Genomic DNA, 57,091 nt, shown 5'->3' on the forward strand with positions numbered 1-57,091 from the left:
TTCTCACCAGCGCTCCCGGCAGCGGGCGAAGCGTTAGGCCGCATGTTTCCATAAGCCGGAAAGTCTTCGTCTCGCATTCTTCGATCTCCGCTAGGCTGAGGCCGGAACCATTGAGTAGAGCAGGGGCATTGACGACGGTCAGGAAGCGTTCGGCCCCGTCTTCGCTTCGATCTCCGCGTCCATCGCGATCCTGCGCACATAAATAAACCGTTGGCGCGGGCGGAAGTTTTCGTTGCCTGAAAATAGCGTCGTATTCCAGATGATAGGGCGCTGCCGGAAAGAAGACAGTATGCCGCGCGAGAGGCAAGCCCGAAGCTTCGGCCTGAAAGGCGAGCGTGAGCGCCGACAGCGACCGGCTGCGAGGCGGAACGCGGCGCGTGGCGCTCGCGGCATCGCGGCCGAGGCGGCCCGCCGCAACGGGCGAAGGGTCGGCGTTCAACACCACCGCGTCGGCGGCGATGTGCTCCCCGCTCGCAAGGCGCACGCCCGAAGCCCGGCCGAATTCGGCGGTCACTACCGCTACCTCCGCGCCGTAGCGGTAGACGACGCCGAGCCGCCGCCCGAGCGATTCGAGCGCGCGGGCTATGCGGTGCATGCCGCCTTCCACGAGCCACACGCCTTGCTGCTCGACATGGGCGACGAGCATCAGCGTGGCGGGCGATGCGAAGGGCGACGCGCCGCAATAGGTGGAGTAGCGCGCGAAAAGCTGGCGCAACCGCGGGTCGCTCATGTGGCGGCACACGGCGTTCCAGAAGGTTTCGTACGGATTCATCCGCCAGAGGTCGGAGAATGCTAGCGGGCCGACGCGCCAGATCAGTTTCGGCAGGCTCGGCTTCTGCGCGCGGATGAACGAGGGGTCGAGGATGCGGTAGATTTCCGCCGCCTCGCGGCAGAACGCGCGGTAGCCTTGGGCGTTCTCCGGCCCTGCGAAATCCGCGATCGCGTGAAAGCTTCGTTCCTCATCCGCGAAGAGATCGAGCGTGCTTCCGTCCTCCCAAGCATGACGCGCGATGATTTCGGCGGGCTTGATGGTGAGGTAATCGGAAAGCGACGCGCCCGCCTTCTCGAAGATGGCATCGAAGACCTCGCGCATGGTGAACACGGTGGGGCCTGCGTCGATGGCCGCGCCGCCTGCGTCGACTTCGCGCATCTTGCCGCCCGGCTTGTCGAACTTCTCGACCACGGTGACGGCGAACCCTTCCGCGGCGAGGTTAACAGCGGCGGACAGCCCGCCTATGCCTGCCCCGACGATGACGACACGTGTCTCCGGCAAATGAATCTCCCGCAAGAACGGCGTTGACACGCCGACCGGTGACCGTCCAAGAGTGACGGCAGGGCTTGGGACAAAAAGCAGAACGAACAGGCCACGCGCGGTGACTCATCCTCGAAATATCGCAAAATTGGATAAACGAAGCAACTTTAACGCTTTGATGGACCGCGCATTTGCGTTCCGCGACCGAGTGCTGTCGAGCCCGCGCTTCATCCGTTTCGCCGAGACGTTTCCGCTGACGCGCCCGATTGCGCGGCGCGAGGCCGGCGCGTTGTTCGATCTTTGCTCCGGCTTCATCTATTCGCAAGTGCTGCTGTCGTGCGTGCGGCTTGGCCTGTTCGAGCACCTGCGCGGCGGACCGTTGGCGCGGGACGAAATCGCGCGGCGGCTCGGCCTCGGCGAGGATGCCACGGCGCGGCTTCTGACGGCGGCGGTCGCCCTGCGGCTCGCGGAGGAACGGAGCGGCGGGCGTTACGGCCTCGGGCGGCTCGGCGCTGCTGTGCTGGCGAGCCCCGGCCTCACCGCGATGGTGGAGCATCACGGCCTCGTCTATCGCGATCTCGAAGACCCCGTTGCGCTGCTGCGCGGCGAAACGAAGGCGCGTGATGCGGGCGACGCGGCGAACCCGGCGGCTGACAAGGGCACGCATCTCGCCTCCTATTGGCCGTATGCCGAGGGGGACACGAGCGCCGATCGCGACGCGGTTTCGGCCTATACGGCGCTCATGGCGGCGACGCAGCCCGCCATCGCCGAAGAAGTGCTCGACGCCTACGATTTCACGCGCCACCGCTGCCTCATGGATGTCGGCGGCGGCGACGGCACATTTCTGCGCGCGGCGGCAAGGCGCGTGCCCGCCCTCGACCTCGTGCTGTTCGACATGCCCGCCGTGGCCGGTCTCGCCGACGCGAAATTCAGGGCGGCGAACCTCGCTCACCGGGCGAAAGCGGCGGGCGGCGATTTTACGAAGGAGCTGCCGAAAGGCGCGGACGTCGTGACGCTCGTTCGCGTGCTGCTCGACCATGACGACGACACCGCGCTGAAGATCCTGACATCCGTCCGCGCCGCGTTGCCGCACGGGGGGGCGCTCGTCGTTGCCGAACCGATGGCCGGAACGCGCGGCGCCGAGAAGGTCGCGGCCTATTTCAGCCTCTATCTGATGGCAATGGGACGCGGCAGACCCCGCACCGAAGCGCAGCTTCGCGACCTGTTACAGCGCGCGGGCTTTACAGCTATCAAGCGCTGTGCCACCCATCAGCCGCTTCTCGTTCGCGTGCTCGCAGCCACATTTTGATATCTAGAACGAGTGTAAGTTTGAATTGACATATAAGTCGGTCAAGCTAGGATGACACAGCTTCCGAAGAGACTAGTTGTGCAATGGCCCTCCTTCAAGAGTTCCCAACCGAGACTTTAGCGGTCGTTCTGGAAGAGCCCGAAAAGCTCGGCCTGCGGCGGCTTGCGCTTCCGTCTCCGGGGGATGCCGATGTCGTCATCGACGTCGAGTGGAGCGGGATCAGCACGGGCACGGAACGTCTCCTTTATACCGGGCGCATGCCGCATTTTCCGGGCATGGGTTATCCGCTGGTTCCGGGCTATGAATCCGTGGGCCGCATTTCATGGGCGGGTCCGGCGGCTGGCATCTCGGTCGGCGAGCGCGTCTTCATTCCCGGCGCAAATTGTTATGGCGAAGTTCGCGGGCTTTTCGGCGGCACGGCGTCTCGAATCGTGATGCCGGGCGCGCGCGCCATTCCGATTGCCGAAAGCCTCGGCGAGCAGGGCATCCTGTTCGCGCTCTCGGCGACCGCGCATCACGCGGCTTTCTCCGACAAGGGCGTTCCTGCCGACCTCATCATCGGACATGGCGTTCTTGGTCGCCTCATCGCGCGGATCGTGGTTGCGAGCGGTGCTCCGGCCCCGACGGTCTGGGAAAAGAACCCGGCGCGTTTCGATGGCGCGCAAGGATATACAGTGCTCGATCCCGATAAGGATCCGCGCCGCGATTATCGGGTCATCTGCGACGTGAGCGGCGACTCGACCATCATCGACTCGCTCGTGGCGCGGCTCGCTCCCGGCGGTGAAATCATTCTCGCCGGTTTCTATGCCGACCGGCTCTCCTTCAGCTTCCCACCCGCCTTCATGAAGGAAGCGCGGTTCCGGGTCGCCGCACAGTGGCAAAAGGCCGACATCGCGTCCGTGTCGAAACTCGTGGACAGCGGCCTTTTGTCGTTTGACGGGCTTATCACGCATCGCGTTTCTGCTGACAATGCGCCTGCCGCATATCGCACGGCGTTCGAAGATCCGGCCTGTCTCAAGATGGTATTAGATTGGAGAACGTTAGCATGAGCCTTGACGCCAACGAAGCCAACGCCCTCGAACGGCAAGCGGCGCAGCTTCGCGCCGAGGCTCAGGAAGAGCCCGCAGCCGTGCCTTCGGGCGAGGTCAAGAAAGAAACGCAGATCATCGCGATCTACGGCAAGGGCGGCATCGGCAAGAGCTTCACGCTCTCGAACCTGTCCTACATGATGGCCCAGCAGGGCAAGCGCGTGCTTCTCATTGGCTGCGACCCGAAGAGCGACACAACATCGCTTCTGTTCGGCGGCCGCGCCACGCCGACCATCATCGAGACCTCGTCGAAGAAGAAGGCCGCCGGCGAGGAATTGCGCATCGAGGACGTCTGCTTCAAGCGCGATGGCGTTTTCGCTATGGAGCTCGGCGGCCCGGAAGTCGGGCGCGGCTGCGGCGGTCGCGGCATCATCCACGGCTTCGAGACGCTGGAAAAGCTCGGCTTCCATGAATGGGGCTTTGACTACGTGCTGCTCGACTTTCTGGGCGACGTGGTTTGCGGCGGCTTCGGCCTGCCGATCGCGCGCGACATGTGCCAGAAGGTCATCATCGTCGGCTCGAACGACTTGCAGTCGCTCTATGTTGCGAACAACGTCTGCTCGGCGGTGGAATATTTCCGCAAGCTCGGCGGCAATGTCGGCGTCGCTGGCATCGTCATCAACAAGGACGACGGCACGGGCGAAGCGCAGGCCTTCGCCGAAGCAGTCGGCATTCCGATCCTGTCGGCGATCCCGCAGCACGAAGAACTGCGCCGCATGAGCGCGAATTATCAGATCGTCGGCATCCCCGGTACGACCTGGGCACCCGTGTTCGAGACGCTCGCCACCAATGTCGCCGAAGCGCCGCCGGTGCGTCCGACCCCTCTTTCGCAGGATGGTCTTCTGAATCTCTTCAAAGGGGATGCAGTCGGTCGCGGAATCGTGCTTGAACCGGCATCGCAGTCCGACATGCGCGGGCACGAGATCGTCGAGAAGCCATCCCTCGAAATCGTCTACGACGTAGCATAAGGCAGTTTGCGAGTTCCCATGACAGCACTTGAACGCCAATCCTCACAAGCCGCCCCCGGCGAAGTCGTTTACGACGACGCCGGACGGGTTGCGGCTGCCGAGACGTCGGCCGTCAAGTCTGATGCGAGCATCGACGGCGCTGGCGTCGGCTGTCATGCGGGCGCTGAGGAGATGAAAAAGGCCGCCGCCGCTGCGGGCCAGAGCGAAATTCTGGAGCAGTTCGCGAAGGACTATCCGCAAGGGCCGCACGACCAGCCGCAGACCATGTGTCCGGCCTTCGGCTCGCTCCGCATCGGGCTACGCATGCGCCGTACGGCGACGATCCTCTCGGGCTCTGCCTGTTGCGTCTACGGCCTGACCTTCACCTCGCATTTTTACGGCGCGAAACGCACCGTCGGCTACGTCCCCTTCAGTTCCGAAACGCTCGTCACCGGCAAACTCTTCGAAGACATCCGCGACGCCGTATACAAGCTCGCTGATCCGGCCAATTACGACGCGATCATCGTCACCAACCTTTGCGTACCGTCCGCTTCCGGCGTTCCGCTGCGACTCCTGCCGAAGGAGATCAACGGCGTCCGCGTGGTCGGCATCGACGTGCCGGGCTTCGGCGTGCCGACGCATGCGGAGGCGAAGGATGTGCTGTCTGGAGCCATGCTGCGCTACGCACGCGGTGAAGCCGAGGCGGGCCCGGTGCAGGCGCCGCGCGGCGGACGCTCCGAAAAGCCGACAATTACGCTTGTGGGCGAGATGTTCCCGGCCGATCCAGTCACCATCAGTATGATGCTTGAGCCGCTCGGCCTCGCCGCCGGACCGGTGGTGCCGACGCGCGAGTGGCGCGAGCTTTATTCCGCGCTCGACTGCGCCGCCGTCGCCGCGATCCATCCGTTTTACACGGCGTCTTTCCGCGAGTTCGAAGCTGCGGGCCGCTCGATCACCGGCTCTGCTCCCGTCGGCTATGACGGGACGGCAGCGTGGCTCCTCTCCATCGGTGAGCTTTGCGGCGTCGCGCGCGACAAGGTCGACGCCGCGCTGAACCGCATCCTGCCCGCCGTTCGCACCGCGCTCGCCAAAGCGCCGGTCAAGGGCCGCATCACCGTCTCGGGCTACGAAGGCTCGGAGTTGCTCGTCGCGCGCATGCTGATCGAAAGCGGCGCCGACGTGCCTTATGTCGGCACGGCCTGCCCGAAGACGCGCTGGTCCGAATCGGACCGCGAGTGGCTCGAAGCGAAGGGCGTTCGCGTGCAATACCGCGCCTCGCTCGAACAGGACATCGCGGCGGTGGACGAGTTCCACCCAGACCTCGCGATTGGCACGACGCCCGTCGTGCAGCACGCAAAGGCGAAAGCGATTCCGGGCCTTTATTTCACGAACCTCATTTCCGCGCGCCCGCTGATGGGCGTCGCAGGCGCTGGCTCGCTCGCGCAGGTGGTCAACGCCGCCATCGCCAGCAAGGCCCGCTTCGAGGAGATGAAGGCGTTCTTCGGCAGCGTCGGCACGGGCTTCACGGCCGGCGTGTTCGACGAGGCTCCGAAAGAGCCCGCGAAGGTCAAGGAATTGCCGTTGAAGAAGCCGTCAGCCACCGACCTCCCGAAGGAGGCCATGGGATGCTGATCGCGGATCTCGACAGAGCTGGCGGCTATTGGGGCGCGGTTTACGTCTTCACAGCCGTAAAGGGGCTTCAGGTCATCATCGACGGCCCGGTGGGCTGCGAGAACCTGCCCGTCACGGCGGTGCTGCACTACACGAACGCGCTGCCCCCGCACGAGCTTCCTATCGTCGTCACAGGTCTGTCCGAGGAAGAACTCGGCAAGACCGGCACCGAAGGGGCCATGAGGCGCGCCCACAAGGTACTCGACCCCAGAGTGCCGAGCGTCGTCGTCACAGGCTCCATCGCGGAGATGATCGGCGGCGGCGTGACGCCCGAGGGCATGAACATCCAGCGGTTCCTTCCGCGCACCATCGATGAAGACCAGTGGCAAAGCGCGGACCGCGCGCTCGTCTGGCTGTGGAAAGAATACGGCGTCAAGAAGAAGGTCAAGGCGAAGCCGAAGGCCGCCGACGCCAAGCCCAGCGTGAACATCATTGGGCCGAGCTATGGCGTCTTCAATACGCCGTCAGATCTGGCGGAGATTCGCCGTCTGGTGGAGGGCATCGGGGCTGAGGTCAACCTCGTCTTCCCGCAAGGAACGCACCTGAACGACATACCGCGCCTCGCCAACGCCGACGCCAACATCTGCCTCTATCGCGAGTTTGGACGCCTGCTGTGCGAAGGGCTTGAGAAGCCCTATTTGCAGGCGCCGATCGGGCTGCACTCGACAACGAAATTCCTGCGCGCACTCGGCGAAACGCTTGGCCTCGACCCCGAGCCGTTCATCGAGCGGGAAAAGCTCACCACCATCAAGCCGCTGTGGGATCTCTGGCGGTCAGTGACGCAGGACTTCTTCGGCACAGCGAGCTTCGCCATCGTTGCGAACGAGACATATGCGCGCGGTGTCCGCCATTTTCTGGAGGACGAACTGGGCCTGCCTTGTACTTTCGCAGTATCCCGGCGCACCGGAATGAAGACCGACAACGACGAAGTGCGGCGACTCGTCCGCGAAAAGCCGCCATTGGTGCTTTTCGGCTCATATAACGAACGCATGTATCTGGCCGAAGCGGGCGGGCGCTCGATGTATATCCCCGCTTCTTTTCCGGGCGCGATCATTCGCCGCCATACGGGAACGCCATTTATGGGCTACGCTGGCGCTACCTACCTCGTGCAGGAAGTCTGCAACGCATTGTTCGACGCACTTTTCAATATTCTGCCATTGGGGAAGGATCTGGACCGGATCGAGGCGACGCCCTCGCGGCTCGTGCGCCAACTTCCTTGGGACGAAGATGCCAAGGCGCTGTTCGACGAGTTCGTCGAGGCACAGCCGGTGCTTGTCCGAATCTCGGCGGCGAAGCGGTTGCGGGATGCAGCAGAGAAAGCCGCACGCGAGGCGGGAGAAGCGAAAGTTACGGCGGTGCGGCTCGGTCAATCGACCGCGCTGGCCATCGATGGGAGGGCCGCATGACGGCTGCGGATCTCGAATCGGGCAAGACTGAGAAGGATGCGAAGATCGTGACTTCTCTGTGCACTCAGGACGTAGGCCTGCACTCTAGCATGCGGGCGAAAGAAGCGCAGGAGTTTCGGCTGATGTTTATCGCCACTTTTCCGCTTTTTCTGGCGGCCGGACTGGTGAAGCGTGCAGTTTCCCCGCGACGCGGTGCCGCGCGGCGGAAATCCGTCTTCGCTGAAGCCCGCGCAGCTGCCAATACGTGTATTCCATTCGCGTTCATGCGATAGGAAAAGGTTTCGCCCGGATGTCCGGGCAAAAGAACTCCATGGCGAGAACGCCATGGCGAACCCGGCCGCGAGGGCAATGCGCGGTAACTGCAAGAGTCCACTTTAGCGGAGATCAAGCTTATGGCTCAAGAAGAAAGGGATGTCTCGCTCACCGGGCTGACCGAAGGCGAGGCGAAGGAATTCCACAGCATCTTTGTTGCTAGCTTTATCGGCTTCACCATTGTTGCGATTATCGCTCACGTTCTGTCCTGGAACTGGCGTCCTTGGGCTCGCCCGCTCGCCGACCTCGGCGACGGCGTGCAGACCGCGGCCCTGACCATTGTCCAGTATCTCGCCTAATTCATAAGGAGAAAATCACATGTGGCGCATTTGGCTTCTTTTTGATCCCCGCCGGGTTCTGGTCGCGCTGTTCGCGTTCCTCGTCGTCCTGGGTCTCCTGATCCACTTCATCCTCCTCAGCACGACCCGCTACAACTGGATCGACACTCCGGCTCCGGCGGCTGCTTCCCAGAACTCCGCCCTTCCGGCTCGCTGAGCGGTTGGGTCCACACAGAATGGCGGATGAGGATAGTCGCGCCTCATCCGCTTTCTTGGGAATTTTTCAAAGGGAGGTCGAGCGGCGGCTCGCCTCCTAATTGGAGGTGAGCGATGGCATTGCTCAGTTATGAAAAAAAATACCGCATTCGAGGCGGCACCCTCGTGGGGGGCGACCTATTCGACTTCTGGGTGGGCCCGTTCTACGTTGGATTTTTCGGGGTTACCACGCTGTTCTTTGCACTCCTTGGAACGGCATTGATTGTATGGGGGGCTGCCCAAGGGCATACTCTCAATATCTGGAAGATCAACATCGCTCCGCCAGACCTGAGTTACGGTTTGGGTATGGCTCCTCTGGCCAAGGGCGGTCTCTGGCAGCTCATCACGATCTGCGCGACTGGCGCATTCGTATCATGGGCGCTGCGCGAAGTTGAAATCTGCCGCAAGCTGGGCATCGGTTATCACGTGCCGATCGTCTTCAGCGTTGCGATCTTTGCGTATATCAGCCTTGTCTTCATCCGCCCGGTTCTCATGGGCGCGTGGGGCTTCGGTTTTCCCTACGGCATCCTCAGCCACCTAGATTGGGTATCCAACACTGGATATCAATATCTGCACTTCCACTACAACCCGGCCCATATGCTCGCGATTGCGTTCTTCTTCCTGACAACGCTTCTTCTCGCGATGCACGGCGGTCTCATTCTCTCGGCCCTCAATCCAGGCGGCCGCGATGTTGTGAAGACACCCGAGCATGAGAACGCCTTCACTCGCGATCTTCTGGGTTATTCCGTCGGCACCATCGGCATTCACAGGCTCGGCGTTTTCTGCGCGATCATGGCGGTTCTCTTCAGCGCCCTCTGCATCGTTCTGAGTGGACCCTTCTGGACCAAGGGTTGGCCCGAGTGGTGGAACTGGTGGTTCAATATCCCAGTCTGGCGCTAGGGGGGAACAGACCATGGCCGAATATCAAAATATCTTTACGCAAGTTCAAGTTAAGGGACCAGCGCATCTCGGTGTTCCCTTGTATCGCGACCAGTATGGCCGCACCGGCAAGCCCTTCCACGTCTATCTGCTCGGCCTCATCGGTGACGCGCAGATCGGCCCGATCTACCTCGGTTTGACCGGCGTCGCATCGATCATCTTCGGGTTTATCGCGATCGAGATTATCGGCCTCAACATGGCCGCCTCGGTGGACTGGAGCCCGGCGCAGTTCGTGAAACAGCTCCCTTGGCTCGCTCTTGAGCCGCCGGCTCCTGAAAACGGCCTCAAGATCCCGTCGCTGAACAATGGCGGCTGGTGGCTCTGGGCTGGCTTCTTCATGACGGCTTCCGTGCTGCTTTGGTGGGCCCGTACCTACCTCCGCGCCCGTCAGCTCGGCATGGGAACGCACATTGCTTGGGCGTTCGCTTCCGCGATCTTCCTGATGCTCTCGTGCGGTCTTTTCCGCCCGGTCCTCATGGGAACATGGGGTGAAGCGGTTCCGTTCGGCATCTTCCCGCACCTCGACTGGACGGCGACGTTCTCCATTCGCTATGGGAACCTCTACTACAACCCGTTCCACATGCTTTCGATCGCCTTCCTGTACGGCTCCACGCTTCTCTTCGCGATGCATGGCGCCACGATCCTCGCGGTCAGCCGTTTCGGCGGTGAGCGCGAAATCGAGCAGTCTACTGATCGTGGCACGGCGCTTGAGCGCGCTGGTCTCTTCTGGCGCTGGACCATGGGCTTCAACGCTTCCATGGAATCCATCCATCGCTGGGCTTGGTGGTTTGCGGTACTGTGCCCGATCACCGGCGGTATCGGCATTCTTCTGACCGGAACTGTCGTCGATAACTGGTACCTCTGGGGCATCAAGCACGGTTTCGTGCCGGTCTACCCCGAGACTCTGCCCGTCATCGTTGACCCGGCCCTTCTTCCGGGAGCTCCCAAATGAGTTACAAGCAACGAATCCTAACCCTTGCCCTTGCGGGCGCGGCATTGGCGGTCTTCCTGGTCGTCTTTTCCTACTACACACTGCAGCGTCCCACGGTTGAGTGGCTGCAGTGGGGGTATCGCGGAACGGGCTTGGTGCACATTGTCAACTCCCGCGACATCCATAGCCAGAAGCAGCAGGCTTTGAATGCGGTTCCGGCTCCGGAAGAGAATATCGACCCGGCCGGCACGAAGGCCTCGGCTGTCTATCAGAACGTCAAGGTTCTCGGCGATCTCGACTCGAACGAGTTCCTGCGGTTCATGACGGCGATCACCAAGTGGGTGGCGCCGGAACAGGGCTGCGCGTACTGCCACAATGAGGCGGATTTTGCCGACGAAAACGTCTACACCAAGATCGTTTCTCGCCGCATGATCCAACTGACCCAGGATCTCAACGCGAAATGGAAGTCTCACGTTGCGATCAATGGACAGGGCGTTACCTGCTACACGTGCCATCGCGGTAATCCCATCCCGAAGAACGTATGGTACACGCCGGTCGAACCTCGGTTCTCGAAAGCTCTGCTCGGTAATCTTGCCGGTCAGAACCAGCGCGCTCCGGCTGTCGGCCTGACGTCACTGCCGTTCGATCCCTTCACGCCCTTCCTCATGAAGAGCGAACAGATCCGCGTTGTAGGCCCGACCGCTTTGCCAACGACGAACCGTATGTCGCTCAAGCAGGCGGAATGGACCTATGGGTTGATGATGTCTATGTCACAGTCGCTCGGCGTCAACTGCACGTACTGCCATAACACCCAGAACTTCCAGTCCTGGGGAGCGAGCAGCCCGCAGCGTGTGACTGCCTGGTACGGCATCCGCATGGTGCGCGACATCAATAACAACTACATCAACCCGCTGACGCCGCTTTATGCGAACGTCCCCGGCCGTAAGGGCCCGGCTGGTGACATCGCGAAAGCGAACTGCGCCACCTGCCACCAGGGTGCTTTCAAGCCCCTCTACGGTGTGAGCATGCTCAAGGAATACCCTGTGCTTGCTGGCCCCGCAGCTACGGTGAAGACGCAGTAAACTTGAGAGAGGTGCTGGCGCCTGTCGCCGGTACCTTTTTTGCCATTGCTCAAGAACAGAAACCCTCGCTTCGGCGGGGGTTTTTGTTTTATCCCACGGCTTCCCGGCGCGGCGAACGGCTTACGGTGCCGCCACAACGATTAGAGCGCGCGGTATGCTAAAAAAGGCGGCGAAACAGCGGGCTTTCGACTCTTGGTTTTTTTGAATGCAAAAGACTTAGGGTCGCTAAACCGGTTGCGTAACGACTTCCCGGCGGTCGGAACGACATCTTCACCCGCCATCCCCTCGCGCACATGCGGCTTCAGTCCTACAATACGGCCTCGTCCGACGAATCGGCGAGCGACCCCGCCAACAAGGTCGCGAACGCATCGAGCGCTTCGGCGTCAGCTTCAAGGAGTGAGGCCGAGCGGGCGTTGACGAGCGATGCGTGGATGTTCGCCGCCGGATAGAGTTGGCCGAGGGCGAGGCGATAGGCGGCAAGTTGCGCGACATAGACAGCAGGCAGCGGATCGCCGTCTGACAGCGCGCCTGATTTGTAGTCGAAAAGCTCAATATCAGCCGCGCCAAGCGAGATTCTGTCGCATTGGCCGAGAATGGCAGCACGTCCTTCGTTCGACCCCAGCGCTATGGCGATCCCGGCCTCCGAAAGCACGCGCTTTTCTCCCGGCCGAAGATGTGGGGTTGCGAGCAATCTTTCGACGCTTTCAAACGCTGCTTCAATGCGGTTGCCGGGAAGCACTTCGCGAAAGGCCGCTGCCGCGAGTTGCGCAGCCTCGCCGCGCCGATCTTGCGGCAGGCCGGGAAGGATTTCGAGAAGCCGATGAATGAAAATACCGGTCTGCTGCGCAACCTTCCGAGCGACGCCGTCATGGGGGTTCGGCCCCCATTCATCGAGGTCTGAGGCGGTTTCGAGCGCCGGTGCGCGCAGAAAAAATGCGTGGACAGGAGGCTGATGAGCGTTCAGTGAAGCCGGTTCGCGTGACGATATAAGCGCGTCATTCGGCGAATCGGACGCGGCATGACGCTGGATGTCGGTCAGCGCCTCGGCGTCAAGTCGAGCCCGAATTAGCGCAGGCGGAACCAGCGCGGAGGCGGAGAGAAGCACGCGGGAATTTCCTGCGGGGGCGAACTTCCCCGCCCAGGCAGGCAGCGCAACCGGCATCGGCTCGCCGTGGTTTCCTCCGGCGGCGCCCACGCCATGCAACTCCGTGCCGAGGCGCCAGAAAAGGCGGCCGCCCCCGTCGACGCCCTCGATTGCATGCGGCTCAAGCGCCGACTTCACCGTGTCGAACCAGCAGCCCTCGGGCAGCGTCTCGCCGGTATGAGAGCCGGCGATGTAGAGCCGGTCGCGCGCGCGGGTCATGGCGACGTACAGAAGCCGCCCCGATTCGCGCCGGGCCGCTTCCGCAAGCTCTTCCTTTTGGTCGGCGACGGATGGCAACGTGCCCGCGCCTTTGATCGTCCACACCGGCACGCGAACGCCGTCGGTGCGGTCCTCCAGGAGCAAGATTGGTGGCTGCCGACCTGCCTTCGCGCCGCATGCGTCGGCAAGGATGACAACCGGCGCTTCAAGGCCTTTCGCGCCGTGCACCGTCATGATCCGCACTTCGCGCGTCGCCTGATCGGTCTCGCGCTTTACTTCGGCCGCGCCCTGGCGCACGAAAACGAGAAAATCCGCGAGATCTCCGCGCCCGCCGACGCTGAAGGTTTCGGCGAGGTTCGAGAACTCGTCCAGCGCTTCGAAGCATTGCGGGCCGAGCCGCGCGCCGAATGCCGCTCGACCATCGGGCGGGGTGTCCGCTGCGGCGGAAGCGTAGCGCGTTTCCTGTGAGGAAATGGCTCCTGTACCTTGCGCTGACGTGGCTTCTCCGCGCCAAACGCTCTCCAATTCGCCCGGCGCCCCCACGCGTGAGACAATACTGGCTCGGCTGAGCGGGGCATCGTTCCCCGCGCCGCGCCCCTCGTCAGCATCCGACGCAGCGGGCAGCGGGTGATCCAGCACCTGCGCGTAAAAATCGAACGGCGAAAGCCGATGCGCCAATTCGCGCCACAACGCGAGCCGCGCCGCAGCTTCGGCGAAGCGGCCAGCTGCCTCGGCTTCGGCGTGCGCGCCAAGCGCGGCCCAGAGCGAGCCCTCTTGCGGGTTGCGCAGCGCAAACAGATCGTCATCCGAAAGCCCGAACAGCGGACTTTTCAGCGCCGCCGCGAGCGCGAGGTCGTCCTCGGGCTGAAGCAGCGCATCGCCGAGCGCGAGCAGGTCCATCACCGCGAGGTCATCCACAAGCGACATCCGGTCCGCGCCCGCCACCGGCACGCCCTCCCGCTTCAGCGCGGCCTGAAGCAGGCTCGCCATCGGTTGGCGCTTCTTCAGGAGGATGATGACGTCGCCCGGCTCAAGGGGGCGGCCCTCCCGCCCGAGCGCAGCGCCGCCATTGAGCCAGCCGCGCACCTTGGCGGCGATCCGCGACGCGAGCGCTTCCGCCGGTTTGGCGGAGGTGGCGGCGTCGTCTTCCGGTGCCCAGACGTCGCCCTTGTCCTGCCGCGCGCCGTGTTCGGGCTGCCAAAGCTCGACCAGGCCGCCATCGTCGTCGCGGTTGGCGATGTGCGGCATGGGCGCAGCGCTCAAGCCCCCGCCGAGCGCCGCGGAGACGTGGTCAACCGCCGAAAGCACGGGCGCCAGCGTGCGGAACGACAGGTCCAGGCCCACGGTGCGGAACGGCATCTGCGTCGCCCGCGCCTTCTGCTCGTAAGCCGCGCCAAAGGCGGCCAGAAATTCGGGCCGCGCGCCCTGAAAGCCGTAGATCGACTGCTTCTCGTCGCCCACGGCAAACAGCGTCGGCATGGTCGCGCGCGCGCTCTCGCCGGAGAAAAATTCGGCCGTCAGCGCGGCGACGATGGCCCATTGCTCGGGGCTCGTGTCCTGCGCTTCGTCGACGAGAACATGGTCGATGCGGCCGTCGAGCTGATAGAGCACCCACTCGGCCGCGTCTTCGCGATGGAGCAGCGCCAGCGTCTTCTCGATGAGGTCGTCGAAATCGACCGCGCCGCGCGCACGTTTCTCGGCCTCGTAGGCGTCGAAGATCGCCGCCGCGAGACGGAACAGCGCCGCCGTCGCTGCGACAACCTTCGCGGCGCAGATCTTGCGGTCGAGGTCGAAGAAGTCCGTTTGCGCGCGGGAAAGCCGCTCGCACAAGGAGGGCGCGCGCCGTTGGGTCGGAGCCGTGGCCAGCCGCTTTTTCGGCTCACCACCCTTCGTTCCAAGCGCCCTCTTGATGCACGCGCATTTCGACGCCGTGTCCGGCGCGCTCATCGCCAGACGCAAACTCGCGGCGGTCTCGGCTTCGGTCTTCCCGCCCTCGACAAAAATGGCGACGATTTCGCGGATCGTGTCGTCGCTCAGCACGGCTGCCGCGCGATCGATGAGGCTGGCCGCGGTTTCGTTCGCCGCGAGCCCGAAGATCCGCCGAAGCCGCGCTTCCACCGGGGCGATGCGGTCTCCTTCCGGCCCGACGCTCAACAGGTAGTGGATCGTGCGGCGATGGCCGAGCATGTCCTTCAACACGCGGCCGAATTCATCCTCGCCCGCATGGGCGACGGCGGTGGCGAGTGCGTCGCGCATCGCGCCGCTTCTTGCCTCGGAAAATGCAGCCGCCTTCGCCGCCGCCAGCGCGTCGCGCGCTTCTTCTTCCGTCATCACCGTGAAGCCCGGCGGCACGTTCGCCTCGAAGCTGAAGCGGCGAAGCAGGCGCTCGCAGAAGGCGTGGATCGTCATGATCGGCAGGCCGCCCGGCGCATCCGTCACGGTGGCGAACAGTGTGCGCGCGGCGGCCAGCTCGTCAGCCTCGGCGGGGCGGTCGAGCAGCGCCGCTAGCGCCGCCTCCAGCGTGAGCGCGTCGGCGGTGGCCCATTCGCCCATGGTTTTCAGCACGCGCGCTTCCATCTCGGCCGCGGCGTTCTTGGTAAAGGTCAGGCACAGGATAGAGCGCGGCGCGGCACCCGCGAGGCAAAGTCGCAGGATGCGCTGCACGAGAACGTGCGTCTTGCCGGTTCCCGCATTCGCGCGCACCCATGCCGAAACAGTGGGATCGGCGGCTGAGCGCTGCTTGCGGGAAGCTTCGGCGAGGCGCGCATCGCGCGTTGCGTCACTCATCGCCGCCTCCGTCTTCCGCGCCCGCGTCTTCGCCTTCACCCGCCGACCATTCCTTTACGCGCGCCAGGTGCGCATACGGATCGTTGTCGGCCTTGTCCTTGAAGATGGCGCGGGCTTCGTAGGCGTAAGGCGTCGCCTCGTCGTCGAAGCGCGCGATGCGCAGCAGCAACCCGGCCTTCGCGGCGGCGATGGCTTCCTCGCTCGGCACCTTCAGCGTGACGATGTCGCCGGGCGGCTCCCCGCCCGACGCGACGATATAGCAAAGGTCGGGCGCGGCGCCTGCGGGCAGCCCCGCGAACGCGCCTTCCATGGCGAGCATGCCTTCCAGCGCGAGCTGCGGCGCGCCACGCCGCGCGGATGTCGTCGCCGCGTTCGCGCTCGTCTTGAAGTCGTAGACGCGCAAGCTGCCATCCGCGCCGAGGTCGATGCGATCCGCGCGCGCCGTCACCTCGAACGGCCCGGCCGCTCCCTCCGCCACGAGCTTCAGCTTGCCGCCAACCTCGCTTTTCAACAGCCGCAAGCCAACGCGCCGCTGCGCTTCCGTCGCCGCGAACCACTCGGCGAAGCGGGCGAATCGCGGCCGCCAGAACGGCGCGGCGTCGAGGTCAAAGCCGAATTCATCGGCCGAGCGGTCGAGACATGCGACGAGGCGAGCCGCCGCATCGTCCGGCACGCGGTCGGGGTACGCCTCGAAAAACCGATTGAGCGCCGCATGATAGAGCGTGCCCTTGTCGCGCGCGTCGTGGCTTTCGCCGATGCGGCGGAGCGGTTTGAGATCAAGGATGAAGCTTGCGTAAATCGCATAGGGGTTCGCAAACCACGTTTCGATGGCGGTGACCGAGAGGCGGCGCGGGCGCGCGGACAGCGGCGGGCGCGGCTCCGGCGGCGCGATGGGCGTGACCGTCGCGGGCATGCGGCGCGCGCGCGCCAATTCGAGCCACGCCGCGCCGGTATCGATCTCGGCGAGCCGACCCGCGCCGCGCGCAAGCGTGGTGATGCGCGCGATCCAGCGGCTCGGGCGGGCGAGGCTCCCATTCGCCTTTTTCGCTCGGGTGAGCACGACGCGCGGAGCGGCGGCGGCGAGCGAGGCGAAATCATGCGCGGCCTGCCCGATGCGGCGTTCCTCGGGCGAGAGGCCGATAGCGGCGCGGTCCTGTCGATTGAGCCACGGGCTTGGTCCCGGCGTCTGCGGCCATGCGCCTTCGTTCAGCCCGCCGAGCACGACCACATCGGCAGACAGAAGGCGGGCGTCGAGCGGGCTCAAAAGCGACAGGCGCGGATGCGGGCTGCCTGCGGTGGGCGTCGGTTCGGCGCGTGTGAGTTCGGCGAAAAACGCGGCGTAGTCGTTGATGTCGAGCGCGAGGGACGGCGCATCGACGCCGAACGCATCGCCAAGCGAAGGCGCGTCGTCGCCCGCATTGCAGGCGAGGCCGATTGCGGCGAGACGCACGAGCGCTTCATCATGCGCCGCCACCCAGCGCCGGAACGGAAGGGTCGGCGCCGCGTCCGATGCCGGATCGGCGGCGTTCTCGGTGAGCGGCGACAGCGCGTCGAGCACGTCGCCAGCGAGAAGCCGCGCGGCCTCCCATGCCTCGGCATCGATCCGGCGCATGGCGGGGTGGCGGGCCTCGCCGCTCGCGATGGCATGCTGCGCGCGGGAGAGGGCCGCCGGGATGCCGTCCATGGAAGCGGGCCGCCACATTTGCCGAGCCGCGCCGAGATCGACCAGTTCGGCGAGGCGGAGAAAGCGGTCGCGGTCTGCGCCACGGCCGAGCCGCAGCAGCGCCGTGAAGTCCTCGGGCTTGCCGCTCGCCGCCGTCGCCGCCACGCGTAGTGCGAAAGCGTGCCGAGGCGCGGCGGGCGGTTCGCTCGCCATTCCCCAAGCCGCGAGGGCATGGCGGACGCGGGCCGTGAGCGCGTCGTCGGGTGTCACGAGCGCGACATGCGCGGCTTTGTCTTCGAGCGCGGCGCGCAGGATCAACGCCACGACGACCGCCTCTTCCTGACTCGTATCGGCTTCGACGAGCGTCAGCGCCGGCGCGAGGGTGCCACGCGACGCGCCACACAATGAAACGTCGGCCGATACATCGCGGGCGGTTGCGCCCGCATCGCGGCTGCCTTCGACCTTCCGCGCCGCAACATAGTCCGCCCAGCGCGCCGTTGTGGAAGCGGGTCGCATGGCCTCACTGAGGAACGCCGCGCGGATCGGGTCGCCGCCAGCGGGCAGCGCACGCGCCGTTTCAAGCTCGCTCACACCGTCGCGGCCAACGCCGAGCCGCGCGAGCAACTGCCACAAACCATGCTGCGGGTGCTCGGGGTGCTCGGCGATGGCCTGCCACGACGCATCATCGAGCGCGCGGTCGAGGCCGTGCAGCACGATGGCCGATCGCGCGCGTCCGCCGAGCGCCTCCATCAGCCCCATGGTCGCGGCGACGCTGCCGGTCGATCCGGCGACGATCACGGGCGCGTCGCTCGCGCGGATGAACGCCGCCTCAAGGGCCATGAGGCGGTTGCGCCGCTCCTCGCGGTCGAGGCGGCGGCTGCGCTTCTTATGCGCGTCCCACGCCTTGCGCACGGCACGCAGGATTTGCAGCGAAATCTGCTCGCCGCCGGAGGCGTGGCCTCTGTCGAGCCGGTCGATTTTGGCAAGGTCCGCGCCTTCGCGATGGGCGTCGTCAATGAGGCCTGCGATGTCGGCGGCGATCTTCGCCGCGCTCGCCGCCGTGACGCCGGAGAACAATTGCTCGCCGAACTCCATCCGCGTGCTGTGGATGTCGCGCGCGGCCTTCATCGCCGCAGCGCTCAGATGGACGCGGCGTTCGATGTCGCCGATGGGTTTCGGCACGTCCACCGCCTCGCGAAGGAGGGCGAGCGCATCGCCGGCGTCCATATGCGGCGCGTAGGCCGCGAACATGTCGAGCGGGTCTGCGTCGCCGAGCACGCGGATGCGCGGCAGGAAGGTTGCGCCGCACGGGCTGAGGTCGAGGAGCGCGAGCTTCAGCGGTGTGACGGCGGCTTGCGACGGCACGTAGACATTCAATGCGGGGATGTCGTGCGGCTCGGGCTCGCCTCCACCGAACAGCGCGCCGTCGAGGATCGCGGCGGCGAGCGCGGGCAGAAAAGGGCGGTGAGGCGGGCAAGCGAAGACGGCAGTGCCGCGCGCGGCCGAAAACCCAAGCTCAAGCTGTGCGCCGCCGCCTGTCATTCAGGAACCGCTCCGCATCCGCGAGCGCTTCAGGCGTACCGACATGCATCCACGTTCCATCGAGTTCCACCCCGAACAGCCGACCTTCAGCCATAGCCTTGTCGAAGATTCGGTTCAAGGAGAACGCCCGGTCCGCGATGCCGTCGAACAGCGGCGGGTTCAGGATCGACACGCCCGCATAGACATGTGCCGCTTCGCCGTCGCGCGGACGCCGTGCAAGGCGGCCGTCGTCGCCGAGAGTGTAGTCGCCGCGCTCTTTATAGCCAAGGCTGCGGTCGCGATGCGCCAGGAGAAGGAGCACGTCCATGCGATGCGGCTCCCATGCGGCGGTCAGCGCGGCGATGTTCGAGCGCTCGCCCTCGCTCCATACGCTGTCGGAATTATGCACGATGAAGGGTTGCGGCCCGAGAAGCGGCAGCGCCTTTGCCACGCCGCCGCCGGTTTCAAGCACGGCGTCGCGCTCGTCGGAGACGGTGATTTCCGGCGTGCGCCGCGCATGAAGGTGCGCCTCGATCTGGTTCGCGAGGTAATGCACGTTCACAACGGCGCGGGCGATCCCCGCATCCGCCAGCCGGTCGAGCGCGTGGTCGATGAGCGCGCGGCCATCGAGGCGGACGAGCGGCTTCGGGATTGTGTCGGTAATGGGCCGCATGCGCGTCCCGAAACCCGCCGCCAGCACCATCGCGGTGTTGATCTTGCCTTCGCGCGTCATCCGCCCCCGCAAATGAAAATGGCCGGGCAAGCCCGGCCATCGTGTGTCGTCTGCGCGTCAGGCGGCCAAGTGGCGCAGCTTGTCCGGCCGCGTGCTGGGACGCGCCAGCGCGCTATATTCTGCCATGAGCGATTTCGTGATCTCGCCAACGGTGAAGCGATACTCGCCGATCTCGGAGACGGGCGTTACTTCCGCAGCCGAGCCGGTCAGGAAGCATTGCTCGAAGCCCGCCATCTCTTCCGGCTGGATGCGGCGCTCATGCACCGTGATGCCGCGCGCTTTCGCCTGCGCGATGAGGGTCTGGCGGGTGATGCCGTTCAGGAAGCAGTCCGCGTCCGGCGTGTGGATCTGGCCGTCCTTCACGAAAAAGATGTTCGCGCCGGTCGCCTCGGCGACGTAGCCGCGCCAGTCGAGCATGAGCGCGTCGTTATAGCCGAGGTCCATCGAGCGATGCTTCTCGATGGTGCAGATCATGTACAGCCCGGCAGCCTTCGCGGTGGAAGGGGCGGTGGCCGGATCGGGGCGGCGGTACTTAGCGAAACAAAGGCGGATGCCTTTGAGTCGCTCTTCCATCGGGAAGTACGAGCCCCAGTCCCACACCGCGACGGCGACGTGGATCTTCGAGTGCTTGGCGGCGACGCCCATCTCTTCCGGGCCGCGCCATGCGACCGGGCGGATGTAGCCTTCGTCGAGCTTCTGCGCCTTGATGACGTCGCGGAATGCCTGATCGAGTTGCTCGGCCGAATAGGGCACCTCGAAGCCGAGGATTTCAGCCGACGCGCGAAGCCGCTCGGCGTGACGCAGCGAAGCGAAAACCTCGCCTTCATAGATGCGCGCGCCTTCAAACACGCCGCTGCCGTAATGGAGGGCGTGCGTCAGCACGTGCACCTTCGCATCGCGCCACGGTACGAGGCCGCCGTCCATCCAAATGAAACCGTCGCGTTGGTCATAAGGAATAGGGGCTGGGCCAGCCATCGTAATCTCCAATCGCTTTTTTGCTCTTGTTCGTCAAAATCGGTGCGTAATGCACACGCCTCCAGCCTCGGAAATGCCAGAGTGACGGAAATAAAGCGCTTCAATATCGCTTGCGTCCAGTCAAAACTTATCATCACTTATCGTCAAGCTTTGCAAGAATGAGGCCCACCTGCCCATGACCGCCGTGACAGCGTCCGCCGTGCCATCCTTCGAGATGGACGCGCCCCCACTCTCCGACGACGCGCCCCACATTCTCGTTGTGGACGACGACGAACGCATCCGCGATCTGCTGGCGGGATATCTCCGCCAGAACGGGTTTCGCGTGACGCAGGCCAGCGACGGCGCCGCCGCGCGTTCGAAGCTTCGGAGCATCGCTTTCGACTGCCTCATCCTCGACGTCATGATGCCGGGCGAGAGCGGTTTCGACATCGCCGAGTGGTTGAGGAAGGAATCCGACGTCGCTATCCTGATGCTGACGGCGCGGTCGGAGCCGGAGCACCGCGTGCGCGGTCTGGAACTCGGCGTGGACGACTATGTAGCGAAGCCGTTCGAGCCGCGCGAACTCCTGCTCCGCTTGCAGAACATCCTGCGCCGCCACGCTTCGCCCAAGACGAAGCACGGCGAGGTGCGTTTCGGGCCGTTCGTGTTCGACCTGAGGAAGAACGAGCTGAAGCGCGGCGACGAGCCGATCCGCCTTACCGACCGCGAGCGCGAGGTGCTGCGCGAATTTGCGCTCGCCGGGGGCGAACTCGTGTCGCGCGAGGATCTCGCAAGGCTCGGCGAGTATGAGAATGAGCGCGCCGTCGACGTGCAGATCAATCGGCTGCGGCAGAAGATCGAGACCGACCAGGCGAACCCGGCCTATCTCCATACGGTGCGCGGCAAGGGATACATTCTTTATCTGGACTGAGGCGGGCAGACGCTCATCGCGGGCGTCGAAACGGAAGGGATCGAGGCCATTTCGCTGGACCTGACCGAAAAGGCGAGCCGCGATGCGGCAGCAAGACTGCCCGCTTTGCCAAAGGAAAGCGGGCCACCCGAGCGTGCGTCCTTCCTCTCGCGCGTGTTTTCGGCTCTCGGCTCGCTCGCACCGAAGGGCCTCTACACCCGCGCGCTCATCATCATCATCGCGCCAATCGTCATCCTGCAATCGATCCTCGCCTTCGTCTTCCTCGACCGGCATTGGCAAGTCGTGACGCGCCGGCTGTCCGTCGCGACGGCGCAGGATATCGCCATGCTCGCCGATACGTATGAAGCGATGAACGCGAAGACCGAGGCCGATCTCGACCGCCTGTCGCGTCTCGCGCGCGAAAACCTTTCGCTATCGGTGCGCTTCCTGCCGGGCGACCAATTGCCCGTTACGCGGTCGAAGCCGTTCTTCGGCTTCCTCGACCGCTATCTTTCGGGCGAGATTAGTCGCCGTATCAACCGGCCGTACTGGATCGACACGGTTGGCTCATCGAACTACATCGAGGTGCGCATCAAGCTCGATGGCGCGGTGATGCGAGTGCTCGCCCAGCGCGCGCAACTCATCCCGTCGAACACGCACTTCTTCATCGTGTGGATGGTGACGTCGGCGACGGTTCTGCTCATCGTCGCCATCCTGTTCCTCAGAAACCAGATCCGCCCGATCCTGGCGCTCGCCGACGCCGCCGACCGCTTCGGGCGAGGACGCCCCGCGCCGCCGGATTTCCGGGTTCGCGGCGCTCGCGAGGTGCGGCTTGCCGCGCAAGCCTTCCTCGACATGCGCGACCGTATCGAACGCCATGTGGAACAGCGCACCATCATGCTTGCGGGCGTGAGTCACGATCTGCGCACGATCCTCACGCGCTTCCGCCTCCAGCTTGCGATGATGCGCGCGCCGCAAATCGAAGCGCTCAAGCGCGACGTCGACGAGATGCAGCAGATGCTCGAAGACTATATGGCGTTCGCGAAGGGTGCCGCGGGCGAGAAGATACGGCGCGTCGATGTCCGCAGCATTCTCGAAGAGGTGCAGACGGCGGCGGAAGAGCCAGGCAAGACGCTGCGGCTCGACGTGCGGCAGAACCCGCTGATCGTGGCGCTGCGCCGCAACGCGCTCAAGCGCGCGGTCCTGAACCTCGTCACCAACGCGACGCGCTACGCGAACACGATCCAGATCCGGGCGCTGCGCTCGCATGGCTGGCTTACGGTCGTAGTCGAGGATGACGGCCCCGGCATTCCGGCGGACAAGCGCGAGGTCGTGTTCCGGCCGTTTCACAGCCTCGACGCCGCCCGTAATCAGAACAAAAAAAGCACGGGGCTGGGGCTTGCCATCGCGCGCGACATCGTGAGGAGCCACGGCGGCGACATCACGCTCGATAAGAGCAATCTCGGCGGCCTGAAGGCGGTCATCCGCATTCCTTCGACGCATGTGAGCGAGGACGCCGCCACCGATTAGGGCATCTCGAACCCATCCGCTGTAGGCGAACGTCTTTTGCTGGGGAAATCTCGAAGGAAGCGTCCGTCGGCAAGTTTCGCGCACGCCGCGCCCATTATGCGATCCCCATGGGATTAGCAGCTACCATCGACATTGCAGAGGCTCCCGAGGCTCCGGCCCTCTCGCAACCCCGCGACGCGACGACCCCGCTATCCAGAATTTGCGTCGGTATTTGCACGATCCGGCGTCCCGGCATGTTGAAAAACTGCCTCGAGTCGATCGGGCGACAGGAGGGCGTCGAGGGTTGCGACGTGCGTGTCGTAGTGGTCGAAAACGACACCGTGCCCGCTACCAAGCCCGTTGTTGACGCTTTTGCCGCGACGTCGCCTTTCCCGGTGCATTACATCAACGAGCCACGACGCGGCATACCCTTCGCGCGAAACCGCGTCGTAGATGCGGCGCTTGCGATGGCAGCCGATCACGTCGCCTTCGTGGACGACGACCAGATAACGCATCCCACCTTTCTCGCGAAACATATCGAAGCGGCGGCACGTGATGGCGCCGACGTCGTCCAGGCGCATATCGTGCCGATGTTCCCAACGCCGCGGCCCTTCTGGGCCACCGGTCGAACGGGTGCGGTGGAGATCGTGGATGAGGACCGCCCGGTCTCCGAACGCAAGCGTCGGGCGGCGGGGACTTGCGGCGTCATGTTCTCGGCTCGACTGATCCGACCCGACGGCATGGGCCTTCGCTTCGATGAGCGGATCGGGTTGGGCCGAGGCTCCGACTCCGACTTCTTCTCCCGTGCCAGCAACGGAGGCATGCTGATCGTAAATTCGCGACTCCCCATCGTGATGGACGAAATCCACCGGTCGCGCCTTACCTACTGGCGCCACATATTGGGCGGGCTTGCTCAGGGAAATGGCCATTTCGTTCGTTACCGCAACGACAACGGCTATCGGGCTGCTTTCGCTCGTTATGGCGCCGTTTCCGTCGTCCGTTTTTTCCGTGGCATCGGCCAACTCGCAATCGCGCCGCTGCTCGCGCCGTTCAATCTGAACGGGTTCAAGTTCAGCGCGCTCGAAGGTGGCCGCAACATTTTCTTCGCGGTTGGGGCCATCGGTGGGATCTTCTCGCTTCAATACCAGTATTACCGCAACATTGACGGGTATTGATCGAGCGAAAACGGGCAGCATCTCAAAAGCCTGGCTTCGAAGGCGCTTGATAAGCCGTTTAGCAGGCCGCTGAAAAACTCAAAAGCTTTCCGGTCAGAACCTGTAAAATGGGATCTGTGATCGAGCTGAAAGTGAGACGGATAGGGTCAATCGGCATTCAGCTCGCTCCTGGAGGGCGCTGGTGCACCCCGAACCCGCGATGTCGAGGAAGGTGGCGCGTTTCAGCGAATGGCAGAAACATGCTCCAGCCTTGATTCGAGCCGTTTTCTTCAGGCGAGCCAGAAAATTGCGTCCCTCGAAAACGCTCCTCGAAAATGCTCTGGGAGCGGATTCAGGCTCGCACCCGTGGCGTGACACTTCCGAAGCGGTGCCATTTCCCAGCGTGCATTTAGCCATCAGGCGCGCCCGAGGCGCCGCTTCACAAAATGCTCGGCCTCAAAGGCGGCCTCCATGGCGCCGCTGCGGATCAGGAAATTGAACGTCGGCTTACCGAGCTTCTTGCCGAGCTTGCGAAGGCGCTCTCGCCCGTCGTTGTGCTCGATCGTTGCTGGATAGTTCAGCGGCCCGTAGATGGCCGAGTTCGGAACGCGCCACAGGTTTTCCTCAACGCCTTTCGACTTGCCGCGTGCCGGGTCGATGAGGTGCAGCCACTTCTCGCGGTAGGTGGGAACGTGGATCAGATGCGGGTTATTGGATCGCATTGGTGTCCGCAGCATCGGCACGGACGCGAAACTCGTCTCTTCCAACTCGACATCGTATCGGCTGGTAGCATTCACATGCTGATTGAAGCGGAGATGATCGATGCCGCCCGCCTTCATGGCCGCAACAAGGTGCTCGATCGAATGACGGATCAGCGGCGCGTTGAAGCGCCAGTCATGTTCGAGTTGAAAGGCGTACTCCGTCTCGCTCAGCACGATGCTTTTGCGATAACCGAAGGCGAGTCCGTATGTATAATGGATCTCGAACGGCCCTAGCGGTGTGTGAAACTCCGAAATGCGCTGGCGATGCGTCTCGTAGCTTCGCCGGAAAGGGGACGGGTCGATAAAGTAGACGGTGCGCGCAACTACATCGCGACCGAAGCAGGCGAAGAAACTTTCGACCGTTTCTTTCACCGGGATTTTCCGGACATCCACCTCCGAGCAATTCGAAAACACGTTCAGCGTGATCTGCGCGCCAGAGCCCGTCATCGGCCATCCCCCGTTTCGGTTCTGGCTCTACCACAGGACGTGCACTCAATCCATCGCGCGCGCTAAGGTTGATGTGGACGAAAGCGGATAATCTCGCAGCCGAGCGACGCGCCGGGAACGCGGTCGAGCTTTTCCACCACCACGCGAACTTCCATGGCGCGTCGATGCGAGAGGCAATGCTCGGCGACGCGCTCGGCCAGCGTCTCGGTCAGCAGCACATGCCCCGCCGCCACCGCCTCGCGAATGCCGTCGATGATGAAATCGTAGGACACGACGCTCGACAGATCGCCCGGCCGATGTGCGCCCGGAAGCACCGAAAGCTCCACCGTGAAGCGCACGCGCTGCTCGATGCCCTTTTCCTCGCTCCAGATGCCGATGTGGGCGGGCAACACGAGGTCGCGCACGAGCACCCGGTCGTAAGGGCGCTGGCGCGCGTCGCTGGCGTCATGCGCGAGAATGTTTTGCAGGGAATATGTCGTCGCCATTGGAAGTTCCTGATCCACCCTTCCCGAGGTCAAGGGCATTACACGAGCGCCTTACATAGTCGCTCGAAGCGTCGCATCACGTCGAAACGATCCATAAACGCCATTGAGACAGCCGATCGTCGGTCGGGCCATTTGAGGCGGCGTCTCTCTTCTCGCCCGCGCCTGATCGCGACGGCGCCGGAAAGCCGATTGTGGCCGTCGCCTTTTTAACCCGCGCCGGGTCATCGCATATCCACGCCGGAGACAAATGTCGAGGTTTTCCACGCTGGAGAGCACGGCTTCCTGCGGGGATGGTTTGCGGTATCGCCGCATCGCAGACAGGTGTTGCGGAAGCCTAATATAAACAATACAAATTTCAGCAAATGGAGAATAACGGAAATGTTTTATTATGCAATATTTCACTAATCACCGCGCGTTCCGCAATGTTCCTCCAAGTGCCGTAGACACTCAAGGCACTTTTTGCCCTAAATCGCACTAAAGCAGTTCAGGAGCAGAGGAAAACAACCATGATAAGGCAATCGATGCTATCGGTGACGGCGTTTCTATTCACCGCTTGCGCATTGTGTCTGCCGCTTGCACCCGCCTCAGCTGGCGGATGGGACGCGTCGGACTATTCAGGCGGACGCGGCGGCGGTTGGAGCGAACGCTTCAAGGATCGCATGCGAGGCGACGACGATTACGAACGCCGCGAGCGCCGCGCCGCGCTTCGCGAAATGCTCTCCGACCCGGAAGGCCGCGCGGAATTGCGCTCTTTGATGGTCGAGGCCATGCACGAGCGCGCCATGCAAGGTGGCATGCAAGGCGGCATGTCCGACCGCTGGGGCGGACGCAGTGGCGACATGATGGATCGCATGCGCCACCGCAGCGGAATGATGGGAAGCGGTGGTGATTGTCCTGGCCGGAGCGTCATGCGCGACCAGATGCGCGGCGATGGCCAGGGCGGCATGAGAGAGCGCTTCAAGGCTGGGTCGAACCGAATGGCCGACCGGAGCGACGATATCCGCGAACTCATTCTCGAAAGGCTCCGCAAAAACGGAGAGGTGAAGGTTCTGATCGCGCGGATTCAGGACCGTGTCGCCGATTCCGACGATGACGACGACGATTCCGATGACGACGACGGGAAACTCTGAGCGGCGATTTCTTCCTGAAGGACAATAGAGCCGCGACAGCGTCGTGAGCTTGGAGGTCAGGGCGTGCGGGGGAGGCCCGCCTCGGAACGATACGGAGATGACCATGTACAAAGCAGTGTTTCTGGTAGCGGCGCTCGCGTTGACGCCTCTTCCCGCGATGAGTCAGGAGCCGCAACAGCAGCGAGGGCAGAGCGGCGGCGACCAGCAAACGGGCACGCCCGGCGGCGGTGCCGCAGGCGGAGCCATGCAGCAGCGCGACGGTACGGGCGATGGGGGCGGCGCGGAGGAAGGCTCCCGCTCCAGCCGCCGCGACGACGTTCTCGACCGCCTGTCCCGCTCGGAGCTTCGCGACCGCATCGCAATGGCCATGGGGCGTGTCGAGGATGCATGCGGCGATGACATCGACCGTTTCTGCGGCGAGGTTACGCCGGGGCGCGGGCGCATCGCGGCCTGCATGGAAGCCTACTCGGATCAGCTAAGCCGCCGCTGCCGTTTTATTCTGAGGCGCGTGTCGGGATATATGCAGACCGCCGTGCGCGATGTGGCCGATTCCTGCCGCACCGCGATCCGCACGCAATGCGGAGATGCCGAAAATCGCGACGCGTGTATAGGGCAGAAGGTCTCTTCGTTTCCGCCCTCGTGTCAGATGATCGTCGCCGCAGCGCGGCAGTATCCCGGCATGATGGCATCGGCGCAGAGCAGTCGCATGGACGGCGGATCCGGCCAAGCAACGGCGGATAACGGCCAGCAATCGCAATCGGGCCAGCAGCAAGCGCAGTCCGGCTCGTCGGATATGCGCGGTATGCCGGTGTACAGCTCCGACGGCGTCAACCTCGGCAAGGTGGTGCAGATCGACCGTTCTTCGGACGGGAGCATCAAGTCGGTTAAAATCGAGATCGGCCGCCTGCTCGGTCTCGGCGACAAGGTCGTGAACATCACGTCCGACGAGTTGCAGCAGATGGCCGACCGTATCAAGCTCCGGTTGAACAGCGATCAGGTGCGTAAGCTTCCCGAGAGCAAAAGCGGTCAACAGACGCGATAAGGCGCCCCGCGCTCACAAACGAAAATGGCCGGGTCATCCCGGCCATTTTTCATTCTCGCGTCGGTCTGCCCGTGTCAGGCGGCGCCGCGCATCAGATACGGAACCGCTTCGGCGGCAGGGGCAGGCTGCGGCGCGGGCACCGGCTTGCGCGGCTGGGGCACTGCGGGCAGAACGCGCGCCTTGGGCAGGATGAGCGAAGCCTCGGTGCCGACGCCGAGCTTGCTGCGAAGTTCGAACCGTCCGCCGTGAAGCTCTGCCAAGCCGCTGACGATGGGGAGGCCGAGGCCCGTCCCACTCTCGCCCGTCTTGAGCGCGAGAGATCCCTGTCCGAAGGCGCGCAACACCTGCGAGATTTCCTCCTCGGGGATGCCGGGGCCGTTGTCGCGAACCGAAAGCACCGCCTCGCCGCTCGGCAGGATACCCGCGCGAACCGCGATCAGGCCGTTGTCGGGCGTGAACTTGATCGCGTTCGAAAGGAGGTTGAGGCAGATCTGTCGAAGCGCGCGCTCGTCGGCCATGATGCGCGGCATGTCGGGGCGGAAGTCCGTCACGACGCGCAGGTTCTTCTGATGCGCATCGATCCGCATCAGACGCAGGCTTTCAAGCGCCGTCGCCGCAACGTCGATCGGCTTTTCCGTCAGCTCGTAGCGTCCGGCCTCGATGCGCGACAGATCGAGGATTTCATTGATGAGCTTCAGGAGGTGGCTGCCGGACTCGTGGATGTCGGCGGCGTAAGAGCGATAGTTCTCGTTGTCGATGGGGCCGAGGACTTCATCCTTGATCATCTCGGAAAAGCCCATGATCGCATTGAGCGGCGTGCGAAGTTCGTGGCTCATATTGGCTAGGAACTTCGACTTCGCCACATTGGCCGCCTCCGCCCGGACGCGCGCCTCGTCGGAGGCCGCCTTCGCCCTCTCAAGTTCCTCGATGAGACGATCCTTCTCCGCGCGGTAATCTAGCATCGAAAGCGCGGTCCGCTGGAGGTTCTTCACGAGGAAGACGAAGTAGAAATGGATGCCAACCGCGACCACCGCGAGCGCCCAGTAGAACGGCTCGCCCGTCATCAGGAAGCGCAACGCGAGTGCGCCGGTTACCGGCGCCGTGCCCGCATGCAGGATCTGCATCACCGAAGCGGCGAACAGCATCCGAATCGCCGTTACGACCGTCAGCGCCGCGAACAGGAAGAAGAAAGCCGCCTGCGATTGCACAACGAAGGGCGTGAACGCCACAGCGGCCCAGCAGACGCCATAAAGGAATTCGGCGGCCGCGAGGTTGCGCCGCCACTGCACGAGGTCGACCGTCTCGCGCGGCTGCCGTTTGAACTGGCGGCAAAGCGCAAGGAGGATGCCCTCGGTAATGAAGATGGTCGCGAGCCACAGGAGAAGCTGACGCGGCTCAGTGGCCCAGTTCAGCATGGTGGCGGCAACGAAGATCGCGAGGATCGGAACGGTAAGCGCCGCGACGGTTTCGTTCCGTACGAACATGATCAAAAGGTCGTAGGCGAAATCGTGCTTTACCGCAGAGCTATTACTCTGCTGCGGGGCTGCGATGCTCGTCTTCTGCTTGAACCGGCGCCATCTCAAGGAACGAGCGGTACTCATTAACCCATCATCCACTTTGTCTGGAGGAGTCTGCGCTCTGCTGCCCTGGCACGCGCCGTTCATGGTAGGATCGCGCGAAAGTGCTAATATTGCGTTGATATTTGTTTATTCGCTTGAAAGGTCGATTCTGTTCCGCGACACTTTGGGAATATCGCAAAGCTTGGTTAACGAATGAAAATACTCGACGAGAAGCGCGCACCAAATCCCCGCCGTGTCCGTGTTTTCCTGGCCGAAAAAGCCATCGCCGTTCCTTTCGAGAACGTCGACATCATGACCGGTGCTCACAAGACGGAGGCGTTTGCCGGCCTTAATCCCGTGCAGCGCGTGCCTGTTCTTGTCCTCGACGACGGGACCGCAATTTCCGAGTCCCTCGCCATTTGTCGTTACTTCGAGGCATTGCAACCCGAGCCGTCGCTTTTCGGGCGGACTCCGCTCGAAATCGCCACCGTCGACATGTGGAACCGCATCGCCGAGCTGAGCTTTTTCTTGCCGGTGACACATTGTTTTCGGCATTCGCACCCGGCGATGTCGAGCCTTGAAGTGCCGCAGGTTGCCGCATGGGCCGAAGCCAACAAGCCGCGCGTCTCCGACATCATTCGCACCCTCGACCTTCGGCTGTCCGAAGCGCCGTACCTCGCAGGCGAGCGCTTTTCCGTCGCCGACATCACAGCCATGATCGCCACCGATTTCATGAAGCCCGCCCGGCTGGCCGTGCCCGAAGGGGTGCCGCATTTCGCCCGGTGGTATGCCGAAGTGACCGCTCGCCCTTCATCCAAAGCGTGAGGCCCGCATGGAACTGACAGTCATCGGCTGTGGCGACGCTTTCGCCTCCGGCGGCCGGGTCAACAGCTGCTATCTGCTCGATACCGCGCACGGACTTGTCATGATCGATTGTGGGGCTAGTGCGCCGCATGCGCTGGCGCGCGCGGGCATTCGCGCCTCGTCCGCCGACGCCATCCTGATTTCGCACTGCCACGGCGATCATTTCGGCGGCCTGCCGTCCCTCGTTCTCGAACGTATGTTCATCGATCGGACCGAGAAGCCCATGGAAATTCTCGGACCGCCCGGCATCGAGAGCCGGTTCGAGAGCCTGATGGAGAGCGTCTATCCGGGCATCCTCGGCGTCAAGAAGCGCTTTGAGATCACCTTTCGCGACCTGCATCCCGGCTTCGCCGTCGAATGGCGCGGCCTGATGATCGAGGCGTTCGAAGTGGACCACTTCTCCGGCACGCCCTCCCTGGCTCTGTCTGTAAGCGACGGCGACAAGCAGTTCAGCTTTTCCGGGGACAGTGGAATGTGCGGCGGCGTGATCGCGGCAGGGCGGGGGGCCGATCTGTATCTCGTCGAATGTTCGACCTACAGCACGAAGGTCGAAATGCACCTCGATTATCAGAGGCTGGCGGCGAAATTTCCTTCCATCGGTGCAAAGCGTTATCTCCTCACACACATGGGTGACGAAATGCTCGCATCGCTGGACCGCATCGATACGCGCGTTTGCATCGCGGCCGAGGACGGCTTGAAGGTGACCATTTAGCGCAGGCCCTTCCGAGAAAAAATATTCTAGTCACGGGTATGGATCGAATGTAGTGTGGGTTCTCATTGCGCAAGCAGGCGCATTGCTGAAAGAATTTACTGGATTCGCCCATGCTCGACCTTATGGACATCAAAATTCTCACCATCTTGCAGGAAGACAGCACGCTTCCTGTGGCGGAAATCGGCAAGAAGGTCGGCCTGTCGACGACGCCGTGCTGGCGGCGTATTCAGAAGCTCGAACAGGACGGCGTGATTCAGCGTCGCGTCGCGCTTCTCGACCCGAAGAGCGTCAGCGCAGGCGTGACGGTTTTCGTCGCCATCACGACGAACCAGCACAACGCCGTCTGGCTCGAACGCTTCCAGAAGGTGGTGGCGAGCTTCCCGGAGATCGTGGAGGCCTACCGCATGAGTGGCGCGGTGGATTACCAACTGCGCGTCGTGGTGCCCGACATCGCGAGCTACGACCGCTTCTACAAGGCGTTCATCTCGCAGATTGACCTGACGGACGTCAGTTCCAGCTTCGCGATGGAGCAGATCAAGTTCACGACAGCGCTGCCGCTTTCCTTTGCAGCCGCCGTCGCGTCGAAACGGCCGCAACAGCAACCGGCTTGACGCACGGCGCATTTCGGCGTTTTTCAACGCCATCATGACGCTCCCCGGCACACAATCCGCGCGGATGGCCCTCGATGCGCGCCCCGAATGGCGAAACCAGCGCCGTATCGCGATAAAGATCGGCTCGGCGCTGCTGACCGACAGCGAAACCGGCACGCTGAAAAAGGCGTGGCTCGAAGCCATCGGCGACGATGTGGCAGAGCTGAAAGCGCAAGGGCGCGAGGTGATCCTCGTGTCTTCGGGCGCGATTGCACTGGGCCGCCGCGCGCTCGGGCTCGCACCCGGTGCGCTCAAGCTTGAAGAGGCGCAAGCCTCGGCGGCCGTCGGGCAGGTGACGCTCGCACACGCCTATCAAACGGTGTTTCGCGAGCGCGGTATCACCACCGCGCAGATCCTCGTGACGCCGGGCGATACCGAAGAGCGCCGCCGCTATCTCAACGCCCGCAGCACCATCGCGACGCTTCTGAAGCTCGGCGCGGTTCCCGTGGTGAACGAGAACGATACGGTTGCCACCGCCGAAATCCGCTATGGCGACAACGACCGCCTCGCGGCGCGCGTCGCCACCATGATGACGGCGGACTGCCTCGTGCTGCTGTCCGACATCGACGGCCTTTACACCGCGCCGCCCGCAAAAAATACCGACGCGCAGCATATCGAGGTGGTCACGCAGATCACGCCCGAAATCGAGGCGATGGCGGGCGACGCGGGCACGGAGCTTTCGCGCGGCGGCATGGTGACGAAGATCACCGCCGCGAAGCTCGCCGTCTCGGCGGGAACGCATATGGTGATCGCGAGCGGCAAGGAGCTTCATCCACTGCGGGCGCTTGCCAACGGCGCCCCCTGCACATGGTTTCTCGCTTCGGCCAACCCGGTCGCGGCTCGCAAGCGCTGGATCGCGGGCACGCTCGAACCGAAAGGCGTCGTGCTCATCGACGACGGCGCGGCGCGGGCGCTCCGCTCCGGCCGCAGTCTCCTGCCAGCGGGCGTCACCGGCGTCAGCGGCGCATTCGAGCGCGGCGAGGCGGTCATCATCCGCGACGGCCATGGCTGCGAAATCGGGCGGGGGCTCATCGCCTACAGCGCCGAGGAAGCCGCGCGCATTGCCGGGCGTAGTTCCCACGAGATCGAGGCGACGCTTGGCTATGCCGGGCGGGCGGCGCTCATTCATCGCGACGACCTGGCGCTTCTGCACGACCTGGATTAAAGACCCTTCGATGCGGCGGGCGAGGCGATGAAGGCGAGCTACACTTATGCACTCGGCGATTATCTCGACATCGCGCGGACGCTGCGGGGGCGAAGCTTCCTGACGCGGTTCGGCTTGCATTGCCTTGCGGCCACGGTGGTTTCCTCGCTGCTTATCGTCACTCTGCCCCTGACCGGCGTGCAGAACGGGCCGCTCTGGTTCGCAGGCGTGCTCGCGGTCGTTCTCATCGCCGTGGAAATCGTCGTTCGCGCCAACATCATCGAGAAGGCGGCCTTTCGGAAAAGCGGCATGGCGCAGGTGCCGGTCTCGTTCGATCTCGGCGACGACGGCATCCGATGGGAGAGAAGCGGCACGAGCGGCCTGATCGGCTGGGAGCAGATCTCCAACGCGGCGTTCCTGCCCGAGGCGGTCGTGGTCGTCTTCGGCGAGCGGCAGGGCATCGCGCTTCCCGCGCGCGGGTTCGCAACCCCGGCAGAGTTCGACGAAGCCCGCGCATTTATACGCAGCCGGTTGGCAGAACGAGGCGTTGCGCTTAATAAGGAGCATTGAACTCCGACCGCTACGGACGCCATGACGCTCGCCATCGCCGACACGAAACTCGATTTGCGCCTTCTGAAGATCGACCTTCTCGCCATCGGGCAAGAGGCGCGGAAAGCTGCCCGCGCGCTCGCTCTGGCGCCAACTGAGCAGAAGAATGCGGCGCTTTTCGCTGCTGCGGCGGCGCTTCGTGCGCGCACGGATGACATCCTGCGCACCAATGCCGAGGACAGAGACGCGGCGCGCGCCTCGGGTCGCCCGGAAAGCTTTATCGACCGCCTGACGCTGACGCCTGCGCGCGTCGAAGCCATGGCGAAAGGCCTCGAAGACGTCGCGGCGCTTGCCGATCCCGTTGGCGAGACCATCGCGGCATGGGAGCGGCCCAACGGCCTCAAGATCAGCCGCGTGCGCGTGCCGCTCGGCGTGATCGGCATGATCTACGAGAGCCGTCCCAACGTGACGGCGGATGCGGGCGCGCTCGCGCTGAAGGCGGGCAATGCCGTGATCCTGCGCGGTGGCTCGGAGACCATCGCTTCCAACCGCGCGATCCATGCCTGCCTCGCGGAAGGCTTGCGCGCCGCCGGTCTTCCCGAAACGGCGATTCAACTCATCGGCACGACCGACCGCGCGGCCGTGGGGCTTCTCCTCGAAGGGCTCGACGGCGCGGTTGACGTGATCGTGCCGCGCGGCGGGAAAAGCCTCGTCGAGCGCGTGCAGAAGGAAGCGCGCGTGCCGGTGTTCGCGCATCTCGAAGGCATCTGCCACGTCTATGTGGACAAGGCCGCCGACGCGGAAAAGGCGCGCGCCATCGTGCTCAACGCCAAGCTTCGGCGGACCGGCGTTTGCGGCTCGGCCGAGACGTTGCTGGTGGATGAAGCGGCGGCGGATCGGCTGCTCGCGCCGCTTGTCATCGCGCTGCTGGATGCGGGCTGCGAGGTACGCGGCGATGCGGCGACCTGCGCCGTCGATGCGCGCGTCGTTCCTGCCACCGAACAGGACTGGGCGACCGAATATCTCGACGCGATCATCTCCGCGAAGGTGGTGCCGGGCGTCGCGGGGGCCATCGCGCATATCGAGCGCTACGGCTCGCACCACACCGACAGCATTGTGACCGAGGATGCCGCCACGGCCGAAACCTTCCTCGCGGAGGTCGACAGCGCCATCGTGCTGCACAACGCGTCGACGCAATTCGCGGATGGCGGCGAGTTCGGCATGGGCGCGGAAATCGGCATCGCGACCGGACGCTTCCACGCACGCGGGCCGGTCGGCGTGGAGCAATTGACCACCTTCAAATATGTGGTGCGCGGCGACGGGCAGACGCGCCCGGTATGACCCGCCACGCCGAGGTCAGCGAGGCCGATCTGAGGCCGCCGCACGCCGCGCCGGGCATGCGCATCGGCCTTCTCGGCGGATCGTTCAACCCGCCGCATGCCGCGCATCGGCTCATCAGCCTCAACGCCATGAAGCGACTCGGCCTCGACCGCGTGTGGTGGATGGTGACGCCGGGTAATCCGCTGAAGGACCATCGCGAACTCGCGCCGCTCGCCGAGCGCGTCGCGCATGCGCGTGACGTGTCGCGCCATCCGAAGATCGAGGTCACGGCGTTCGAGGCGGCCATCGGAACGGCCTACACAGCGGCGGCGCTGCGCCACCTCCGGAGATGCATGCCGCGCGTGCATTTCGTATGGCTCATGGGTGCGGACAACCTCGCGGGCTTCCATCGCTGGAACGAGTGGGAAACGATCTTCGAGACGGTGCCGATCGCGGTTGAGGATCGCCCGCATTGGCGGCATCGCGCGCTCGCATCGCCCGCCGCGCATCGCTTCGCGCGCTCGCGGGTGCCTGAGAGTTACGCGGCGGCGCTTCCGAACTTGCCAACTCCAGCTTGGGCTTATCTTTCGGGACCGCTGTCGAAACTGTCTTCAACTGCGCTTCGGGCGCAGCGGCGCGACCGGTGAGGGCGTTCGGCGGCGCTTGAGATGCTGCGGAAGGGGACGGATGCACGCGGCATTTTCCGCCCGCCGCGTCGATCTAGAATAATTTTCGGCCTGGGCCTATAATAAGTCTAGCATATGAAAAAATTTTGCTTTCTTGAGGCGTATTTCCAGCTTTTCGCGGCCGCGTAAGGTTTGCGCTAGAATTGTTGCATATATAGTCGCGCTATCGGAAAAATTGTTGCTCCTTCCGGGCGCTACACCCTTTCACACGCGAATAAAATCTTTGATCCGGGCGAAGCACTGTGAGATGTTCTCGCCACATCGCATCGGGTCCGAAAGACAATGCAGAACAAAATCATGCATAGACACTCCCTCCGGCACTTCTCGGCCGTAACCGCGATGTGTTCCCGCGCGTAGCGCTCCAGCGTTTTCCAAGACCTCTCAGCTTGAAACGCCGGTTTCTCCGGCGAAGGGAACTTCCATGTCCGACGCATATGTCATCGAATTGCAGGGTAATGCCGTAGGTATCATCGTGCGCCAGAAGCACGAGCCGAATACCTTCCGGTTTCTCTCCGCGCTCCACGCTTTCAACGATCTCGAAGGACGCGAATTTGCCAGCCCGTTCCACGCGGAAAAGGCCGCGCGCGAGCTGTGGCGCCAGCGCCCCTACATCATTCCCATGAGGAAGGGCGAAAAGGCCGCCTGACGGCATCGAACTCCAAGGCTGCGAGCGTCGTCTTCCGGGGGGATCTGCGACGCTTTATAGCAACCACGCTGCGGTTTCGGCCGCCGCAGCGTGGTAATTTTTGTCACGAAAGCGCTTCGGCGCATACGGCCTGAAGCCGAAGCGTTATCGCTTTTGATGGAATCAAAAACGCTCCAAACTTTTTGGGTGAGCGTGATCCGCTCCAAAAAGCGGCGCCCCTTTTTGCGGGTCACAGGCTACCCGGCAAAACGTGCTCGGCTCCTTCGAGGCGTTCGCGAGCGAACTCGCCCGGGGGTTCGAGATCAACGTCCCGAAGGGCACAATGTCGCCAGCGCGGCCTTCAACGCCTCGGGCAACGGCACGGGACGCCGCGTCGCGCGATCCACATAGACGTGGATGAAGTGTCCCTCGGCGCAGGCTGTGTCTTCGTCTTCGCGAAACAGACCGATTTCATAGCGCACCGACGACGTGCCGATGCGCGCCACGCGAATGCCCGCCGTCACGGCGTCCGGGAAGGTGATCGGCGCGCGATAGCGGCACGATGTTTCGACAACCAGGCCGATCACCGCGCTTGTCTCGATGTCGAGCGCGCCGGCCTCGATCAGATAGCGGTTCACGGCGGTGTCGAAATAGGAATAATACGTCACATTGTTGACGTGGCCATAAACGTCGTTATCCATCCAGCGCGTCTGGATCGGCGCGTGATGCGGATAGTCGGCTCGGCTGGCCGGGTCTTTTTTGCTCGCGTCGCTCACAACGACTTTCCTCCGCCTTGCTCTTCGTCGAACCACTGGCCGCCGAGTTTACGATGGAACGCCCGCGCCTAAAACTGGACCAAGGCATGACCGACCGCTTTCGCCGCTATGCGATCTACTGGACGCCCGAGCCGGGCAGCGCGTTCGAGGCGTTCGGTGCAGCGTGGTTCGGCGGGGAAAACTTCGGTCTCGATCCGGAGCTTGCCGCCCGCGCGAAGCGGGCGCCCGCGCGATACGGCCTGCATGCCACGCTCAAGGCGCCGTTCCGGCCTCGCTCGAGCGCGACCATCGACGATATGCAGCGCGCGCTCGACGCGTTTTGCAGCCTACGGCGCGCGCCGGAAGCATCGCCGCTCGGTTTCATCCGGCATCAGCGATACGTTGTCCTCTCGCCCGGCGGACGGACCGCCGCCATCGACTGGCTCGCCGCCGAATGCGCGACGCATTTCGACAGCTTCCGTGCCCCGCTCACCGATGCGGATCGCGCGGCCCGCGAGATCGACACGATGACGGACCGCGAACGCGCGCATCTGGAGGATTTCGGCTATCCTTACGTGCTGAGCGAGTTTCGCTTTCACGTCTCCCTCGCTGGGCCGCTGGAGTCAGGCGAAGCCGATATGGTGCGCCGCGCGCTGGAGCCGCATCTCGCCCCGATGCTTCGCGAGCCGCTCCGCATCGAGGCGTTGACACTTCTCGGCGAGCCGGAAGGCGGCGGGGCGTTTCAGATATTAAGCCGCCACCGTTTCCGATTTACCTGATCGCGGCGCTCCCCGCGTCATGCTCGGCGATGAAGGACATCACGCGCGGCACCACCTCCGTGCGATAACGCGAGCCGTTGAAGATGCCGTAATGGCCGACGCCGGGCTGCGTGTAATGCAGCTTCTTTGCGTCCGAAAGCCCGGTGCACAGATGCACAGCCGCTTCGGTCTGGCCGTGTCCGGTGATGTCGTCCTTCTCGCCCTCGATCGTCATCAGCGCCACGCGACGGATGGCCGACAGGTTCACCGCATGGCCGCGATGGCGCATCTCGCCCTTCGGCAGCAGGTGCTTAACGAAGACATGATCGATGGTCTGGATGTAATACTCGGCGGCAAGGTCCATGACCGCGAGATATTCATCGTAGAATTCCTTGTGCTTCTCGACCGAGTCGCCATCGCCCTTCACAAGATCGACGAACAAATCATTGTGCGCCCTGACGTGGCGGTCGAGGTTCATAGCCATGAAGCCGGTGAGTTGCAGGAAGCCCGGATAAACGAGACGCCCCGCGCCCGCGTTCGGCCACGGCACGGACGTGACAACGGTGCGACGGAACCAGTCTGTGCCGCGCTCTTCCGCAAGCCGGTTGACGCCGGTCGGGCTGACGCGGGTGTCGATCGGGCTGCCCTTGAGGATCACGCTTTTCGGCGCGAACGGGTTGTTGCGTGCTTCCATCAGCGCCACCGCCGCCATGACGGGGACGCCCGGCTGACAGACGCCCATCACGTGCACGTCGCCTTGGAAAAGCTCGATCATCTCGATGATGTAGTCGATGTAGTCGTCGAGATCGAAGCCGCCCGCGCGCAGGGGCACCTGACGGGCATCGGTCCAATCGGTGATGTAGACGTCGGCGTGAGGCAGCATCGCTTCGACGGTGCCGCGCAGCAGCGTGGCGTAATGGCCCGAAAGCGGCGCGACCATCAACACGCGGGGCGCGTCGTGCCGCGCGCCATCCGGCATCGCCTTCTTGAAATGGATGAGATTGCAGAACGGCTTCTTCCAGACGATCTCTTCCGCAATCGCCACGCTCTCGCCGCCGACTGTACATGAGCCCAACTTGAACCGGGGCTTCTTGTAACGGCGCGTGGTTCGTTCGAGGAGTTCGGCAGCGGCCGCCGCGTTGCGTCCCATCTCGGTGTAGGAGAAGGGATTAAGCGGGTTGCGCATCATGAGACGCGTGGAATTTGCTGCCATTCGTGCCGGCGACATGGCTGCGTGGCCAAACTCATAGAGGTGATAGAGCACCGGATTCTCCCTCGGAAATGTCTGATTGGAAGGATAACCCGCCAACCGTGCTAAAGATCAACTCCACTAAAGTTGAGCGATAATCTTCCAAGGGTACGTACGTGGAGCGCGCTCCGATATTAACTTTTAGTCGGGGGAGAGACTGTCTCTCGTGAAGTACCGGCGGCGATCTGCTTTTTGAGTTCGCCGACCATTACGTCGATCGGGGCGTTGAACATGAAACTCGTGATAAACTTTCCGTTACGACTCATCAAATACACGAACGCCGAGTGATCGACTGAATAGTCTTCGCCGCTGCCTGCCTTACGAAAATAGACACGGTAGGCTTTCGCGGCGCTTGCCACCTCGGCGGGATCGCCGGTCAGTCCGACGATGCGCGGGTCGAAATTTTCCACATAGCTTTTCATGACGGCCGGCGTGTCGCGGGCGGGATCGACGCTCATGAACACCGGAACGACGTCGCCAGCATCAGGCCCGAGTTTCGCGAGCACATCCGCCGCCTGCTGGAGCCCGGTAGGGCAGACATCGGGGCAATGAGTGTAGCCGAAGAAGACCAGCATCAATTTGCCGCGAAAGTCGGCGTCGGTGACGCGCTTGCCGTTCGTGTCGACGAGCGAAAAGGCACCCCCGATCAGCGGTTTGGTTGCGGTGCTGCCTGCATTCGAGAAGTGTGAAATTGCATACAGCCCTGCTCCCGCCGCGCCAAGAAAAGCGAGCGCTATCACGATTGCTGACCTGCGTTTCATGGTCGACTCCATCGATTGAAAAGGGAACGCCATTGATTTCGGCGGCGCTTGGCCTAGAAGATGTCATCGCAGCACAACCTCCTGTCGTCGGAGACGAGAGAGGAAGCTGTCGCCTTCGATCTAGCGCCGCTGGCACCGGCAAGTAAACAGGTTCGGAATATGGACATCCCGCGCTTTCCGGCAGACAGCCCTCGTTCACAAGCGAGCCGCCTCAGGCTTCGCACGACGATCAGGCACCGATGGTTCGCCGTGGCGGGACAGACGGGCACGATCCTGCTGCTGTACTACGGCTTCGAATTTCCTGTGCCGCTCGTCGCCTGCTTCGTTTTCATCCTGCTTTCGGCGACACTGAACCTCGTGCTGAGCCTGTCGTTTCCGCGCTCGCAGCTGCTTTCCACGCGCTATTCCGCGGCACTGTTGTGCTTCGACATGCTTCAGCTCACCGGCCTTTTGCTGGTTACTGGCGGCATCGAAAATCCGTTCATATTCCTTCTGATCGTCCCCGTCGCCGTTTCGGCCTCCACGCAGCGGCTTCGCGTTACGGTTTTACTTGCCGCGCTGACCGTGGTGCTGGCCACGATCCTCGCGATATGGCATTGGCCGCTGCCCTGGGCGGGTGAGCCGCCGGTCCTTCCACCAGATTACCAGGTCGGGTTGTGGGCGGCAGTCGTCTCCTGCATCGTTTTCATGGCGGTCTACGCCTGGCGCATCGAGCAGGAGGCGCGCGAGATGTCGCAGGCGCTTTCCGCCACCGAAATGGTTCTCGCGCGGGAAACGCGTCTCACCGCGCTCGACGGGCTCGCCGCCGCCGCCGCGCATCAGCTCGGCACTCCGCTTTCGACGATCACACTGGTCGCCCGCGAACTCGAACGCGAAATTCCGAAAGACGCGTCCATCCGCGAAGACATCGAGTTGCTTCAGACACAGGCGGCGCGCTGCCGGGATATCCTGAGCCAGCTTTCGCGCGCGGGCCGTGAGGAGGAGCAGGACGAGATTTTCTCGCAGATGCGCCTTCGCCACCTCCTCGAAGAGGTTGTCGCACCGCTGCGGACGCCGGAAACCGACATCATCGTGACGGTCAAGGACACGTCCCCGCAGGGAAAAACGGCCGCCGAGCCGATCATCCTGCGCAATCCGGGACTGATGCACAGCCTCGAAAATCTGATCGACAACGCCGCCGAGTTCGCAAACACGTGCGTCACGGTGGATGCCACTTACAATGCCGAGGAGGTAAAGGTGCGCATTCGCGACGACGGGCCCGGCTTTCATCCGACGGTCATCAACCGCCTCGGCGAGCCTTACGTCACGAACCGGCCCCGCGACGAAGCGGAGGATGAGGAGCACGGCATGGGGCTGGGCTTCTTCATCGCGAAAACGCTGCTGGAGCGGTCGGGCGCCTCGATCAGCATCGCCAACCGAACGGCTCCAGAGACGGGCGCGATCGTCGAAATTTCTTGGCCACGTGACAGACTTGCTGCATCGCTGTAAGTTGCAGGAAAGATTTGGCTTGTGTCGCTTAAATTTTGTGCGTCGTATTTTTATGGCGTATAGTGCGACACAATGTGAGATGTGACAAAAAGGTAAATGGGCAGCTCATGGCAACTCTCGCAAGTCCGGAAATCCGGACCGATAACTCGCTCCTGATCGTTGACGACGACAAGCCGTTCCTCTCGCGGCTCGCGAAAGCCATGGAGGCCCGCGGCTATGCCGTGCGAACGGCGGAAACGCTGGAAGCCGGCAAGCAGGCGATCCGCGAAGCCGCTCCCGCCTATGCGGTGGTGGACATGCGGCTTGACGACGGCAACGGCCTTGAAGTCATCAAGCTTCTCAGGGAGACCCGGCCGGATTGCCGCTCTCTCGTGCTGACGGGCTACGGCAACATTGCCACCGCCGTCACCGCCGTGAAGCTTGGCGCGGTCGACTATCTGTCGAAGCCGGCGGACGCCGAGGACATTCTCGCGGCGCTCACGGCATCCGGCGAGACGAAGCCAAAGCCGCCGGAGAACCCCATGTCGGCCGACCGCGTGCGCTGGGAGCACATCCAGCGTGTCTACGAGCTTTGCAATCGCAACGTCTCCGAGACGGCGCGCCGTTTGCACATGCATCGTCGCACGCTTCAGCGCATCCTTGCGAAGCGAGCGCCGAAATAGTCATTCCGCGAAACGGCCACCGCCTTCTCAACAGCATGATCCGCAAAATTCACGCCGGTTTTGCGAAAAACATCATGCTCAAACAAAAAGCGTAGAACCTGCTTTTGATCCGTCAAAAGCCATAAGCCTCCGGTGCAAGTTGCTGTGCTCTTGAGGCGCATAATTACGCTTGAGAGCGTGCAGCAATGTGGACTAATCCCGAGGCGTTCGCGACGCGTTGACCTGAGCGCGCTCGTCGCGACGTTCCCGAAAAAAGGCTCGCAACAACGCCGCGGCCTCAGCTTCCGCGATGCCGCCGTAGATCTCCGGCGCGTGATGGCACGTGCCCGCTGAAAAGAAGCGCACGCCGTTTTCCACCGCGCCGCCTTTCTCGTCCCACGCGCCGAAATACAACCGCCTGATCCGCGCGAAAGAAATAGCGGCGGCGCACATCGTGCAAGGTTCCAGCGTCACGTAGAGATCGTATCCCGGCAAGCGCTCGCTCTGGACAGCTTCGCAGGCTTGCCGGATCGCCCGCATCTCCGCGTGTCCGAGAGGATCGCGCACGGAGATGACAAGGTTGTGACCGCGCCCCGCAATCGAGCCGTCGGGCGCGACGACAACCGCGCCCACCGGCGTCTCGCCCAGGGCGGCGGCGCGCTCCGCTTCGATCAGCGCTTCCTGCATGTATCTGTTCGGCTTCACGCGGCTTGAGCCTGACCCTTTATGCAAATCTCTTCGGAAACAGCCGTCCGGCTCTGCCGCAATACGCGTCGTAAGCCGGGCCGAACTGCCGCCGCATCATCGCTTCCTCTTTCGGAACGCGAATGAACCACATCAGAGCAAAAGCCGGAAGAACAAGGAATCCCGCGATCCAGTTCTGGACGAGCAGCGGCTGTGCGGCTGCGGCTCCCCAGATCGCCGCATACATCGGGTGGCGGATGCGGGCGTAGATGCCGTTCGTCACGAGTTCATGTCCATCCCGCACTTCGAGGCCGGGGCTCCAGTTGCGGCCAAGATCGGCATGGGAACGCCAGAAGAGCCAGAGCGAAATCGCCATGAGCGCCGCGCCAACGGCTGCCGCCCATTCAGGCAGTCCGTAATCGGCGAACGAGAAGACACCGAGCCCGAGGTAGAGAAGCGGCAGAACCATCATCGTGGCGAACATCCCCATAAGAAGCGCTACTTCGACGGCATCCTTCTGTGAAGTCGAGATCGTGTTTTTCGCGTTTCGGATGGAATAGGGCGCGCGTATCGCCGTCTGAACGAAGAAGGCGACGAGCCACAGCATCGCGGGCCACCCGATTTCGCGCCAGCGGAGAACGGCGAGAACGAGCAACACGATCCCGATCAACGAGGTGATCGCGCCAATTCCACTCCTTATCATCGATTTTTTCTGAACAGCCATCGAAACCACCCAGCGTTTAAAACCGCGCAAGCCCAAGCGGGGGCTCTGGCGACTATATAACAAGTTGCCGGATCGGTTAAGAAGTTTAAGAGAGATAATCTATAAAAAACAATGCATTAGAATAAAAACAAGAATGGATCGCGATAAAAAAATCCCGGCGCAGCGGCCGGGATTTGTCTCTGTCGATATCAGCTCGCTCACGCGGCTTCCGCCGTCTCCTTGAGGTCGAGCTGATCCTGAAGGTCGCGCAGGATGTCGGCGGCCTTCGGCATGGGCACGGCGGCCGCGTCGAGGGCTGGGCGCGCATCGTCGCGCTTCACGTCGGCGCGGTCTTCATGCTTGAACTCGATAAGCTGCGTGCGCGGCTTCAGCACGTTGCTCGCGCGCACTTCGCGCCCGGCGTCCATCTCCTCTGTGTATGCGCCCGAGCGGAACATCGTCTCGATGGACTTCGCCACGACGCGCATGGTGCGTTGCGCCAGCTCCTCGCCGATGATCTGCTGGGCCTGCGCCTCCTTGATGCGCGACACGAAGCCCGCCGCCATCATGGCCACCTCGATCTGATAGCGGAAATTCTCCTCGGGCGAGTATTTCACGCGGTCCCAGACGTTCACCAGCAACGTGCTCATGTCGTCCATGACGACGCCCGCGCCGAAGAAGTCGAAGGACTTTGCGCCGCCCGAGTCGATGGAACCGATGGCGAGGCTCACGCCCATATCGGGATGGAGCGCCGACAGCGAGCCGTAAAGCTCGTCCATGGAGCGGATGACGTTGATCACGATCTGCGGATCGGTCAGCGAGCGCTCCTTCTCCGCGATCAACACCCGAACGCGCCGGATCTCGCGCTCCACGCCCTGCGCATCCGCAATGACGAGCTCGCTCTTGTCGGTGTCGCGTGTAAGAAGTTCGCGCAGCTTCGGCATGACGAAGATGACGTTGTACGCACCCACGTCGACGTCCGACAGGAGCTTCCGGTTCACGGATTGCTCGCCATCGATAAGGCTGGACCAGAAAGCCAGATCGAGCAGCGGGTTAAGCCCGAAAAAGGTCATCAGGTCTTTTTCTTCGTCGCCGAACTGCTGATAGTGGCGCGTGAATTCATTATATGCGAGAAGTATGCGTTGCGTGCGGTTCACGCCATCGGCCTGCTGGGCGGTTCGAGCGACTCGCAGCAACTCACGAATCTGCGCGGCATGAAGGGCTTCCCGCAAACTGTTGACAGCCTTTATAATCCTCTCTCGCCGCATGTCTTTGTCTCCTAACCTCGCCGAATCATTTGCGGTTTTCGGAAGGTTAGCCTTTTTTATTGGTTCACATCATGCCTTCACCGAACGATACACGCGATCAGGACACTGCGGGAGCCGAGAGGGTCGCAAAAGTCATAGCTAGATCAGGGCTTTGCTCTCGAAGAGACGCCGAAGTCTTGATTGGGGAAAAGCGGGTTTCCGTCAACGGCTCGATCATTGAAAGCGCCGCGCTGGACGTTTCTCCCACCGACCGAGTCGCCGTAGACGGCCATCCGCTGCCCGCGCGCGAGCCGCCGCGCCTGTGGCGCTACCACAAGCCGAAGGGCCGCGTGACGACCCACAAGGACCCGGAAGGCCGCCCGACCGTGTTCGAGGCGCTGCCCGACAACCTGCCGCGTCTCATTTCCATCGGGCGGCTCGATTTCAACACCGAAGGGCTTTTGCTCCTCACGAACGACGGCGAGCTCGCGCGCCATATGGAACTGCCGTCGACCGGCTGGGCGCGGCGTTACCGCGTGCGCGCGTTCGGCGAAATCGACCAGGCGTCGCTCGACAAGCTGAAAAACGGCGTGAGGATCGCGGGCATCAATTACGGCCCGGTGGAAGCCTCGCTCGAACGCGAGACCGGCGACAACGTCTGGATCACGCTCCTTATCCGCGAGGGCAAGAACCGCGAAGTGCGCCGCATCATGGAGCACCTCGGCCTCACCGTGAACCGGCTCATTCGCATCTCGTTCGGCCCGTTCATGTTGGGCGATCTGGAACCGGGGCAGGTCGAGGAAGTGAAGACGAGCGTCCTGAAGGACCAGCTCGGCCCGCGCCTCGCCCGTTCGCTCGGCGTGCGCCGCGAAGTCGTGCGCGAGGAAAAGCGCCTTTCGACGCCATCGCGCGGCAAGCCGACCTATCTGCGCCGCAAGGAGGCTGAACCCGAGCGGCCACGCCGGGCCTTCGAGGAGCCGCAGATGCGGCGTCGGCGCGTGCTGTCCGAGGACGCCTCGGAAGCGCCCATCGTGGAACTGGTGCCAGTGCCGAAGCCACCGCGCGCGGATCGCGGTGAGCGGGGAGAAAAGCGCGATTTTGCGCCGCGTGATCGTGGCGAACGGAGTTTCGACAGGCCGCGCGACGACGCGGGCGGCGAGCGGCGGTCCTTCGGGCGTCGCGAGGACAGCGGCGGGGAGCGCCCGGCGTTCCGCAGCCGCGCCGATGGCGACCGCGCGCCCCGTGTCGCGAGAGATGGCGATGCCAGCGAGCGCAAACCTTATCCGAAGCGCCGCGAAGGGGAAGGTGAGGGCGAAAGACGCTTCAACCCCCGTGATGCGGGCGACCGTCCGGCCTTCCGCAAACGCGAGGGTGACCGCTCGGAGCGGCCTTCACGCGCGGGCGGTGGCGAGCGTCCGCCCTTCCAGCGGCGTGAGTCGGACGCTGGCGCCGAACACCGTGGCGATGCGCCGAAGCAGACGTGGGCGCCCCGGATCGACGCCACGACAGAAGATCATTCGACGCCACGTTTCAAAAGGCGCGAGGAAGGCGGCGAGGGCAGGCCGTCGCGGCCGAGCGATGCGCGTGGTGAGCGCCGTCCGTTCAACCGCGATGCGCGCCCCGAGGGCCGCTTTGATCGCAAGCCGCGCGACGGCGATGCGGGCGGCGAACGTCGGCCGTTTGTGCGCCGTGAGGACGGTGCGGAGCGCCCGGCGTTCCGCAGCCGGAGCGATGGCGACCGCCCCGCGCGTTTCGCGAGGGATGGCGAAGGCGGCGAGCGCAAGAGTTCTACCGCAAGGCCAGGTTTTCGTTCCCGCGATGCGGGCGAGGGCCGGGGTGACGCCAGGTCGGCCGACGGATCGGGAGAACGCAGAAGCTTCCGTCCTCGCGAAGGTGGCGGCGAGCGCAAGAGTTTCGGTCCTCGCGAAGGGGCCGACCGTCCGCCTTTCCGCAAACGCGAAGGGGACCGTTCCGAACGGCCTTCGCGTGCGGCTGGTGAGGATAGGCCGCGCTTTCGCAGGCCGGAAGAAGGCGGCGATAGCGCGCGCGGACCACGGCCCGACCGGGCACCCGGCGACCGTCCGGCATACCGGAGCCGCAGCAACGAAGGCGGCGCAGGTGGCGAACGCAAGAGCTTCGACAAGCCGTTCCGTGAGCGGCGGGAAGGTTTCGGCGATCGTGCCCCGCAACGCGAGGGCGAGCGCCCGGCAGGCGGTGCGCCGTTCGAGAAGCGCGGCGGTGCGGGCGGCGCGCGGACGTACGGGAAAAAGCCGTTCGGTTCGCGCGACGGTGCGAAATCGTTTTCCGGTCGCGGCGGTAGCGGCGCAGGCACGGGCGACAAGCCTTTCGGCGCGCGTTCTGGCGGTGCGGCGGGGCGTGAACGCAGCGGTGGCGAAGGCGGCGAGGGCAAACCTTTCGGCGCTCGCAAGACGTTCGGCACGCGCGGCGGCAAACCGGGCGGTGGCGCGGGCGGCGGCAAGTTCGGCAAACCCTTCACCCGGCGCGATGGCCCGTCCAAGCCGCGCACAGGCGGCGGCCCCCGCAAGCCGCGTGGCGACAAAGCGTGAGGATCGTCGGCGGGCGATTTCGCGGGCGCGGCATTGCTGCGCCCGACGGCATGACGACGCGGCCCACATCGGACCGCGTGCGCGAATCGCTGTTCAACATTCTGGCGCACGGCATCGACGGCCCGCCGCTTGAGGGGGCGCGCGTGCTCGACTTGTTCGCAGGCACGGGCGCGCTCGGCCTCGAAGCCCTGTCGCGCGGCGCGGCATACTGCCTGTTCGTTGAGGATGAGGCGGCGGCGCGCGGCGCGATCCGCGAGAATATCGAGGCGCTCGGGCTGACGGGCGCAAGCAAGCTCTGGCGGCGTGATGCCACGAAACTCGGGGTCGCCGCACCGATGCAACCGTTTCAGCTTGTCTTCGCCGATCCGCCTTACGCGAAGGGCCTCGGCGAACTCGCGCTGAACGCTGCGCTCGATGGCGGCTGGCTCGCGGCGGGCGCGATCTGCGTGCTGGAGGAGCGCGCCGACGTGGCTGTCGCGCTGCCGGATGCCTTCGAGCCGCTCGACGCGCGCATCTACGGCGAAACGGCGCTGCATTTCTTCCGCAAGGGCTGAACCGCCAGAGCGCGCTTTTTCGGACGCCCCGACGCATGATAAGCTCACCCGCGAAGCGCTGACGCTTGAGCGAGGCGCAATCGGAGGCGTGCATGCCGTGGTCGTCCGAGCAATATCTGAAATTCGAGGATCAGCGCACCCGCCCCGCGCGCGACCTGCTCAACGCCGTCCCTGCCGAGGTGATCGCGAGGGCCGCCGATCTCGGCTGCGGGCCGGGCAATTCCACCGAACTCATCGCCGGGCGCTTCCCGGAAGCCGACATCGTGGGCGTGGACAGTTCCTCCGATATGCTCGACGCGGCGAAGAAGCGCCTTCCCGGCGTGAAGTTCCGCTTCGGACGCATCGAGGAGTGGAGCGAGCCGGGGCCGTGGGATCTTATCTATGCCAACGCGTCGCTGCAATGGGTGGGCCAACACGAGCGGCTTCTGCCGCGTCTCGCCGAACGGCTCTCGGACGGTGGATCGCTCGCCGTGCAAATGCCGGACAACCTCGCCGAGCCGTCTCACGCGAGCCTGCGGACCGTCGCGGCGACGCCCGCCTATGTCGCCAAGTTGGGCAAGGCGATCAAACTGCGCAGCCCTCTGCCGCGTGCCGAGTGGTATTACAAGCTGCTCAAGCCGTATGCATCGCGTGTCGACATCTGGCGCACCACCTATCTGCACGTGATGCCGAGCCACGACGCCATCGTGGAATGGGTGAAGGGCACCGGCGCACGGCCGTTCCTGAAGCCGCTCGACGAGGACGAGCAGACGGCCTTCCTCGCCGCCTATCGCGAAGAACTGGCGAAAGCCTATCCCGCGCTCGACGATGGCACCGTGCTGCTGCCGTTCCCGCGCTTCTTCCTCGTCGCGACGCGGTGAACGCCCCGGCTCAATATTCGCTTTCCTCGATCCATTTGACGGCGGCAGGCGCGCGGTAGGCTTCAAGCGCCAGAAGCAGAGCGCCCGGTTCGTCCGCCACGATCAGCATGTCGCGATGGAGCGGGCGGAGGAAGCCCTGCGCCACGACGTGGTCGAGAAAGCCGCTCAAGCCATCATAGAAGCCGTTCACGTTGAGGAGCGCGCAGGGCTTCTCGTGGTCGGAAAGCTGCGCCCACGTCCAAACCTCGAAGATCTCCTCAAGCGTGCCGATGCCGCCCGGCAGCGCGACAAAGCCATCCGATAGCTCGGCCATCAGCGCCTTTCGCTCGTGCATGGAGCCGACGATGCGCAGGTCCGACAGGCCCGCGTGGCCGACCTCCTTGCGTATCAGCGCCTCGGGGATGACGCCCGTCACCGTGCCGCCCGCCTCCATGCAGGCGTCGGCGAGGATGCCCATCAGCCCCACGGCCGCGCCGCCATAGACGAGGCCGATGTCGGCTTCGGCGAGGGCGGCCCCAAGTTGCCGCGCGGCCTCGGCATAGGCTGGGTCCGCGCCCCGGCTCGATCCGCAGAAAACACAGAGCCTTTGCATTGATGTCTTCCCCCGCAGTGTGAGATCGCGCCTCGTGAGTGAAGGCGCGCCGCGAGGCTTTGCTCTAACCCCGCGTTCCTTTCGGGCTATGCCTACCCATTTTCCGGCGAGGATGGAAGACGGCTGAATGATCGCGCGGCCTGCCATCGCGTGGCGCCAATCGTCGGACGCCTATGTCGCTGCGAACGCCAAGCTTGCGAGCGGGCGCGAAAAAGGCCGGGCATTGCCCGGCCATAGCTGACCGCCGAAGCGGTCTATTGAGCGGTTCTGAATGCCGCTGCTGATTCTGGTGTTCGAGGCGACGAACCGAGTGTTCGCCGCGAAGCGCTTACGCCTCGGCCTTGTCCTCGGCGGGGACTTCGTCCGCCGTCGTCTCTGCGAGAAGCTTCAGCGCCTGACCCGGCCAATCTTCGCGTTCGAGGCGACCGCCAAGCTTCAGGTAATCGTCGACGAGGGCGATTTCCTCATCGGTGAAGTTTGCAAGCTGCTCGAACTTGATCACGTTGAGCTCGGCAAGGCGCTTTTCGTCAGCGGCCTGCAGGCCCTTGATGAGCTTGAGGTCGTCCGGGTTGCCCTTCGGACGCTTGAAGCCCTTGAATTCCGCCTTGAGCGCCTTGGCGCGGACGTCGGTGCGCTCCGGGATACGGGCGGCCTTGCCGCGCAGGCCGCGCAGGTAATACAGCTTCGCGCGACGAACCTTGCCGCGGCGGATAACCGTGATGCTGTCGATCAGCGGCGAGTACAGCGGGAACACGCGCTCCACGCCTTCGCCATAGGAGATCTTGCGGACGGTGAAGCTTTCCTGGAAGCCGCCGCCAAAGCGCGCGATGCAGACGCCTTCATAGGCCTGAACGCGTTCGCGCGCGCCTTCGACCACCTTCACGTTCACGCGCAGCGTGTCGCCAGGCTGGAACGTCGGGATGCGGCGCTTTGCCTCAAGCTGCGCCATCTGCTCTTTTTCAAGCGTTTGGATGATGTTCATCTCTGCGAAATCCTTCTACGGCGATCAAAGGCACCTTCTTGCCGCGCTAAAAAGCGCAAGCCGCCGCGCCAGTTGAGCTGGAATTTCGCTTGTGTAAGCGAAAAATTCCGGCTTGTCGATTGCAACGTTTCGGTGACGGGCCGATTTCCGCGCAAGATAGCTGGATTATGTTGGCGGAAATGCAACGTAGCCCCCACATCAGGAGTATGATGCGACACCTTTATCTCCGCGCGCCCGCCGCCGTCTTTATTGCGCTTTTGGCGTTGAATTCCCCTGCCAGCGCAGGGGATCAGGCGAAGACGATCATCAATTCGCTCGACCCGAAGAGCATGACCGAGCTGTTCGAAGTCTCGCGTCGCCAACCCGACGCAGCGCTGACGAACATCACGCCGGTTTCGGCGAATACGTTCCGCTTTCTGTTCATATGGCCCGGCTCGAACCCGGTCATGACTTACGATCGCGTCGGGCGGAGCTTCGCCGAGCGATTCGTCGGGTTTGCGGATCAACTGAAGCTGCTGGTGAGGGGCTTCTGCCTGCCGACAAGCCACATGTTTTTCGGCACGGCATCCTATGGCGGCGAAGAGGTGAACGTCGCCTATCGCGACATTCAAGTGCGGTTCCGCGCGGGATGGCAGCCTGATTGCGCGGGGCGGTATCTTTCCGTCGCGGATGTGGATCGCCTGTTTGCGCCGCTGCCGATGACGGGCTTTGGCGCGGCGCTGCCATACCGTCCGCGCCCGGACAAGCCGACGGCCCCGCCGCAAAACGATCTGAAGCCCTTCCTCAATCCCGCGCAGCCCGCACCGATTCAATAAGCGCCTAGGCGAATCGACCGATCCGCGCGCTTCAACGCACAGCGTCGACTTTAGCGAACCGCCGCCTACCGCGTGGTGGCGTCTTTCGCGAGCGATGTCTGCTCGGCGCTTTCGGCATCGCGGAACATCACGTCGACGCGCATGCCGGGAAGCAGCGGCCCGCCGGGGTCCATGTCGAGAACCACTTCGAGGATATCGACGTCGGTATGCTTGCGCGGACCGCGCGAGGTAAGCTCGGGGCTGCCGAGCGTCTTCGCCATGGTGGCGACGCGCGCGTCGAAGATGCGATCTGGAAACGCCTCGGACTTGACGACTGCGCGCTGACCGACAAACACCTTCCGCACGTCGCGCTCTTCAACCTCGGCGCGCGCCTGCATGTGCTCGCTGTCGCCGAGCAGGATGAGCGGCGCACCGGCGGCGGCCATCTCGCCAGCGCGGGCGTCGACCTTGAGCACGGTGGCATCGGCCGGCGCGCGGACGCGCAACCGTTCGAGATTCGCGGAGATGCCGGTCACTTCGGCGCGGGCAGCGGCGAGGGCCGCTTCCTCCCGCGTCAGCTTCGGAAGGTCTCGCTCTTCCACGCGGCGGAGCTTCTGTCGCTCCCGCTCGACCCGGTCGGCGGCGGTGGAAACGGCCGTGCGCGCCTTGGCGACGTCGGCTTCGCTCGCCTTGTAGAGCTTCCTGTTCGCGAGCGCGGCGTCGAGGTCCATGCGCGTTTCGAAGGCTTCACGCTCGGCATCGTAGACCGCGTCTTCGGCCTTGCGGCGGTCCAGCGCCGCACCCTTGACCTTGGCGTCGTCGCGGTCGGCGAGTTTCACCGCCACCTGCGCCTCGAACGCCGCGAGCCTGGCCGCGAGTTCTCCGTCATCGAGACGGAAAAGCAGGTCGCCTTTCTTCACGTGCTCGTCCGCGCCGACGAGGACATCCTTGATGGCGGCGGGCACGGGAGCGGCAATGCGAAGCTCACGCCCTTTCGGTTCGACGCGGCCGGGCGCTGCTGCCGCCCATAGCGACGCTGCTGGTGCTGCGGGCTGCGGCTCGGACCAGGCGGGGCTGCCGCCCGGCTGGTAAACGCCGGTCGCGATGAGGATGGCGAGGCCGAGGCCTGCCGAGCCGAAGACGAGCGCCACTGACTTGGAACGAAAATTACGCATGCGCTTGTCTCTTTCTCTCCTGATAGGGGGCGGGAGTGCCGTGAGCCGCCTGCGGTTGTCTCGGCCGCGCCGGGATGACGGTCGCGGCGTGCTTCTTGCGCTCTCCCGAGATGATGCCGTCTTCGATTTCGATCACCCGGTCGGCGAACGGAATGGTGCGCGGATCGTGGGTCACGGCGAGCACGGCGCGGCCGTTTTTGCGGGCGACGCAGCTCAGTAGCTCCATGATCGCGTGCCCGTTTTCGGTATCGAGGGCCGCGGTCGGCTCGTCCGCCAGGATGACCGGCGGCTCCGGCGCGATGGCGCGGGCGATGGCGACGCGCTGTTTCTCGCCGCCGGACAGCGTGCCGGGGTAAGCCTTGAGCCGATGGCCGAGTCCGACCTCGATCAGCGCTTCAGCCGCGCGCTCCTTGCACTCACGGGAGGAGAAGCCGCGCACGTCGAGGCCGAGCCGCACATTGTCGAGCGCGGAAAGCGTCGGAAAAAGGTTGTAGGACTGGAAGATGAAGCCGAGATGGCGGCGGCGCAGGTCGGCGAGGTCTTCGGCCGAGCGGTGGACGACCGATTCGCCGCCGAGCGTCAGCGTGCCCGATGTGGGCGTGAGCAAACAACCGAGGATCGACAGCAGCGTGGTCTTGCCGCTGCCGGACGGCCCCATCAACAGCGTGAATTCGCCCTCGTAGAGCGCGAGATCGACGCCTTTCAGCGCCTGCACCTTGCCTTCGCCTTGACCGAGTTCCTTCACGATCTGGCGGGCTTCGAGAATGGGAAACGCTCTCATCGTGCAAACACCATGGCGGGATCGATCTTCGTCACCTTGAAAATGGAGGAAAGGGCTGACACCGCGCACATGACGACGGTGACGACGAGCAGCATCGCGGCGAGCTGCGGCGTCAGCATGATCGGCATGGGCGTGTGGAGGCTCGCTTGCGCCACGGCGAACGATACGGCGATGCCGAGCGCGTAGCCGAGGAACGCGCTGACGGTCGCCTGCGTGAGAATCACCTTGTGTATATAAAAAGAGGAGGAACCGAGCGCGCGCAGCGTGGCGAACTCAGCGAGGTGATCCTTGGTGCTGGAGTAAAGCGTCTGCGCGACGACAACCGTGCCGATAATCAGGCCCAGCACCGCGCCGCCCAGCAGCGCCACGCCCGCGCCGGTGCCGAACAGCCAGTAGTCGAGGTTCGTCTGGCGGAACTCCGCCTTGGTGAAGATCGACGTGCCGGGAAGCTTCGTTTCGAGCGCTCGCTTGACGCCGGAAACCGCGACGCCCGGTTGCACCTTCGCAAGATAGAACGTCGCCTGATCGGATGGCACGGAGAGAAGCTCCCGCGCCTTCGCGAGCGACATGAAGATGTAGGGCGAGGTGGTGAACGAGCGGATGCCTTCCGTCAACGCATCGACGCGCAGGCGCTGGCCGTTGATCTCGGCCACCGAGCCCACCCCGCTAATGCCAAGCGTGTCGGCATAGGTGCGGTCGACCGCGACGCCGTCGGGCGAGAGCGCGGACACGCTGCCTTCGGCTACGTTCCACGGCGGCAATGTGCCATCCGAGCCGACGACGACCACGCTTGTGGTGCTGGTGTCGTCCCTGGTCCACGGCGCGAAAGAAGCGACAACCGGCTCGACTGCGGTGACGCCGGGAACCGAGAGCGCTGCGAAGCGTTCGCGACCGTGAAGGATCGTCGCTTGCTCGAAGCTGTTCGAACCGTAGGCGGCGATCCAGATGTCACCGTTGGCGTGATCGATGGTGTCGACGATCATCTTGCGCGCGCCGAGATACAGCCCGAGCTGGACGGCGAGCAGGACGACCGCAAAGAGGATGCCGATGAGCGTCACGAGAAAGCGAGCTCGATCGTGAACGAGGTTGCGTATTGCGAGTTTGGTAACCATATAAACGCGGGCGTATCCGTCCTTTGGCGCGGAATGGGCGGGTTCCCGAAAACAAATTCTTACACGCGCCGCGGTCGGCAAATGTGAACGCCCAACTTCTGATAGAAGACCGGTTGAGCAAACAACTGTGGCAAGATGCGGGCGAAGTGTATCGGGCCTTCGCGGCAGCGTTGCGATCTTGACTTGGAACGCGTTGAACGTCATAAGGGCTGCAATCATCGCGATTGTAAGTTTTAGGCGTCTTCAAGAACCCGCCGGACTTGGCGGGAGTTCGTGCGATAGGGGGCGACATGGGAGCAGTCGATCTGCCTCCGGACTACCGGCCATCTGAAGACGAACCTTTCATGAATGAGCGCCAGCGCGCTTATTTCCGGAAGAAACTTCTGGATTGGCGGGACGAGATTCTTCGCGAAAGCAGGGAAACGCTCGATTTTCTTCAGGATTCAACCCAACATCCCGACATTACCGACCGTGCGAGCCACGAATCCGACCGTGGGATAGAACTTCGCGCGCGCGACCGTCAGCGGAAACTCATCGCCAAGATCGATGCGGCAATCGTCCGGATCGATGACGGCTCCTATGGCTACTGCGAGGAAACGGGCGAACCTATCGGCGTCAAGCGGCTGGACGCGCGTCCCGTGGCGACGCTGAGCCTCGAAGCGCAGGAGCGACACGAGCGCCGCGAACGCATCTATCGCGACGACTGAGCGCGTCGAACTTTATTTTTTCAGACATGCTCCCGCCGCCCCTGAGGGCGGCGGTTTTTATTTGATGCGATCAGCCCGTCACGTCGAAGGCGGCGAGCGCGGCCATGTTGACGAGGTCGTTATCCGAAGAGCCGAGCGATGCGATCTGCACCGGCTTCGACAGGCCGACCAGCATCGGGCCGATCACGATCCCGCCGCCAAGCTCCTGAAGCATCTTGGTTGCGATACTCGCCGCGTGGAAGGCGGGCATTATGAGCACGTTCGCCGTGTCCGACAGGCGGCAGAACGGATAAAGCGACATCGCGCGGCGGTTCAGCGCAACGTCTGCTGCCATCTCGCCGTCATACTCGAAGTCGACGCCGCGCTCGTCGAGCAGCTTCACCGCCCCGCGAAGTTGATCCGAGCGGTCGCTCTGCGGGTTGCCGAAGGTCGTGGCGGCTAGCATCGCGACGCGCGGCGTAAGCCCGAAGCGGCTTGCCACGCCCGCTGCTTCCACCGCGATGTCGGCAAGCTCCTGGGAGTTGGGCATGTCGTGCACGGAGGTATCGGCGATGAGCACGACCTTGCCACGGGTCACGATGACCGAAACACCGATCACGCGGCGGCCCGGCATCGGATCGAGCACGCGGCGCACATCCTGAAGCGCGGTCGACCAGTTGCGCGTGACGCCCGTCACCATCGCGTCGGCGTGGCCCATCGCCACCATGCAGGCGGCGAAGACGTTGCGCTCGTTGTGCACGAGGCGCAGGCAGTCGCGGTAGAGATAGCCCTTGCGCTGGAGCCGCTGATACAGGAATTCCGCGTATTGCTGGTTGTATTCCGACGTAGAGATATTGTGCTGCTCGAAGCTTTCGACGTTGTTCACGCCCGCCATGAAGAACGCCTGACGGATCTGTGCTTCGCGGCCGATGAGGATCGGCGTACCGAGCTTCTGGTTCGCGAATGAACTTGCGGCGCGGACAACCTGTTCTTCCTCGCCCTCGGCGAAGACGACGCGTTTCGGGCGCAGGCGAAGCGCCTCATGGATCGAGTTGATGAAGCCCGCCGCCGGATCGAGCCGGGCGGAAAGGCGCACCTTGTAGCCTTCCATGTCAACGATGGGACGGCGCGCAACGCCGGAGTCCATGGCCGCTTTCGCCACGGCCAACGGGATCGCAGTGATGAGGCGCGGATCGAATGGCGCGGGGATGATATAGTCCGGGCCGTAGCGCAGGCGCCGCCCGTAGACCTTCGCCACCGCGTCCGGCACGTCGGCGCGCGCGAGTTCCGCGAGCGCATTGGCCGCCGCGATCTTCATCGGCTCGTTGATGGTGCTGGCCTGCACGTCGAGCGCGCCCCGGAAGATATACGGGAAGCCGAGCACATTATTGACCTGGTTCGGGTAATCGGAGCGGCCCGTCGCCACGATGGCGTCATCGCGCACTTCCGCCACGTCTTCCGGCGTGATTTCCGGGTCGGGGTTCGCCATCGCGAAGATGATGGGCTTGTCGGCCATCGTCGCGACCATCTCTTTGGTCAGCGCGCCCGCTGCGGACAGGCCGAAGAACACGTCCGCGCCTTCGATCGCGTCGGCGAGCGTGCGCGCCTTCGTGTCGATCGCATGGGCCGACTTCCACTGGTTCATGCCCTTCTCGCGGCCGCGATAGATCACCCCCGACGTGTCGCACAGCGTCGCATTTTCGTGGCGCACGCCCAGCGCCTTCATGAGTTCGAGGCAGGCGATGCCCGCCGAGCCCGCGCCGTTGACGACGAGTTTCACGTCGGCGATGTCGCGGCCCGTGAGATGGACGGCGTTGATGAGGCCAGCCGCCGCGATGATCGCGGTGCCATGCTGGTCGTCGTGGAAAACGGGGATGTCCATCAGCTCGCGCAGGCGCTGCTCGATGATGAAACAGTCCGGCGCCTTGATGTCTTCGAGATTGATGCCGCCGAAGGACGGGCCGAGATAGCGCACGGCGTTGATGAACGCGTCCACGTCTTGCGTATCGACTTCGAGGTCGATGGCATCCACGTCGGCGAAGCGCTTGAAGAGCACCGCCTTGCCCTCCATCACGGGCTTCGAGGCGAGCGCGCCGAGATTGCCAAGGCCGAGGATCGCCGTTCCGTTCGAGATGACGGCGACGAGGTTGCCCTTCGCGGTGTAGTCGTAGGCGAGGCGCGGGTTTTCGGCGATGGCCTCCACAGGCACGGCCACGCCCGGCGAATAGGCGAGCGACAGGTCGCGCTGCGTCGCCATCGGCTTCGTCGGCACGATTTCGAGCTTGCCAGGCTTGCCTTCGGCGTGGAATTGAAGTGCTTCCTGCCGCGTGAATTTCGGCGGCGCGGCGACTGGCGTGGTGTGGCGGTTTTCGCCGGTTTGGCCTTCGGAAACGGCTTTCGGTCGCGTCGGCGACGTGTTTTTTGAAACGGACATGTCGATCTTCTGATGAGATGGGGACGCGGCCCGGTCTCGCACGCCGGAACGCTTTGTGGTTGACGTTAGCGCCCGCGAACGGGGCACACAAGCGCGCTGGCGCCTCATGCTGAACCTTTTCGCCACAACCTTTCGATTGATAACAGTTTTTTGGCGATCTCATTCGCCCGCCAGGCGCGTCTTGCGATGCAGCCTGAGGGCGAGGCGTCGTGACCATGCAATTATAGGGC

General features: G+C 63.9%; 53 protein-coding genes. 33 read left to right on the forward strand and 20 right to left on the reverse strand.

What is annotated here, in order from left to right; genetic code table 11:
• The coding region (locus T281_RS00005; RefSeq protein ID WP_037232303.1) for a phytoene desaturase family protein at positions 1–1,273 on the reverse strand (1,273 nt) is incomplete at its 3' end.
• Positions 1,274–1,430: 157 nt separating this feature from the next.
• Between T281_RS00005 and T281_RS00010 the strand changes: the two genes are divergently transcribed.
• From T281_RS00010 to pufC, 11 genes are all read left to right on the forward strand, one after another.
• The gene (locus T281_RS00010) at positions 1,431–2,561 is read left to right on the forward strand and encodes a methyltransferase (protein WP_037232309.1); all 1,131 of its coding nucleotides are present in this window, start codon (positions 1,431–1,433) and stop codon (positions 2,559–2,561) included.
• Positions 2,562–2,644: 83 nt separating this feature from the next.
• Positions 2,645–3,610, forward strand: a complete 966-nt coding sequence (bchC, locus tag T281_RS00015; RefSeq protein ID WP_037232311.1) for a chlorophyll synthesis pathway protein BchC — start codon at positions 2,645–2,647, stop codon at positions 3,608–3,610.
• Positions 3,607–4,617 carry a chlorophyllide a reductase iron protein subunit X gene (locus T281_RS00020; RefSeq protein ID WP_037232313.1) on the forward strand — a complete coding sequence of 337 codons (1,011 nt, stop codon included), beginning with the start codon at positions 3,607–3,609 and terminating at the stop codon, positions 4,615–4,617. The genes bchC and T281_RS00020 overlap by 4 nt, the downstream gene beginning before the upstream one ends.
• Positions 4,618–4,635: 18 nt before the next feature.
• The gene (bchY, locus tag T281_RS00025; protein WP_037232315.1) at positions 4,636–6,228 is read left to right on the forward strand and encodes a chlorophyllide a reductase subunit Y; all 1,593 of its coding nucleotides are present in this window, start codon (positions 4,636–4,638) and stop codon (positions 6,226–6,228) included.
• The gene (gene bchZ, locus T281_RS00030; RefSeq protein WP_037232319.1) at positions 6,222–7,673 is read left to right on the forward strand and encodes a chlorophyllide a reductase subunit Z; all 1,452 of its coding nucleotides are present in this window, start codon (positions 6,222–6,224) and stop codon (positions 7,671–7,673) included. Before bchY ends, bchZ begins: the two co-directional genes overlap by 7 nt.
• On the forward strand, positions 7,670–7,945 hold the full coding sequence (locus T281_RS00035) for a hypothetical protein (RefSeq protein ID WP_338053286.1): 276 nt from the start codon (positions 7,670–7,672) through the stop codon (positions 7,943–7,945). The genes bchZ and T281_RS00035 overlap by 4 nt, the downstream gene beginning before the upstream one ends.
• Positions 7,946–8,065: 120 nt before the next feature.
• A complete protein-coding gene (pufB, locus tag T281_RS00040; RefSeq protein WP_013417911.1) occupies positions 8,066–8,284 on the forward strand; it encodes a light-harvesting antenna LH1, beta subunit in 219 nt (72 codons plus the stop codon).
• A 19-nt stretch (positions 8,285–8,303) separates the two neighbouring features.
• The gene (gene pufA, locus T281_RS00045; protein WP_013417912.1) at positions 8,304–8,480 is read left to right on the forward strand and encodes a light-harvesting antenna LH1, alpha subunit; all 177 of its coding nucleotides are present in this window, start codon (positions 8,304–8,306) and stop codon (positions 8,478–8,480) included.
• Positions 8,481–8,593: 113 nt separating this feature from the next.
• Positions 8,594–9,418: a photosynthetic reaction center subunit L gene (pufL, locus tag T281_RS00050; RefSeq protein ID WP_013417913.1), complete on the forward strand. Its 825-nt coding sequence runs from the start codon at positions 8,594–8,596 to the stop codon at positions 9,416–9,418.
• Positions 9,419–9,431: 13 nt separating this feature from the next.
• A complete protein-coding gene (gene pufM, locus T281_RS00055) occupies positions 9,432–10,409 on the forward strand; it encodes a photosynthetic reaction center subunit M (protein ID WP_013417914.1) in 978 nt (325 codons plus the stop codon).
• Positions 10,406–11,470 (forward strand): photosynthetic reaction center cytochrome PufC, encoded by a 1,065-nt coding sequence (gene pufC, locus T281_RS00060; protein WP_037232320.1) that lies wholly within the window; start codon positions 10,406–10,408, stop codon positions 11,468–11,470. The genes pufM and pufC overlap by 4 nt, the downstream gene beginning before the upstream one ends.
• Positions 11,471–11,777: 307 nt before the next feature.
• Here pufC and T281_RS00065 read toward each other — a convergent pair whose 3' ends face one another.
• The 4 genes from T281_RS00065 to T281_RS00080 are packed head-to-tail and all read right to left on the reverse strand — an operon-like array spanning position 11,778 to position 20,512.
• Positions 11,778–15,620 (reverse strand): UvrD-helicase domain-containing protein, encoded by a 3,843-nt coding sequence (locus T281_RS00065; protein WP_155954937.1) that lies wholly within the window; start codon positions 15,618–15,620, stop codon positions 11,778–11,780.
• Positions 15,613–18,825 carry a double-strand break repair protein AddB gene (gene addB / locus T281_RS00070; RefSeq protein WP_037232322.1) on the reverse strand — a complete coding sequence of 1,071 codons (3,213 nt, stop codon included), beginning with the start codon at positions 18,823–18,825 and terminating at the stop codon, positions 15,613–15,615. Before addB ends, T281_RS00065 begins: the two co-directional genes overlap by 8 nt.
• Positions 18,800–19,537, reverse strand: a complete 738-nt coding sequence (locus tag T281_RS00075) for a nucleotidyltransferase family protein (RefSeq protein WP_037232324.1) — start codon at positions 19,535–19,537, stop codon at positions 18,800–18,802. The genes addB and T281_RS00075 overlap by 26 nt, the downstream gene beginning before the upstream one ends.
• Positions 19,538–19,594: 57 nt before the next feature.
• Positions 19,595–20,512 carry a branched-chain amino acid aminotransferase gene (locus T281_RS00080; protein WP_037232326.1) on the reverse strand — a complete coding sequence of 306 codons (918 nt, stop codon included), beginning with the start codon at positions 20,510–20,512 and terminating at the stop codon, positions 19,595–19,597.
• A gap of 175 nt (positions 20,513–20,687) precedes the next feature.
• Here T281_RS00080 and T281_RS00085 point away from each other — a divergent pair, with 175 nt between their 5' ends.
• From T281_RS00085 to T281_RS17230, 3 genes are all read left to right on the forward strand, one after another.
• Complete coding sequence (locus tag T281_RS00085; protein ID WP_037232328.1) at positions 20,688–21,422, forward strand: response regulator transcription factor; 735 nt, start codon at positions 20,688–20,690, stop codon at positions 21,420–21,422.
• A 105-nt stretch (positions 21,423–21,527) separates the two neighbouring features.
• Positions 21,528–22,931: an ATP-binding protein gene (locus T281_RS00090; protein WP_037232331.1), complete on the forward strand. Its 1,404-nt coding sequence runs from the start codon at positions 21,528–21,530 to the stop codon at positions 22,929–22,931.
• Positions 22,932–23,038: 107 nt separating this feature from the next.
• Positions 23,039–24,085, forward strand: coding sequence for a glycosyltransferase family 2 protein (locus T281_RS17230; RefSeq protein WP_081796497.1), 1,047 nt, complete (start codon positions 23,039–23,041; stop codon positions 24,083–24,085).
• A 395-nt stretch (positions 24,086–24,480) separates the two neighbouring features.
• On the opposite strand, the gene T281_RS00100 is transcribed toward T281_RS17230, so the two are convergent.
• Positions 24,481–25,272: a hypothetical protein gene (locus T281_RS00100; RefSeq protein ID WP_037232334.1), complete on the reverse strand. Its 792-nt coding sequence runs from the start codon at positions 25,270–25,272 to the stop codon at positions 24,481–24,483.
• A 62-nt stretch (positions 25,273–25,334) separates the two neighbouring features.
• Positions 25,335–25,757, reverse strand: coding sequence for a dihydroneopterin aldolase (locus T281_RS00105; protein WP_013417924.1), 423 nt, complete (start codon positions 25,755–25,757; stop codon positions 25,335–25,337).
• Between the two features lie 506 nt (positions 25,758–26,263).
• Between T281_RS00105 and T281_RS00110 the strand changes: the two genes are divergently transcribed.
• Together T281_RS00110 and T281_RS00115 are read left to right on the forward strand one after the other, a co-directional pair.
• The gene (locus tag T281_RS00110; protein WP_155954939.1) at positions 26,264–26,887 is read left to right on the forward strand and encodes a hypothetical protein; all 624 of its coding nucleotides are present in this window, start codon (positions 26,264–26,266) and stop codon (positions 26,885–26,887) included.
• 103 nt (positions 26,888–26,990) lie between these two features.
• Positions 26,991–27,929, forward strand: coding sequence for a PRC-barrel domain-containing protein (locus tag T281_RS00115; RefSeq protein ID WP_162173083.1), 939 nt, complete (start codon positions 26,991–26,993; stop codon positions 27,927–27,929).
• A 74-nt stretch (positions 27,930–28,003) separates the two neighbouring features.
• Here the strand turns inward: T281_RS00115 and T281_RS00120 are convergent, their stop codons facing one another.
• Entirely contained in the window at positions 28,004–29,530 is a 1,527-nt protein-coding gene (locus T281_RS00120) for a sensor histidine kinase (RefSeq protein WP_162173084.1), read from the reverse strand.
• Positions 29,531–29,701: 171 nt separating this feature from the next.
• Here T281_RS00120 and T281_RS00125 point away from each other — a divergent pair, with 171 nt between their 5' ends.
• The 8 genes from T281_RS00125 to T281_RS00160 all read left to right on the forward strand — a co-directional run bounded on the left by T281_RS00125 (position 29,702) and on the right by T281_RS00160 (position 36,059).
• Entirely contained in the window at positions 29,702–30,313 is a 612-nt protein-coding gene (locus tag T281_RS00125; protein ID WP_037232340.1) for a glutathione S-transferase family protein, read from the forward strand.
• 7 nt (positions 30,314–30,320) lie between these two features.
• The gene (locus T281_RS00130; RefSeq protein WP_037232343.1) at positions 30,321–31,064 is read left to right on the forward strand and encodes an MBL fold metallo-hydrolase; all 744 of its coding nucleotides are present in this window, start codon (positions 30,321–30,323) and stop codon (positions 31,062–31,064) included.
• 110 nt (positions 31,065–31,174) lie between these two features.
• Entirely contained in the window at positions 31,175–31,675 is a 501-nt protein-coding gene (locus T281_RS00135; RefSeq protein ID WP_013417930.1) for an Lrp/AsnC family transcriptional regulator, read from the forward strand.
• Positions 31,676–31,709: 34 nt separating this feature from the next.
• Positions 31,710–32,879, forward strand: coding sequence for a glutamate 5-kinase (proB, locus tag T281_RS00140; protein ID WP_052036864.1), 1,170 nt, complete (start codon positions 31,710–31,712; stop codon positions 32,877–32,879).
• A 27-nt stretch (positions 32,880–32,906) separates the two neighbouring features.
• Positions 32,907–33,428, forward strand: a complete 522-nt coding sequence (locus T281_RS00145) for a YcxB family protein (protein WP_037232345.1) — start codon at positions 32,907–32,909, stop codon at positions 33,426–33,428.
• A gap of 21 nt (positions 33,429–33,449) precedes the next feature.
• Positions 33,450–34,748 (forward strand): glutamate-5-semialdehyde dehydrogenase, encoded by a 1,299-nt coding sequence (locus T281_RS00150; protein ID WP_037232346.1) that lies wholly within the window; start codon positions 33,450–33,452, stop codon positions 34,746–34,748.
• Positions 34,745–35,374, forward strand: coding sequence for a nicotinate-nucleotide adenylyltransferase (locus T281_RS00155; RefSeq protein WP_037232347.1), 630 nt, complete (start codon positions 34,745–34,747; stop codon positions 35,372–35,374). The genes T281_RS00150 and T281_RS00155 overlap by 4 nt, the downstream gene beginning before the upstream one ends.
• Before the next feature lie 460 nt (positions 35,375–35,834).
• Positions 35,835–36,059 carry a hypothetical protein gene (locus T281_RS00160; RefSeq protein ID WP_037232354.1) on the forward strand — a complete coding sequence of 75 codons (225 nt, stop codon included), beginning with the start codon at positions 35,835–35,837 and terminating at the stop codon, positions 36,057–36,059.
• Between the two features lie 302 nt (positions 36,060–36,361).
• On the opposite strand, the gene T281_RS00165 is transcribed toward T281_RS00160, so the two are convergent.
• Positions 36,362–36,814 carry an acyl-CoA thioesterase gene (locus tag T281_RS00165; RefSeq protein WP_037232357.1) on the reverse strand — a complete coding sequence of 151 codons (453 nt, stop codon included), beginning with the start codon at positions 36,812–36,814 and terminating at the stop codon, positions 36,362–36,364.
• Positions 36,815–36,900: 86 nt separating this feature from the next.
• Here T281_RS00165 and T281_RS00170 point away from each other — a divergent pair, with 86 nt between their 5' ends.
• Positions 36,901–37,572 carry a DUF1045 domain-containing protein gene (locus T281_RS00170; RefSeq protein ID WP_037232477.1) on the forward strand — a complete coding sequence of 224 codons (672 nt, stop codon included), beginning with the start codon at positions 36,901–36,903 and terminating at the stop codon, positions 37,570–37,572.
• Here T281_RS00170 and T281_RS00175 read toward each other — a convergent pair.
• Together T281_RS00175 and T281_RS00180 are read right to left on the reverse strand one after the other, a co-directional pair.
• Complete coding sequence (locus T281_RS00175; RefSeq protein WP_037232478.1) at positions 37,565–38,815, reverse strand: polyhydroxyalkanoate depolymerase; 1,251 nt, start codon at positions 38,813–38,815, stop codon at positions 37,565–37,567. The genes T281_RS00170 and T281_RS00175 overlap by 8 nt on opposite strands.
• Before the next feature lie 119 nt (positions 38,816–38,934).
• Positions 38,935–39,561: an SCO family protein gene (locus tag T281_RS00180; protein WP_037232484.1), complete on the reverse strand. Its 627-nt coding sequence runs from the start codon at positions 39,559–39,561 to the stop codon at positions 38,935–38,937.
• A gap of 159 nt (positions 39,562–39,720) precedes the next feature.
• Here T281_RS00180 and T281_RS00185 point away from each other — a divergent pair, with 159 nt between their 5' ends.
• Positions 39,721–41,049, forward strand: a complete 1,329-nt coding sequence (locus T281_RS00185) for an ActS/PrrB/RegB family redox-sensitive histidine kinase (protein ID WP_081796506.1) — start codon at positions 39,721–39,723, stop codon at positions 41,047–41,049.
• A gap of 107 nt (positions 41,050–41,156) precedes the next feature.
• Entirely contained in the window at positions 41,157–41,711 is a 555-nt protein-coding gene (locus tag T281_RS00190) for an ActR/PrrA/RegA family redox response regulator transcription factor (protein WP_013417942.1), read from the forward strand.
• 192 nt (positions 41,712–41,903) lie between these two features.
• Here T281_RS00190 and T281_RS00195 read toward each other — a convergent pair whose 3' ends face one another.
• The 3 genes from T281_RS00195 to T281_RS00205 all read right to left on the reverse strand — a co-directional run bounded on the left by T281_RS00195 (position 41,904) and on the right by T281_RS00205 (position 44,078).
• Positions 41,904–42,377 (reverse strand): nucleoside deaminase, encoded by a 474-nt coding sequence (locus T281_RS00195; RefSeq protein WP_155954951.1) that lies wholly within the window; start codon positions 42,375–42,377, stop codon positions 41,904–41,906.
• 37 nt (positions 42,378–42,414) lie between these two features.
• Positions 42,415–43,077 carry a protein-S-isoprenylcysteine O-methyltransferase gene (locus T281_RS00200; protein WP_037232492.1) on the reverse strand — a complete coding sequence of 221 codons (663 nt, stop codon included), beginning with the start codon at positions 43,075–43,077 and terminating at the stop codon, positions 42,415–42,417.
• A gap of 218 nt (positions 43,078–43,295) precedes the next feature.
• The gene (locus T281_RS00205; RefSeq protein ID WP_155954943.1) at positions 43,296–44,078 is read right to left on the reverse strand and encodes a hypothetical protein; all 783 of its coding nucleotides are present in this window, start codon (positions 44,076–44,078) and stop codon (positions 43,296–43,298) included.
• A 3-nt stretch (positions 44,079–44,081) separates the two neighbouring features.
• On the opposite strand from T281_RS00205, the gene T281_RS18565 reads away from it, so the two are divergent.
• The 4 genes from T281_RS18565 (at position 44,082) to tam (ending at position 48,305) form a co-directional block, all read left to right on the forward strand.
• Positions 44,082–44,360 (forward strand): hypothetical protein, encoded by a 279-nt coding sequence (locus tag T281_RS18565; protein WP_155954945.1) that lies wholly within the window; start codon positions 44,082–44,084, stop codon positions 44,358–44,360.
• Positions 44,361–44,521: 161 nt separating this feature from the next.
• Entirely contained in the window at positions 44,522–46,891 is a 2,370-nt protein-coding gene (locus T281_RS00210) for a pseudouridine synthase (protein ID WP_052036852.1), read from the forward strand.
• Positions 46,888–47,445, forward strand: a complete 558-nt coding sequence (rsmD, locus tag T281_RS00215) for a 16S rRNA (guanine(966)-N(2))-methyltransferase RsmD (protein WP_037232362.1) — start codon at positions 46,888–46,890, stop codon at positions 47,443–47,445. Before T281_RS00210 ends, rsmD begins: the two co-directional genes overlap by 4 nt.
• Before the next feature lie 92 nt (positions 47,446–47,537).
• Positions 47,538–48,305: a trans-aconitate 2-methyltransferase gene (gene tam, locus T281_RS00220; RefSeq protein ID WP_037232365.1), complete on the forward strand. Its 768-nt coding sequence runs from the start codon at positions 47,538–47,540 to the stop codon at positions 48,303–48,305.
• A 10-nt stretch (positions 48,306–48,315) separates the two neighbouring features.
• On the opposite strand, the gene T281_RS00225 is transcribed toward tam, so the two are convergent.
• A complete protein-coding gene (locus T281_RS00225) occupies positions 48,316–48,897 on the reverse strand; it encodes an LOG family protein (RefSeq protein ID WP_037232370.1) in 582 nt (193 codons plus the stop codon).
• 328 nt (positions 48,898–49,225) lie between these two features.
• Positions 49,226–49,879: a 50S ribosomal protein L19 gene (gene rplS, locus T281_RS00230; protein WP_037232373.1), complete on the reverse strand. Its 654-nt coding sequence runs from the start codon at positions 49,877–49,879 to the stop codon at positions 49,226–49,228.
• Positions 49,880–50,085: 206 nt separating this feature from the next.
• Here rplS and T281_RS00235 point away from each other — a divergent pair, with 206 nt between their 5' ends.
• Positions 50,086–50,694, forward strand: coding sequence for a hypothetical protein (locus T281_RS00235; RefSeq protein ID WP_037232375.1), 609 nt, complete (start codon positions 50,086–50,088; stop codon positions 50,692–50,694).
• Positions 50,695–50,759: 65 nt separating this feature from the next.
• On the opposite strand, the gene T281_RS00240 is transcribed toward T281_RS00235, so the two are convergent.
• The 3 genes from T281_RS00240 to T281_RS00250 are packed head-to-tail and all read right to left on the reverse strand — an operon-like array spanning position 50,760 to position 53,687.
• Positions 50,760–51,848: an HlyD family secretion protein gene (locus tag T281_RS00240; RefSeq protein ID WP_081796500.1), complete on the reverse strand. Its 1,089-nt coding sequence runs from the start codon at positions 51,846–51,848 to the stop codon at positions 50,760–50,762.
• Positions 51,841–52,629, reverse strand: coding sequence for an ABC transporter ATP-binding protein (locus T281_RS00245; RefSeq protein WP_037232377.1), 789 nt, complete (start codon positions 52,627–52,629; stop codon positions 51,841–51,843). The genes T281_RS00240 and T281_RS00245 overlap by 8 nt, the downstream gene beginning before the upstream one ends.
• The gene (locus T281_RS00250) at positions 52,626–53,687 is read right to left on the reverse strand and encodes an ABC transporter permease (RefSeq protein WP_245269113.1); all 1,062 of its coding nucleotides are present in this window, start codon (positions 53,685–53,687) and stop codon (positions 52,626–52,628) included. The genes T281_RS00245 and T281_RS00250 overlap by 4 nt, the downstream gene beginning before the upstream one ends.
• 344 nt (positions 53,688–54,031) lie before the next feature.
• Here T281_RS00250 and dksA point away from each other — a divergent pair, with 344 nt between their 5' ends.
• Positions 54,032–54,448: an RNA polymerase-binding protein DksA gene (gene dksA, locus T281_RS00255; protein ID WP_037232381.1), complete on the forward strand. Its 417-nt coding sequence runs from the start codon at positions 54,032–54,034 to the stop codon at positions 54,446–54,448.
• A gap of 70 nt (positions 54,449–54,518) precedes the next feature.
• Here dksA and T281_RS00260 read toward each other — a convergent pair whose 3' ends face one another.
• Positions 54,519–56,861 (reverse strand): NADP-dependent malic enzyme, encoded by a 2,343-nt coding sequence (locus T281_RS00260; RefSeq protein WP_037232382.1) that lies wholly within the window; start codon positions 56,859–56,861, stop codon positions 54,519–54,521.
• Positions 56,862–57,091: the final 230 nt, after the last annotated feature.

The organism is Rhodomicrobium udaipurense JA643 (genome assembly GCF_000636015.1).
Lineage (GTDB): Bacteria > Pseudomonadota > Alphaproteobacteria > Rhizobiales > Rhodomicrobiaceae > Rhodomicrobium > Rhodomicrobium udaipurense.

Coding starts and splice junctions, on each gene's coding strand:
- T281_RS00075 (WP_037232324.1), bottom strand. CDS start 19,537: ATGACGCGCGAAGGCAAGATCAACACCGCGATGGTGCTGGCGGCGGGT.
- T281_RS00245 (WP_037232377.1), bottom strand. CDS start 52,629: ATGAGAGCGTTTCCCATTCTCGAAGCCCGCCAGATCGTGAAGGAACTC.
- bchY (WP_037232315.1), top strand. CDS start 4,636: ATGACAGCACTTGAACGCCAATCCTCACAAGCCGCCCCCGGCGAAGTC.
- T281_RS00120 (WP_162173084.1), bottom strand. CDS start 29,530: ATGAGTACCGCTCGTTCCTTGAGATGGCGCCGGTTCAAGCAGAAGACG.
- T281_RS00190 (WP_013417942.1), top strand. CDS start 41,157: ATGGCAACTCTCGCAAGTCCGGAAATCCGGACCGATAACTCGCTCCTG.
- T281_RS00080 (WP_037232326.1), bottom strand. CDS start 20,512: ATGGCTGGCCCAGCCCCTATTCCTTATGACCAACGCGACGGTTTCATT.
- T281_RS00150 (WP_037232346.1), top strand. CDS start 33,450: ATGACGCTCGCCATCGCCGACACGAAACTCGATTTGCGCCTTCTGAAG.
- T281_RS00170 (WP_037232477.1), top strand. CDS start 36,901: ATGACCGACCGCTTTCGCCGCTATGCGATCTACTGGACGCCCGAGCCG.
- T281_RS00160 (WP_037232354.1), top strand. CDS start 35,835: ATGTCCGACGCATATGTCATCGAATTGCAGGGTAATGCCGTAGGTATC.
- T281_RS00185 (WP_081796506.1), top strand. CDS start 39,721: ATGGACATCCCGCGCTTTCCGGCAGACAGCCCTCGTTCACAAGCGAGC.
- T281_RS00115 (WP_162173083.1), top strand. CDS start 26,991: ATGTACAAAGCAGTGTTTCTGGTAGCGGCGCTCGCGTTGACGCCTCTT.
- T281_RS00225 (WP_037232370.1), bottom strand. CDS start 48,897: ATGCAAAGGCTCTGTGTTTTCTGCGGATCGAGCCGGGGCGCGGACCCA.
- T281_RS00235 (WP_037232375.1), top strand. CDS start 50,086: ATGATGCGACACCTTTATCTCCGCGCGCCCGCCGCCGTCTTTATTGCG.
- tam (WP_037232365.1), top strand. CDS start 47,538: ATGCCGTGGTCGTCCGAGCAATATCTGAAATTCGAGGATCAGCGCACC.
- T281_RS00085 (WP_037232328.1), top strand. CDS start 20,688: ATGACCGCCGTGACAGCGTCCGCCGTGCCATCCTTCGAGATGGACGCG.
- T281_RS00200 (WP_037232492.1), bottom strand. CDS start 43,077: ATGATAAGGAGTGGAATTGGCGCGATCACCTCGTTGATCGGGATCGTG.
- pufA (WP_013417912.1), top strand. CDS start 8,304: ATGTGGCGCATTTGGCTTCTTTTTGATCCCCGCCGGGTTCTGGTCGCG.
- pufC (WP_037232320.1), top strand. CDS start 10,406: ATGAGTTACAAGCAACGAATCCTAACCCTTGCCCTTGCGGGCGCGGCA.
- T281_RS00100 (WP_037232334.1), bottom strand. CDS start 25,272: ATGACGGGCTCTGGCGCGCAGATCACGCTGAACGTGTTTTCGAATTGC.
- T281_RS00155 (WP_037232347.1), top strand. CDS start 34,745: ATGACCCGCCACGCCGAGGTCAGCGAGGCCGATCTGAGGCCGCCGCAC.
- rplS (WP_037232373.1), bottom strand. CDS start 49,879: ATGAACATCATCCAAACGCTTGAAAAAGAGCAGATGGCGCAGCTTGAG.
- proB (WP_052036864.1), top strand. CDS start 31,710: ATGACGCTCCCCGGCACACAATCCGCGCGGATGGCCCTCGATGCGCGC.
- pufM (WP_013417914.1), top strand. CDS start 9,432: ATGGCCGAATATCAAAATATCTTTACGCAAGTTCAAGTTAAGGGACCA.
- T281_RS00135 (WP_013417930.1), top strand. CDS start 31,175: ATGCTCGACCTTATGGACATCAAAATTCTCACCATCTTGCAGGAAGAC.
- T281_RS00020 (WP_037232313.1), top strand. CDS start 3,607: ATGAGCCTTGACGCCAACGAAGCCAACGCCCTCGAACGGCAAGCGGCG.
- addB (WP_037232322.1), bottom strand. CDS start 18,825: ATGACAGGCGGCGGCGCACAGCTTGAGCTTGGGTTTTCGGCCGCGCGC.
- T281_RS00110 (WP_155954939.1), top strand. CDS start 26,264: ATGATAAGGCAATCGATGCTATCGGTGACGGCGTTTCTATTCACCGCT.
- T281_RS17230 (WP_081796497.1), top strand. CDS start 23,039: ATGGGATTAGCAGCTACCATCGACATTGCAGAGGCTCCCGAGGCTCCG.
- T281_RS00145 (WP_037232345.1), top strand. CDS start 32,907: ATGAAGGCGAGCTACACTTATGCACTCGGCGATTATCTCGACATCGCG.
- T281_RS00065 (WP_155954937.1), bottom strand. CDS start 15,620: ATGAGTGACGCAACGCGCGATGCGCGCCTCGCCGAAGCTTCCCGCAAG.
- T281_RS00125 (WP_037232340.1), top strand. CDS start 29,702: ATGAAAATACTCGACGAGAAGCGCGCACCAAATCCCCGCCGTGTCCGT.
- pufL (WP_013417913.1), top strand. CDS start 8,594: ATGGCATTGCTCAGTTATGAAAAAAAATACCGCATTCGAGGCGGCACC.
- T281_RS00195 (WP_155954951.1), bottom strand. CDS start 42,377: ATGCAGGAAGCGCTGATCGAAGCGGAGCGCGCCGCCGCCCTGGGCGAG.
- T281_RS00260 (WP_037232382.1), bottom strand. CDS start 56,861: ATGTCCGTTTCAAAAAACACGTCGCCGACGCGACCGAAAGCCGTTTCC.
- T281_RS00180 (WP_037232484.1), bottom strand. CDS start 39,561: ATGAAACGCAGGTCAGCAATCGTGATAGCGCTCGCTTTTCTTGGCGCG.
- T281_RS00105 (WP_013417924.1), bottom strand. CDS start 25,757: ATGGCGACGACATATTCCCTGCAAAACATTCTCGCGCATGACGCCAGC.
- bchC (WP_037232311.1), top strand. CDS start 2,645: ATGGCCCTCCTTCAAGAGTTCCCAACCGAGACTTTAGCGGTCGTTCTG.
- T281_RS00240 (WP_081796500.1), bottom strand. CDS start 51,848: ATGCGTAATTTTCGTTCCAAGTCAGTGGCGCTCGTCTTCGGCTCGGCA.
- bchZ (WP_037232319.1), top strand. CDS start 6,222: ATGCTGATCGCGGATCTCGACAGAGCTGGCGGCTATTGGGGCGCGGTT.
- T281_RS00035 (WP_338053286.1), top strand. CDS start 7,670: ATGACGGCTGCGGATCTCGAATCGGGCAAGACTGAGAAGGATGCGAAG.
- T281_RS00010 (WP_037232309.1), top strand. CDS start 1,431: ATGGACCGCGCATTTGCGTTCCGCGACCGAGTGCTGTCGAGCCCGCGC.
- pufB (WP_013417911.1), top strand. CDS start 8,066: ATGGCTCAAGAAGAAAGGGATGTCTCGCTCACCGGGCTGACCGAAGGC.
- dksA (WP_037232381.1), top strand. CDS start 54,032: ATGGGAGCAGTCGATCTGCCTCCGGACTACCGGCCATCTGAAGACGAA.
- T281_RS00130 (WP_037232343.1), top strand. CDS start 30,321: ATGGAACTGACAGTCATCGGCTGTGGCGACGCTTTCGCCTCCGGCGGC.